The sequence below is a fragment of the Streptomyces sp. NPDC056296 genome, assembly GCF_042268605.1.
Lineage (GTDB): Bacteria > Actinomycetota > Actinomycetes > Streptomycetales > Streptomycetaceae > Streptomyces.
This window is the reverse complement of record NZ_JBHJRX010000038.1, coordinates 9,082-66,752: the sequence shown is the minus strand read 5'-3', so window position 1 is coordinate 66,752 and position 57,671 is coordinate 9,082. Positions and strand designations below refer to the sequence as shown.

44 protein-coding genes, 2 tRNA genes and 1 pseudogene (1 of these 47 running past the window's edge) are annotated in these 57,671 nt (G+C 69.6%); 28 read left to right on the top strand and 19 right to left on the bottom strand.

Going from position 1 to position 57,671, the window contains the following annotated elements; all coding sequences use genetic code 11:
- A protein-coding gene (locus ACFCZF_RS26240) for an alanine racemase (protein ID WP_310872408.1) crosses the window boundary here: on the top strand, positions 1 to 13 show its end. 1,019 nt of this gene lie to the left of the window's left edge; 13 of the gene's 1,032 nt are visible here — the last part of the coding sequence; its start codon lies beyond the left edge, outside the window; it ends in the stop codon at positions 11 to 13.
- Positions 14 to 95: 82 nt separating this feature from the next.
- On the opposite strand, the gene ACFCZF_RS26235 is transcribed toward ACFCZF_RS26240, so the two are convergent.
- Positions 96 to 1,595 carry a glycosyltransferase family 87 protein gene (locus tag ACFCZF_RS26235; protein WP_375906426.1) on the bottom strand — a complete coding sequence of 500 codons (1,500 nt, stop codon included), beginning with the start codon at positions 1,593 to 1,595 and terminating at the stop codon, positions 96 to 98.
- 129 nt (positions 1,596 to 1,724) lie between these two features.
- Positions 1,725 to 4,427, bottom strand: a complete 2,703-nt coding sequence (locus ACFCZF_RS26230) for a transglycosylase domain-containing protein (protein ID WP_376673719.1) — start codon at positions 4,425 to 4,427, stop codon at positions 1,725 to 1,727.
- Positions 4,428 to 4,779: 352 nt separating this feature from the next.
- Here ACFCZF_RS26230 and ACFCZF_RS26225 point away from each other — a divergent pair, with 352 nt between their 5' ends.
- The 4 genes from ACFCZF_RS26225 to ACFCZF_RS26210 all read left to right on the top strand — a co-directional run bounded on the left by ACFCZF_RS26225 (position 4,780) and on the right by ACFCZF_RS26210 (position 8,576).
- Positions 4,780 to 5,457 (top strand): PadR family transcriptional regulator, encoded by a 678-nt coding sequence (locus ACFCZF_RS26225; RefSeq protein ID WP_345631405.1) that lies wholly within the window; start codon positions 4,780 to 4,782, stop codon positions 5,455 to 5,457.
- A 44-nt stretch (positions 5,458 to 5,501) separates the two neighbouring features.
- Positions 5,502 to 6,584 carry an inositol-3-phosphate synthase gene (locus tag ACFCZF_RS26220; protein ID WP_376673718.1) on the top strand — a complete coding sequence of 361 codons (1,083 nt, stop codon included), beginning with the start codon at positions 5,502 to 5,504 and terminating at the stop codon, positions 6,582 to 6,584.
- Between the two features lie 78 nt (positions 6,585 to 6,662).
- Entirely contained in the window at positions 6,663 to 7,925 is a 1,263-nt protein-coding gene (locus ACFCZF_RS26215) for an MFS transporter (protein WP_376673717.1), read from the top strand.
- A gap of 123 nt (positions 7,926 to 8,048) precedes the next feature.
- Entirely contained in the window at positions 8,049 to 8,576 is a 528-nt protein-coding gene (locus ACFCZF_RS26210) for a hypothetical protein (RefSeq protein WP_376673716.1), read from the top strand.
- Between the two features lie 150 nt (positions 8,577 to 8,726).
- On the opposite strand, the gene ACFCZF_RS26205 is transcribed toward ACFCZF_RS26210, so the two are convergent.
- Entirely contained in the window at positions 8,727 to 10,172 is a 1,446-nt protein-coding gene (locus ACFCZF_RS26205) for a CCA tRNA nucleotidyltransferase (protein ID WP_376673715.1), read from the bottom strand.
- 233 nt (positions 10,173 to 10,405) lie between these two features.
- On the opposite strand from ACFCZF_RS26205, the gene ACFCZF_RS26200 reads away from it, so the two are divergent.
- The 7 genes from ACFCZF_RS26200 (at position 10,406) to trxA (ending at position 20,262) form a co-directional block, all read left to right on the top strand.
- Positions 10,406 to 12,829 carry a DUF6049 family protein gene (locus ACFCZF_RS26200; protein ID WP_376673714.1) on the top strand — a complete coding sequence of 808 codons (2,424 nt, stop codon included), beginning with the start codon at positions 10,406 to 10,408 and terminating at the stop codon, positions 12,827 to 12,829.
- A 44-nt stretch (positions 12,830 to 12,873) separates the two neighbouring features.
- Complete coding sequence (gene murJ, locus ACFCZF_RS26195) at positions 12,874 to 15,249, top strand: murein biosynthesis integral membrane protein MurJ (RefSeq protein ID WP_376673713.1); 2,376 nt, start codon at positions 12,874 to 12,876, stop codon at positions 15,247 to 15,249.
- Positions 15,250 to 15,389: 140 nt separating this feature from the next.
- Positions 15,390 to 17,090 (top strand): protein kinase family protein, encoded by a 1,701-nt coding sequence (locus tag ACFCZF_RS26190; protein WP_376673712.1) that lies wholly within the window; start codon positions 15,390 to 15,392, stop codon positions 17,088 to 17,090.
- A gap of 27 nt (positions 17,091 to 17,117) precedes the next feature.
- On the top strand, positions 17,118 to 17,843 hold the full coding sequence (gene sigM, locus ACFCZF_RS26185; protein WP_376673711.1) for an RNA polymerase sigma factor SigM: 726 nt from the start codon (positions 17,118 to 17,120) through the stop codon (positions 17,841 to 17,843).
- 17 nt (positions 17,844 to 17,860) lie between these two features.
- Positions 17,861 to 18,757 (top strand): anti-sigma factor family protein, encoded by an 897-nt coding sequence (locus ACFCZF_RS26180; protein WP_376673733.1) that lies wholly within the window; start codon positions 17,861 to 17,863, stop codon positions 18,755 to 18,757.
- A gap of 162 nt (positions 18,758 to 18,919) precedes the next feature.
- On the top strand, positions 18,920 to 19,888 hold the full coding sequence (gene trxB / locus ACFCZF_RS26175) for a thioredoxin-disulfide reductase (protein ID WP_375906456.1): 969 nt from the start codon (positions 18,920 to 18,922) through the stop codon (positions 19,886 to 19,888).
- A gap of 41 nt (positions 19,889 to 19,929) precedes the next feature.
- Positions 19,930 to 20,262: a thioredoxin gene (gene trxA / locus ACFCZF_RS26170; protein ID WP_121748009.1), complete on the top strand. Its 333-nt coding sequence runs from the start codon at positions 19,930 to 19,932 to the stop codon at positions 20,260 to 20,262.
- A 92-nt stretch (positions 20,263 to 20,354) separates the two neighbouring features.
- Here trxA and ACFCZF_RS26165 read toward each other — a convergent pair whose 3' ends face one another.
- The 9 genes from ACFCZF_RS26165 to rpmH form a co-directional block, all read right to left on the bottom strand.
- A complete protein-coding gene (locus tag ACFCZF_RS26165) occupies positions 20,355 to 20,972 on the bottom strand; it encodes a GNAT family N-acetyltransferase (protein ID WP_376673710.1) in 618 nt (205 codons plus the stop codon).
- Between the two features lie 329 nt (positions 20,973 to 21,301).
- Entirely contained in the window at positions 21,302 to 22,426 is a 1,125-nt protein-coding gene (locus tag ACFCZF_RS26160; RefSeq protein ID WP_376673709.1) for a ParB/RepB/Spo0J family partition protein, read from the bottom strand.
- Positions 22,423 to 23,496: a ParA family protein gene (locus ACFCZF_RS26155; RefSeq protein WP_310875815.1), complete on the bottom strand. Its 1,074-nt coding sequence runs from the start codon at positions 23,494 to 23,496 to the stop codon at positions 22,423 to 22,425. The genes ACFCZF_RS26160 and ACFCZF_RS26155 overlap by 4 nt, the downstream gene beginning before the upstream one ends.
- Positions 23,497 to 23,795: 299 nt before the next feature.
- Positions 23,796 to 24,515, bottom strand: coding sequence for a 16S rRNA (guanine(527)-N(7))-methyltransferase RsmG (rsmG, locus tag ACFCZF_RS26150; protein ID WP_310872396.1), 720 nt, complete (start codon positions 24,513 to 24,515; stop codon positions 23,796 to 23,798).
- Between the two features lie 124 nt (positions 24,516 to 24,639).
- A complete protein-coding gene (locus tag ACFCZF_RS26145) occupies positions 24,640 to 25,152 on the bottom strand; it encodes a R3H domain-containing nucleic acid-binding protein (protein WP_310872395.1) in 513 nt (170 codons plus the stop codon).
- Positions 25,153 to 25,167: 15 nt separating this feature from the next.
- The gene (gene yidC / locus ACFCZF_RS26140; RefSeq protein ID WP_376673708.1) at positions 25,168 to 26,451 is read right to left on the bottom strand and encodes a membrane protein insertase YidC; all 1,284 of its coding nucleotides are present in this window, start codon (positions 26,449 to 26,451) and stop codon (positions 25,168 to 25,170) included.
- 3 nt (positions 26,452 to 26,454) lie between these two features.
- Entirely contained in the window at positions 26,455 to 26,829 is a 375-nt protein-coding gene (gene yidD / locus ACFCZF_RS26135; protein ID WP_375906472.1) for a membrane protein insertion efficiency factor YidD, read from the bottom strand.
- On the bottom strand, positions 26,826 to 27,197 hold the full coding sequence (rnpA, locus tag ACFCZF_RS26130; protein WP_100048243.1) for a ribonuclease P protein component: 372 nt from the start codon (positions 27,195 to 27,197) through the stop codon (positions 26,826 to 26,828). The genes yidD and rnpA overlap by 4 nt, the downstream gene beginning before the upstream one ends.
- A gap of 21 nt (positions 27,198 to 27,218) precedes the next feature.
- Complete coding sequence (rpmH, locus tag ACFCZF_RS26125; protein ID WP_003975051.1) at positions 27,219 to 27,356, bottom strand: 50S ribosomal protein L34; 138 nt, start codon at positions 27,354 to 27,356, stop codon at positions 27,219 to 27,221.
- Between the two features lie 376 nt (positions 27,357 to 27,732).
- On the opposite strand from rpmH, the gene dnaA reads away from it, so the two are divergent.
- From dnaA to ACFCZF_RS26080, 9 genes are all read left to right on the top strand, one after another.
- Entirely contained in the window at positions 27,733 to 29,718 is a 1,986-nt protein-coding gene (gene dnaA / locus ACFCZF_RS26120) for a chromosomal replication initiator protein DnaA (protein ID WP_376673707.1), read from the top strand.
- Positions 29,719 to 30,587: 869 nt separating this feature from the next.
- Positions 30,588 to 31,718 carry a DNA polymerase III subunit beta gene (gene dnaN / locus ACFCZF_RS26115; protein WP_375906477.1) on the top strand — a complete coding sequence of 377 codons (1,131 nt, stop codon included), beginning with the start codon at positions 30,588 to 30,590 and terminating at the stop codon, positions 31,716 to 31,718.
- Positions 31,719 to 31,941: 223 nt separating this feature from the next.
- Positions 31,942 to 32,817 carry a phosphogluconate dehydrogenase (NAD(+)-dependent, decarboxylating) gene (gene gnd, locus ACFCZF_RS26110; protein WP_376673706.1) on the top strand — a complete coding sequence of 292 codons (876 nt, stop codon included), beginning with the start codon at positions 31,942 to 31,944 and terminating at the stop codon, positions 32,815 to 32,817.
- Positions 32,818 to 32,881: 64 nt separating this feature from the next.
- The gene (gene recF, locus ACFCZF_RS26105; RefSeq protein ID WP_375906483.1) at positions 32,882 to 34,003 is read left to right on the top strand and encodes a DNA replication/repair protein RecF; all 1,122 of its coding nucleotides are present in this window, start codon (positions 32,882 to 32,884) and stop codon (positions 34,001 to 34,003) included.
- Positions 34,000 to 34,602 carry a DUF721 domain-containing protein gene (locus ACFCZF_RS26100; protein WP_376673705.1) on the top strand — a complete coding sequence of 201 codons (603 nt, stop codon included), beginning with the start codon at positions 34,000 to 34,002 and terminating at the stop codon, positions 34,600 to 34,602. The genes recF and ACFCZF_RS26100 overlap by 4 nt, the downstream gene beginning before the upstream one ends.
- Before the next feature lie 445 nt (positions 34,603 to 35,047).
- Positions 35,048 to 37,108, top strand: coding sequence for a DNA topoisomerase (ATP-hydrolyzing) subunit B (gene gyrB / locus ACFCZF_RS26095; RefSeq protein WP_376673704.1), 2,061 nt, complete (start codon positions 35,048 to 35,050; stop codon positions 37,106 to 37,108).
- Positions 37,109 to 37,150: 42 nt separating this feature from the next.
- Positions 37,151 to 39,745 (top strand): DNA gyrase subunit A, encoded by a 2,595-nt coding sequence (gene gyrA / locus ACFCZF_RS26090; RefSeq protein WP_375906492.1) that lies wholly within the window; start codon positions 37,151 to 37,153, stop codon positions 39,743 to 39,745.
- 18 nt (positions 39,746 to 39,763) lie between these two features.
- Entirely contained in the window at positions 39,764 to 40,492 is a 729-nt protein-coding gene (locus ACFCZF_RS26085) for a DUF3566 domain-containing protein (protein WP_375906495.1), read from the top strand.
- Positions 40,493 to 40,592: 100 nt separating this feature from the next.
- Positions 40,593 to 40,669: transfer RNA gene (locus tag ACFCZF_RS26080), tRNA-Ile, on the top strand.
- Positions 40,670 to 40,840: 171 nt separating this feature from the next.
- On the opposite strand, the gene ACFCZF_RS26075 is transcribed toward ACFCZF_RS26080, so the two are convergent.
- Positions 40,841 to 44,998 (bottom strand): AAA family ATPase, encoded by a 4,158-nt coding sequence (locus tag ACFCZF_RS26075; RefSeq protein WP_376673703.1) that lies wholly within the window; start codon positions 44,996 to 44,998, stop codon positions 40,841 to 40,843.
- A 447-nt stretch (positions 44,999 to 45,445) separates the two neighbouring features.
- Between ACFCZF_RS26075 and ACFCZF_RS26070 the strand changes: the two genes are divergently transcribed.
- Positions 45,446 to 45,640: a ferredoxin gene (locus ACFCZF_RS26070; RefSeq protein ID WP_376673702.1), complete on the top strand. Its 195-nt coding sequence runs from the start codon at positions 45,446 to 45,448 to the stop codon at positions 45,638 to 45,640.
- Positions 45,641 to 45,666: 26 nt separating this feature from the next.
- Positions 45,667 to 46,578: an FkbM family methyltransferase gene (locus tag ACFCZF_RS26065; RefSeq protein ID WP_376673701.1), complete on the top strand. Its 912-nt coding sequence runs from the start codon at positions 45,667 to 45,669 to the stop codon at positions 46,576 to 46,578.
- Between the two features lie 129 nt (positions 46,579 to 46,707).
- Here the strand turns inward: ACFCZF_RS26065 and ACFCZF_RS26060 are convergent, their stop codons facing one another.
- The gene (locus ACFCZF_RS26060; RefSeq protein WP_376673700.1) at positions 46,708 to 47,475 is read right to left on the bottom strand and encodes a glycosyltransferase family 2 protein; all 768 of its coding nucleotides are present in this window, start codon (positions 47,473 to 47,475) and stop codon (positions 46,708 to 46,710) included.
- Between the two features lie 329 nt (positions 47,476 to 47,804).
- Positions 47,805 to 48,179: a DUF6344 domain-containing protein gene (locus tag ACFCZF_RS26055; protein ID WP_375906510.1), complete on the bottom strand. Its 375-nt coding sequence runs from the start codon at positions 48,177 to 48,179 to the stop codon at positions 47,805 to 47,807.
- Positions 48,180 to 48,517: 338 nt separating this feature from the next.
- On the opposite strand from ACFCZF_RS26055, the gene ACFCZF_RS26050 reads away from it, so the two are divergent.
- Both ACFCZF_RS26050 and ACFCZF_RS26045 read left to right on the top strand, forming a co-directional pair.
- Positions 48,518 to 48,646 (top strand): DLW-39 family protein, encoded by a 129-nt coding sequence (locus ACFCZF_RS26050; protein ID WP_003999697.1) that lies wholly within the window; start codon positions 48,518 to 48,520, stop codon positions 48,644 to 48,646.
- Positions 48,647 to 49,024: 378 nt separating this feature from the next.
- Positions 49,025 to 50,266: a hypothetical protein gene (locus tag ACFCZF_RS26045; protein WP_376673699.1), complete on the top strand. Its 1,242-nt coding sequence runs from the start codon at positions 49,025 to 49,027 to the stop codon at positions 50,264 to 50,266.
- 13 nt (positions 50,267 to 50,279) lie between these two features.
- Here ACFCZF_RS26045 and ACFCZF_RS26040 read toward each other — a convergent pair whose 3' ends face one another.
- A complete protein-coding gene (locus ACFCZF_RS26040; RefSeq protein ID WP_376673698.1) occupies positions 50,280 to 52,058 on the bottom strand; it encodes a protein kinase in 1,779 nt (592 codons plus the stop codon).
- A gap of 86 nt (positions 52,059 to 52,144) precedes the next feature.
- Positions 52,145 to 52,693 (bottom strand): helix-turn-helix domain-containing protein, encoded by a 549-nt coding sequence (locus ACFCZF_RS26035; RefSeq protein WP_375906521.1) that lies wholly within the window; start codon positions 52,691 to 52,693, stop codon positions 52,145 to 52,147.
- Positions 52,694 to 52,872: 179 nt separating this feature from the next.
- On the opposite strand from ACFCZF_RS26035, the gene ACFCZF_RS26030 reads away from it, so the two are divergent.
- A tRNA-Ala gene (locus ACFCZF_RS26030) sits at positions 52,873 to 52,945 on the top strand.
- A gap of 75 nt (positions 52,946 to 53,020) precedes the next feature.
- On the opposite strand, the gene ACFCZF_RS26025 is transcribed toward ACFCZF_RS26030, so the two are convergent.
- Both ACFCZF_RS26025 and ACFCZF_RS26020 read right to left on the bottom strand, forming a co-directional pair.
- Positions 53,021 to 54,115: a sensor histidine kinase gene (locus ACFCZF_RS26025; RefSeq protein WP_376673697.1), complete on the bottom strand. Its 1,095-nt coding sequence runs from the start codon at positions 54,113 to 54,115 to the stop codon at positions 53,021 to 53,023.
- A gap of 166 nt (positions 54,116 to 54,281) precedes the next feature.
- Positions 54,282 to 54,985, bottom strand: a pseudogene (locus ACFCZF_RS26020) (response regulator transcription factor); the annotation flags it as partial.
- A 145-nt stretch (positions 54,986 to 55,130) separates the two neighbouring features.
- On the opposite strand from ACFCZF_RS26020, the gene ACFCZF_RS26015 reads away from it, so the two are divergent.
- Entirely contained in the window at positions 55,131 to 56,258 is a 1,128-nt protein-coding gene (locus ACFCZF_RS26015; RefSeq protein ID WP_376673696.1) for an endonuclease/exonuclease/phosphatase family protein, read from the top strand.
- A gap of 461 nt (positions 56,259 to 56,719) precedes the next feature.
- Positions 56,720 to 57,496 carry an isoprenyl transferase gene (locus ACFCZF_RS26010; RefSeq protein WP_121748036.1) on the top strand — a complete coding sequence of 259 codons (777 nt, stop codon included), beginning with the start codon at positions 56,720 to 56,722 and terminating at the stop codon, positions 57,494 to 57,496.
- Positions 57,497 to 57,671 lie beyond the last annotated feature (175 nt).

Below are 57,671 nucleotides of genomic sequence, written 5' to 3'. Positions count from 1 at the left end.
CCTCGACCGCTAGCTGGACCGCCGGCTCGACCGCTGCGGAAAAGGCCGTACACGGTGTCTCCGTGTACGGCCTTCCATGTGTTCGCTGTGTTCGCTCAGAGCGAACCGCCCGTCTGCTCTCTCCCGCCCCATCTCACCCGTGGCCCCTCGAAGTGGGCTGCGGGCTGTTCGGTATGAGCCGCGGGCCCCAGGACGAAGACGTCCTTCGCACCGTCGAGCACACCACCCGACGGGTCGTCGTCACCCTTCCTCCGGACCGGGTCCCGGTCCGGCACAAGGATGTCCCGCACGACCATGACGCACAGGAACAGCGTTCCCAGCAGGTGCACGCCGATGGCCCAGTGATAGCCGTCCGTCGGCAGTCCCTTGTGGGCGTCGCCGCTGGTCGTGTACGCGAGGTACATCCAGATGCCCAGGAAGTAGGCCACCTCGCACGCCTGCCAGATCAGGAAGTCGCGCCACTTCGGCCGGGCCAGCGCGGCCAGCGGAATCAGCCACAGCACGTACTGCGGCGAGTAGACCTTGTTGGTGAGGATGAACGCCGCGACGATCAGGAAGGCGAGCTGGGCGAACCGTGGACGCCGCGGAGCGGTCAGCGTGAGCGCGGCGATGGCGCCGCAGCACAGCAGCATCAGCAGCGTGGCGAGCGTGTTGACGGTCTCGGTGCTGGGCGGGTTGTCGGTGTTCTGGACCAGGATCAGCCAGAAGGACCCGAAGTCGACGCCGCGTTCCTGGCTGAACGTGTAGAACTTCGACCAGCCGTCGAAGGCGAAGAGCATCACCGGCAGGTTCACCACGAGCCAGGCGACGGCCGCGCCCCCCAGAGCCTTTCCGAACTCCCGCCACCTGCCCGCACGCCAGCACAGTACGAGCAGCGGGCCGAGGATCAGGAAGGGGTAGAGCTTGGCGGCCGTGGCCAGGCCCAGCAGAACGCCGAAGGCCAGGGAGCGCCCCCGCGACCACATGAGGATCGCGGCGGACGTCAGAGCGACCGCCAGCAGGTCCCAGTTGACGGTCGCGGTCAGCGCGAACGCGGGTGCGAGGGCGACCAGCAGACCGTCCCAGGGCCGCCGGGTGTGCGTGCGGGTCACGCAGACGGCGATGACGGCCGCGCACACCATGAGCATCCCGGCGTTGACCATCCAGTACCACTGTTCCTGGTCCTGAATGGTGCCGCTGCCCGGTGTGAGCCAGGACGCGACCTCCATGAACACGCCGGTCAGCACCGGGTACTCGAGGTACTCCATGTCGCCGGGGAGCTTGTCGAAGTACGGCACCAGGCCGTCGACGAACCCGCGCCCCTGGTAGAGATGCGGGATGTCGGAGTAGCACGCATGCGTGTACTGGGAGCTGGCACCGAAGAACCAGGCACCGTTGTAACAGGGCGCCTTCTGGACCAGGCCGAGGGCGAACATGCCGATCGCCACGAGCGCGATCACCCGCACGGGGGTCCACCAGGACGTCCCGAGCAGGGCCAGGCGGCCGACAGGGCCGCCGATCAGCTCGCTGCCGGCCGCGGCGACCGTGTCCTCCCTGGTCGGCCGCACGGTGTCCGGCTCGTGCACGCTCGCTGGCGTCGATTCTGCACTGGGCATGGGCACATCCTGCCGTACGCACCTGGGAATACGGCGAGGCCGCCGCACTCTCGTGGATGCGGCGGCCCCTGTTTCACGTGAAACTTGCGGGTGTTTCACGTGAAACACCCATGCCGGATCTTCCGGCGGCTAGCCGTTCTGGCCGGCGAAGAAGCCGCCGCCTCCGTTCTGGTTGCCTCTGCTGTCGTCCTCTTCCCCTGTTCCACTGGGCGACGTCGAAGGGGACGGACTGCCTTCCGAGCCACCGTTCTCATTGCCGGCGTTCTCGTTGCCGCTGTTGTCGCCGTCCTCGCAGTTGAACTCGAAGACGCCGCAGGTGTTGCTCGGCGTGGGGGAGGGACTGGTCTCCGTCTCACTGGGCGTCGGCGACGGCGACGGACTCGTCTCCTCCTCTTCCTCCGTCTGGGAAGGCGAGGGAGTCGGGCTGGGCGGCGGGGTGTCGTTGATGACCTCGCCGATGGGCTCCGGCTTCGGGAACTTCTCCGCCTTGGTGCCCTTCAGCGCGTCCTCCATGTAGTCCTGCCAGATGACGGACGGGAAGGACGCACCGTGGATCTTCTTCTCGCCACCCGTTCCGTACATCTCCAGGAACGAGCGATTCTTGATGGTCTCATCGTCCGGGTAGCGGAACATGCTGATCGCGGTCGACAGCTGCGGGGTGTAGCCGACGAACCAGGCGGACTGGTTGCCGTCCGTGGTACCGGTCTTACCGGCCACCTCTCGGCCGGACAGTTGGGCGTTGGAACCAGTTCCGTCCTCGACGACGGTCTTCAGGACGTCCGTGACGTTGTCCGCGACCTTCGCGGTGAACGCTTGCTTGGTCTCCACCTTGTGCGTGTAGACCGTGCCGTCCTCGTTCGACACCTTGGTGACGGAGAAGGGCTCGCGCTGCTCGCCACTCTCCGCGAAGGTGGCGTACGCGCCCGCCATGCGGATGGCGCTCGGGTCCGAGACACCGAGGGAGAAGGACGGGTAGCCGGAGCCCGCCAGGCTGTCTTCCAGGAGTCCCGCGTCGACGGCGGCCTCCTTCACCTTGTCCAGGCCGACATCCATGCCAAGCTGTACGAAGGCGGAGTTCACCGACTCCCGCATGGCCTCACGAAGGTCGATCTTGTAGTCCGGCGCTTCACCAACGCTTTTCTTGCCGTCATTCTCCTGGCGCCACTGCTCGCCCTTCTCGTTCTCCCAGACCGAGCCGTCGTAGTTATTGATCTTGAGGTTGTTCTTGCCGCTGTAGAGGCTCTTCGGGGAGACGACGGTGCGCTCGTCCTGGGCCTGGGTCTCACCGAGTTCGGGATCGCGCACGCCCCACTTCATCGCGGCCGCGAGCACGTACGGCTTGAACGTCGAACCGACCTGGGCGCCGGTGACGTCGGCGTTGTTGGTGAAGTGCTTGGTGGCGTCCTCACCCCCGTAGATGGCCTCGATGGCGCCGGTCTCGGGGTTCACTGAAGCCCCGCCGAACTGGACGTGTGTGTCCGTCTTGGGGCGCTTCTTCGCATCGATGTTCTGCTTGTAGACCTTCTTGACGGCCTTTTCGAGCTCCTCGACCTTCTTCTTGTCGAAGGTCGTCTGAATCGAGTAGCCGCCGCTATCCAGCTCCTTCTGCGTGACCTTCCCACTCTTGATCACGGAAGCCTTGGCAAGGTCGACGAGGTATCCGACCTGACCGCCGAGCTGGGAGTTCGACCGCGGGTTCTGCACGGTGGGGAGCTCGGTGAACTTGGCCCGCTCCTGCTGGCTCAGATGCCCGTACTCCACCATCTTGTCGAGGGTGTCCTGCATCTGAGTCTGGGCACGCTGCCGGTTGGCCTTCGGCGTGGCACCCACCGGGTCGATCGAGGTCGCGCCCGCCGGGTCGTAGTACGTGGCGCCCTTGAGCATCGCGGACAGGAAGGCGCACTGGCCCGCGTTGAGGTCGACGGCGTCCACGTTGAAGTACGCGCGTGCGGCCGCCTGGATGCCATAGGCGCCACGGCCGTAGTACGCGGAGTTCAGGTAGCCCTCAAGGATCTCGTCCTTGGGCACCTCGGCACCGACCTTGATCGAGACGAAGATCTCTTTGACCTTGCGGGAGATCGTCTGCGACTGGTCGTTCAGCATCGCGTTCTTCACGTACTGCTGGGTGATGGTGGAGCCGCCCTGCGTTTCACCGCCCTTGGCCATGTTGAACACGGCGCGGGCGATGCCCTTGGGGTCGATGCCGCTGTCGGAGTAGAACGTCTTGTTCTCCTGAGAGATGATCGCGTTGCGCATCTCCAAGGGGATCTGGGAGAGATTGACGCTCTGGCGGTTGCGCTCACCGCCCGTGGCGACCATCTGGCTGCCGTCGGCCCAGTAGTAGACGTTGTTCTGCGCTGTGGCCGTCTCGTCGACGACGGGGACGCCCACCATGGCGTAGGCGATGCCCGCGGCGGCCACCATGGTGCCGAAGAAGGCGATGCACGTCCCGGAGACGAGCTTCCAGGAGGGCACCCAGCGCTGCCATCCGTCCTTGTCGCGGCGCGGATAGTCGATCATCCGCTTCTTGCCGGACGGGGCCGCGCGCCCTCTGCCGACCACGACCGGCCCGGCAGGATCGGCTCGCCGGCCGCCGCGGCCCGGCTCGGCCGCTCTGCGGCGACCGCCTCCGCTCCGCTGTGCCGCGCGCCGGGCTTCGGCACGGCTGCCGTACGGACGCTCCTCGTCCTCCGGACCGTACGAGCCGGACGGAGACCCTGTGGCGCCTCGCGGTGCCGCACGGCGGCCGGAGGACGAGCCGGACTGGCCGCGTCGGGCCGCGGCACGTCCGCCTCCCTGCGGCTGCGGCGGTTTGCGACGGTGCTCGCTCATCGAACGACTACTCCTCGGGCAGGCGCACCTTTGCGCGCCTGGTAAAGGCGGCTGTTTTCCGGTCCCCCCGAAGTACGGATGCGGCCCCTTCCGCATTCACCCGTACTGCACCAGGGACAGGGACGCCCCCAGGCGTCACTCGGTTCCCTGTGGTCTGCATGGCGCACAGACTACGCACCGTCAAAACCCCCGAGCCTCGAAGTTCACCTCAAATCAGGCAACTTGCACTCGATGAATCCCTGATGTGACCCCGTTCACCAGTCCCCCTCTTGTCGCACGCGGAAGCTCGTTCTATCGTGCTGATGTATCGAGTCGATACATCAGCGCGGCATAAGGACGAGAGGAGGCGACGATGAGCCGGCGTTCCGGCATCCTCGAGTTCGCTGTACTCGGCCTGCTCCGCGAATCCCCCATGCACGGCTATGAGCTGCGCAAACGACTCAACACGTCACTGGGTGTGTTCCGGGCGTTCAGCTACGGGACGCTCTACCCCTGCCTCAAGACGCTGGTCGCCAACGGCTGGTTGATCGAGGAACCGGGGAACGTCGACGAGGCCGCCGCGTCCCTCACGGGGCGCCGCGCCAAGATCGTCTACCGGTTGACGGCCGAAGGTAAGGAACACTTCGAGCAGCTCCTCTCCCAGACGGGCCCGGACGCCTACGAGGACGAGACCTTCGCCGCTCGCTTCGCATTCTTCGGGCAGACGTCGCGTGACGTGCGCATGCGCGTGCTCGAGGGCCGGCGCAGTCGGCTGGAGGAGCGCCTGGAGAAGATGAGCGCCTCCTTGGCGCGTACCCGGGAGCGACTCGACGACTACACGCTTGAGCTCCAGCGCCACGGAATGGAGTCCGTGGAGCGCGAGGTGCGCTGGCTGAACGAGCTCATCGAGAGCGAGCGGGCGGGGCGGGACCTGCGGGGTTCCGCCGCGGAGGGGACCGCTCAACAGGACAGGACATCTGGAGCGACGGGCGGCCTGCCCCGGCCCGGGGACGACCCCCGGCCGGATACGCCCGGCGACACCGCCACGTGAGCGCCCAGTCAGGGCCTCACTCGTACACACAGGGAGCAACCGGAATGGGTTCGGTTCGCGTAGCCATCGTCGGTGTGGGCAACTGCGCCGCATCGCTGGTGCAGGGCGTCGAGTACTACAAGGACGCCGACCCGGCGGCCAAGGTCCCCGGCCTGATGCACGTCCAGTTCGGCGACTACCACGTCAGTGACATCGAGTTCGTCGCCGCCTTCGACGTGGACGCCAAGAAGGTCGGCCTGGACCTCGCGGACGCCATCGGCGCCTCCGAGAACAACACCATCAAGATCTGCGACGTCCCGAACAGCGGCGTCCAGGTCCAGCGCGGCCACACGCACGACGGTCTCGGCAAGTACTACCGCGAGACCATCGAGGAGTCCGCCGAGGCGCCGGTCGACGTCGTCCAGATCCTCAAGGACAAGCAGGTCGACGTTCTCGTCTGCTACCTGCCCGTCGGTTCCGAGGCCGCGGCGAAGTACTACGCCCAGTGCGCCATCGACGCCAAGGTCGCCTTCGTCAACGCCCTCCCGGTCTTCATCGCCGGCACCAAGGAGTGGGCGGACAAGTTCACCGAGGCGGGCGTCCCGATCGTCGGCGACGACATCAAGTCGCAGGTCGGCGCCACCATCACGCACCGCGTCATGGCGAAGCTGTTCGAGGACCGGGGCGTCGTCCTGGACCGCACGATGCAGCTGAACGTCGGCGGCAACATGGACTTCAAGAACATGCTCGAGCGCGAGCGCCTGGAGTCCAAGAAGATCTCCAAGACGCAGGCCGTCACCTCCCAGATCCCCGACCGGGACCTGGGCGCGGACAACGTCCACATCGGCCCGTCCGACTACGTCGCCTGGCTGGACGACCGCAAGTGGGCCTACGTCCGCCTGGAGGGCCGCGCGTTCGGTGACGTCCCGCTGAACCTGGAGTACAAGCTCGAGGTCTGGGACTCCCCGAACTCGGCCGGTGTCATCATCGACGCCCTGCGCGCCGCGAAGATCGCCAAGGACCGCGGCATCGGCGGCCCGATCCTGTCGGCGTCGAGCTACTTCATGAAGTCCCCGCCGGTCCAGTACTTCGACGACGAGGCCCGCGCCAACGTCGAGAAGTTCATCGCCGGCGAGGTCGAGCGCTGACAAGCGCGGACTCCGGTCCGTCGGAGGTCCCCGGGTCGCATGACCCGGGGACCTTTCCCGTATGTGAGGCTGTGCCCCATGGCCGTCGTCCGTGACCTGCGCGTCCTGCTGCGCCTGAAGGGCTTTCGGCGCCTGCTCGCCGTCCGCCTGCTCTCCCAGGGCGCCGACGGCGTCTACCAGGTCGCGCTCGCCACCTATGTGGTCTTCTCCCCGGAGAAGCAGACCTCGCCCGCCGCGATCGCCTCCGCGATGGCGGTCCTGCTGCTCCCGTACTCCCTGGTGGGCCCCTTCGCCGGCGTCCTGCTGGACCGCTGGCGCCGCCGCCAGGTCTTTCTGTACGGCAACCTGCTGCGCGCCGTACTGGCATCGGTGACGGCCGTGCTGATGATCGCCTCCGTCCCGGACTGGCTCTTCTACGTCTCGGCCCTCTGTGTCACCGCCGTCAACCGCTTCGTTCTCGCGGGCCTGTCCGCCGCGCTGCCGCGTGTGGTGGACGAGGAGCGTCTGGTGATCGCCAACTCGCTCTCTCCGACGGCCGGCACCCTGGCCGCCACGGCGGGCGGTGGCCTCGCCTTCGTCGTACGCCTCGTGGTCGCGGACTCCGATGCCGCCGTGGTGCTGCTCGGGGCCGCCCTGTACCTGTGCGGGGCACTGGCGTCGCTTCGCATCGCCGTGGAGCTGCTGGGCCCCGACCCCGCGCTCGTACCGCCCCGGCTGGCCTCGGCACTCGTCGGCACCGCCCGCGACCTGGTGGCGGGAGTACGTCATCTCGCCGCGCCCGCACGCAGGGAAGCAGCCTGGTCGCTCGCGGCCATGACGCTGATGCGGTTCTGCTACGGCGCCCTGCTGGTGATGCTGCTGATGCTGTGCCGGTACGCCCTGACCTCGGACACGGACGAGGGGCTCGCTCTGCTGGGGCTGGCGCTGGGCGTCTCCGGGGCGGGCTTCTTCGCGGCCGCGGTGATCACGCCCTGGGCGGCGGGACGGCTCGGGCCCGGCCGCTGGATGGCGGTGTGCGCGGGGGCCGCCACGGTGCTGGTCCCGGCACTCGGTCTGCCGTTCGCCACCGTGCCGCTGCTCGCCGCGGCGTTCGTCCTGGGCCTGACCACACAGGGGGCCAAGATCGCGACGGACACGGTTGTGCAGTCCTCCGTCGACGACGCCTTCCGAGGCCGGATCTTCTCCGTGTACGACGTGCTGTTCAACATCGCCTTCGTCGGCGCCGCCGGGGTGGCCGCGCTGATGCTTCCGCCAGACGGACGGTCAGTGCCGCTGGTCGTGACAGTTGCCTTGGTCTACGGAGCAGTTGCGGCGGCTATGGCCCGCTTTGAGAGCCAGTAAGTGTCACATCAGTGCCACAGAGCCCCTCTGAACTACAGAGATGTCAGTGGAACCCGGTAACTTACGTGCGTCTTATTCGCGCCATGTCCGCGACACGCACCTATGTTTTCAGGGGGACCCCCAGTGACCACTCCGCCGCCGCCCCAGGGCAACCCGTTCGCGCAGGGCCAGCCGCAGGCTCCGCAGCAGCCCCAAGGGCAGAACCCCTACGCGCAGGGCCAGCAGCCGGGCTTCCCGCAGCAGCCTGGTCAGCCCGGGTTCCCCCAGCAGGGTGGGCCGTACGCCCCGGTGCCGCCGCAGCCGGCCCGACGCAAGCCGAGCTTCAAGACGATCAAGAACATCGTCATCGCCGTGATCGTCGTATGCGTGGCCGTCGGTGGTTACATCGCCAGCCGGGACGACGCCACCTCGGCTGCGGTCGGCGACTGCATGCACCGTGGCAGCAGCAGCGACAGCAACCCGGACCTCGAAGTCGTCGACTGCGGCGACTCGAAGGCCCAGTACGTGGTACTGGCCAAGGTCGAGGGCTCCTACTCCGCTCTCACCGCCAAGAGCAAGTGCTCGGAAGAAGCCAAGGACTTCCAGTACTCGTACACCGAGAGCGGTAGCGGCAGCGACTTCCTGCTCTGCCTGAAGGACTACAAGAAGTAAGGCAGAGATCGCGGACGCGTCACGCGGACGTACTCAGGGGCGGTGTTTCACGTGAAACACCGCCCCTTCCGCCTGTCCGGCACCGCCCGCCCTCGCCGCGCTTCGTCACCCGCGTCATGTTTCACGTGAAACATGACGCCGGTCCACGGCTCACGCGTCCTGCTCGGCCCACCACTCCTTGAGCGCCGCCACCGCCGCGTCGTACTCCATCGGCCCGTTCTCCAGGCGGAGCTCCAGCAGGTGCTTGTAAGCCTGACCGACGGCCGGCCCGGGACGGACGCCGAGGATCTCCATGATCTGGTTGCCATCCAGGTCCGGGCGGATCGCGTCCAATTCCTCCTGCTCCTGGAGCTGCGCGATCCGCTCCTCCAGCCCGTCATACGCACGCGAGAGCGCCGAGGCCTTGCGCTTGTTACGGGTCGTGCAGTCCGAACGGGTCAGCTTGTGGAGCCGGTCGAGCAGCGGCCCGGCGTCACGGACATACCGACGGACCGCGGAATCCGTCCACTCGCCCGTGCCGTAACCGTGGAAACGCAGGTGCAGCTCGACCAGGCGCGAGACGTCCTTCACCAGGTCGTTGGAGTACTTGAGCGCGGTCATACGCTTCTTCGTCATCTTCGCCCCGACCACTTCGTGGTGGTGGAACGAGACCCGGCCGTCCTGCTCGAAGCGGCGTGTGCGCGGCTTGCCGATGTCGTGCAGCAGGGCCGCCAGGCGGAGGATCAGGTCGGGGCCCTCGTTCTCCAGGGCCATCGCCTGCTCCAGGACGATGAGTGTGTGGTCGTAGACGTCCTTGTGCCGATGGTGCTCGTCCCGCTCCAGGCGCAGCGCCGGCAGCTCGGGCAGGACCCGCTCGGCGATACCGCTCTCCACCAGCAGGCTCAGCCCCTTGCGCGGATGAGAGGAGAGGACCAGCTTGTTCAGCTCGTCCCGGACCCGCTCGGCCGAGACGATGTCGATGCGTCCGGCCATGTCCTTCATGGCGGCGACCACCTCGGGAGCCACCTCGAAGTCCAGCTGCGCGGCGAACCGCGCGGCCCGCATCATCCGGAGCGGGTCGTCGGAGAAGGACTCCTCGGGGGTGCCCGGAGTGCGCAGCACACGCGCCGCGAGGTCGTCGAGTCCGCCGTGCGGATCGATGAACACCTTCTCCGGAAGCGCGACGGCCATCGCGTTCACCGTGAAGTCACGCCGGACGAGGTCCTCCTCGATGGAGTCGCCGTACGACACCTCCGGCTTGCGCGAGGTGCGGTCGTACGCCTCCGACCGGTAGGTGGTCACCTCGATCTGCCAGCCGTCTTTCTGCGCCCCGACAGTGCCGAACGCGATCCCGACCTCCCAGACGGCGTCCGCCCAGGGCCGCACGATCTTCAGTACGTCCTGCGGGAGGGCGTCCGTCGTGAAGTCCAGGTCGTTGCCGAGCCGGCCGAGCAACGCGTCCCGGACCGAGCCACCGACCAGGGCAAGAGAGAACCCGGCCTCCTGGAAGCGGCGGGCGAGGTCGTCGGCGACAGAGGCGACCCGCAGCGGTTCACTCACGGCTCGGGGCTGCTCCTGGCTGAGGGCACGGGGGCTGGCTTCGTTGGCGTTCGGCACAACAGAAGAGGGTACGTGGCCGGAGCGGAGACCGACGTCCCCATTGATCGGGTTGATCGCGCACCGAAACTCCCACTTCCGCTGCGCTCCCTCTTTAGGCGCACATACGGGGCGTCCGCGCTCGGTGGCGGATCTTGTGGCGTACTCCGCGGCACTTCCCCTCGGCGCGCATCGTTACCATTCGTGGACGCACATTCCGACGACCACTGACACGACGAGGGACGGGCGAGCGCGTGGCCGAGGCGGCAGACTTCCAGGGGACCAGTCCCTCACCTGCCCGCCGGTGGCTACGGCGCACCACGGCGCTGCTCGCCGGGGCGCCGCTGCTGGCCGGTCTGGTCCAGCTGCCGGCCGCCGGCTCGGCGCACGCCGACGGGCAGCCCTCGGCCAAGGCCGACGCCGATTCGGGCTCGGTGGCCGTCGCAGTCGACTCACTCACACCCTCCGCGCCCACGGACGGGGACACGGTGACCGTGTCGGGCACCGTGACCAACCACGGCAAGCAGGCCGTCACCGACGCCCACGTGGGCCTGCGCGTGGGACCCGAGGTCAACACCCGCTCGTCCCTCGACGCGATCGCCAAGGACGGCAATGATCTTCAGGGCACCATCGCCCCGGAGATCGACGACAAGTACACCGAGAAGTTCTCCAAGCTCACCCCCGGCGTCGCCGAGCACTTCAACATCTCCGTGCCGGTCGACGACCTGGACCTGGGCGAGGACGGCGTCTACGAATTCGCCGTCTCGCTGTCCGGGGAGACCTCCGCGCAGCCCTGGGAGCAGATCCTCGGCATCCAGCGGACCTTCCTGCCCTGGCAGCCCGACGAGGCCGACCCCAGGACGAAGACGACGGCTCTGTGGCCGCTCGTTTCGACCACGCACATGGCCGCCGAGACGGGACCGAACGAGGAGCAGACACCGGTCTTCCTCAACGACGACCTGGCCGAGGAGATCTCCCCCGGAGGCCGGCTGAACCAGATGGTGACGCTGGGCAAGGACCTCGACGTCACCTGGGTGGTCGACCCGGACCTGCTGGCCTCCGTCGACGCGATGACGGGCAGCTACCGTGTCCGGGACGGCGACAAGACGGTCGCCGGCACCCATCAGGAGATCGCCAAGCAGTGGCTCGCCGAGTTGCAGGACGCGGTGGCCGACAAGGAGGTCGTCGCCCTTCCCTTCGCCGACCCGGACCTGGCGTCCCTGGCCCACAACGGCACGGACGTCACCGGTTCGCTGAACCAGCTGAAGAGTGCCACGGACGTCATCGCCAACACGGTCGAGCCGATCCTCCACGTGAAGCCGAACACCGACTTCGCCTGGCCCGTGGAGGGAGCCGTCGACGGGTCGATCGTCAAGGTCGCCACCTCCGCGGGCGCCGACAAGGTGATCGCACGCAGTGACAGCCTCCAGGAGACCAACGGCCTGCCCTACACGCCCTCCGCGGCACGCCCCATCGGCGGCGGCACGACGGCCGTCGTGGCGGACGCCCGGCTGTCCACGGCGTTCGAGGGCGATCTGACGAGAGCCTCCACGTCCACGCTCGCGGTGCAGCGGTTCCTCGCCCAGAGCCTGGCCCTGGGCCTCCAGACCGGCAAGCAGCGCAGCGTCGTCGTCGCCCCGCAGCGCATGCCCTCCGGGCACCAGGCACGCGCCATGGCCGAGGCGCTGCGGGCGCTGCAGGGCGGCACCTGGTCCGAGTCCCAGAAGCTGGCGGCGGCCGCCACGGCCAAGCCGGACCCGGACGCCACCACCAAGGTTCCCGGAACCTCCTCCTACCCCTCGGCGCTGCGCAAGAACGAACTGCCCCGGACGGCGTTCGTGCAGACCGCACGGACACAGGACACGCTCGACAACTTCAAGGTCGTCCTGTCGGACCCGTCCCGCGTGGTGACGCCGTTCGGACGGGCTCTGAACCGGGAGGTGTCCGCGTCGTGGCGAGGCCGGGCCGCCGAGGCGGAGTCCTTCCGCGAGGGCGTGAAGTCGTACCTCGACGGGCTGACCGACCGGGTCAAACTGATCGACAAGTCGGAGACGAAGCTCTCCGGTCGCAGCGCCACTATTCCCGTGACGGTGCAGAACAACCTGGTGCAGGACGTCGGCCCTCTGGTCCTGCGGCTCACCTCGACCAACCCGACGCGGCTCGAGATCGATGGCGCCGACTACGAGGAGCAGCCGATCTCGGTCTCCGGCGGCCACAGCCAGTCGGTGAAGTTCACCACGTCGGCCAACGCCAACGGCCGTGCGACGGTGATCGCCCAGCTGTACACGATGGACGGGCGGAAGTACGGCGAGCCCGTCACCTTCGACGTGAAGGTCACCGAGATCACGGCCACTGTGATGCTCGTCATCGGCGGCGGTGTCCTGCTGCTCGTCCTCGCCGGCTTCCGGATGTACACACAGCGCAAGCGGGCCGCTGCCCGTGACGCGGAAAAGGGCGAAACCGGCGAGGCGGACGAGCCCGAGGACTCGGAGAACTCCGGGAACTCCGGGAACTCAGAGGACGGTCCGCAGAACCCCGAAGGCTCCGGCGAACGTCTCAAGAAGGAGTCCGAGGCACGCCCCCGGGCAGGCGACCCGGAGCAGCCGAGTGACCCGACACCGGACACCGCAGCGGAAAGCGCCGACCCGTCCGGCACGGGTGAGAGAGTGGACCGTTGAGGATGTCGTGGCCGGTGGGCCCGGGACGATGAGGTGGGGTAACCATGAACGCGCCGTACGACGGTGACCGCGGTCAGACCGTGGACGGCTCGGGTCACCCCGAGGGTCCGCCGCCCGACCCCGGCCAGGCACCGCCGCAGCCGCCCGCGGACATGTACCTCCAGGACGCCTACGACCAGGATCCCTACCGGGCGCAGGACCTCTCCGCCCAGGACCCGGTCTCCGAGGCGCTCTACGACCGCGCCGCGCACCCCCCGCCGCCTCCGGGCACGTACCCGCCGCAGCAGCCGCTGTACTCCCAGCCCTCCCAGTCCCCCTACGCCCCCGACCCACGCGTCTGGGCGCAGACCCCGGCCCCCGAGCCGGAGGGCCCGACCCAGTACCTGCCGTACGGCGACGACCCGCGGACCACCCAGTTCGTCGGCGTGGACGACCTGGTCACCCAGGCCGGCGAGCAGCGCCACGAGCCGGACGCCTTCGCCCACCTCTTCCGGGACCAGCAGCAGGGCGGCGGCCACCCCTCCTACGACGACCACGCCTCCGTGCCCGCCCCCGCGCCGGCACCGGGGCAGTACGACGGGACACCGGGGCCGGGGCAGTACGGCGCGCACCAGGGACCCGACCCGTACGGGAACGCTCCGGCGTACGGCCAGTACGGCGGCCCCGCTCCGGCGCCCGGTCAGCAGCAGCACGCGGCGCCCGCGCCGGGCCAGTACGCGGTGGCGCCCACTCCGGAAGCGGCCGAGGCGCCCCTCCAGGAGCCCGAGCCCGCCGCCGCGCCCAAGAAGGGCGGGCGTGCGGGTGGCCTGCTGAAGTCGAGCGCCGTGATGGCGGCGGGCACGATGGTGTCCCGGCTTACCGGGTTCATCCGGTCGGCGTTGATCGTCTCGGCGCTGGGCGTCGGACTGCTCGGCGACACCTTCCAGGTCGCCTATCAGCTGCCGACGATGATCTACATCCTCACCGTCGGTGGCGGCCTCAACTCGGTCTTCGTTCCTCAGCTGGTGCGGGCGATGAAGGAGGACGACGACGGTGGCGAGGCGTTCGCCAACCGTCTGCTGACCCTCGTCATGGTGGCGCTCGGCGCACTCACCGTGATCACGGTCTTCGCCGCGCCACTACTGATCCGGCTCCTGTCCAACCCAGTGGCCAGTGACCCGGCCGCGAACGAGGTCGGCATCACCTTCGTCCGCTACTTCCTGCCCTCGATCTTCTTCATGGGCCTCCACGTGGTCATGGGGCAGATCCTCAACGCCCGCGGCAGGTTCGGCGCGATGATGTGGACCCCGGTCCTGAACAACATCGTCATCATCGTGACCCTGGGGATGTTCATCTGGGTCTACGGCACCGCGGAAAACTCGGGGATGAAGGTCACGAGCATCCCGCCGGAGGGCGAGCGGCTGCTCGGCATCGGAGTGCTGCTGGGTCTCATCGTGCAGGCCCTGGCCATGATTCCGTACCTGCGGGAGACAGGGTTCAGGGTTCGGCCGCGTTTCGACTGGAAGGGCCACGGACTCGGCAAGGCCATCACCCTCGCCAAGTGGACGGTCCTGTTCGTCCTCGCCAACCAGGCGGGTGCCATGATCGTCATCCAGCTGTCCACCGCCGCGGGTAAGGCGTCGCCCGTCGACGGCACTGGCTTCGCCGCCTATGCCAACGCCCAGCTGATCTGGGGCCTGCCTCAGGCCATCATCACCGTCTCCCTGATGGCGGCCCTGTTGCCCCGCATCTCCCGCTCGGCGTCCGAGAACGATGGTGGCGCGGTCCGGGACGACATCTCTCAGGGGCTGCGCACCACAGCCGTCGCCATCGTTCCCGTTTCCTTCGGTTTCGTTGCACTCGGCATCCCGATGTGCACGCTCATGTTCGGCTCCTCGGGTACCAGCGAAGCCACCAACATGGGCTTCATGCTGATGGCCTTCGGCCTCGGTCTCATCCCCTACTCGGTGCAGTACGTCGTCCTGCGGGCCTTCTACGCCTACGAGGACACCCGGACTCCCTTCTACAACACCGTCATTGTGGCCGTGTTCAACGCCGCCGCTTCGGCACTGTGCTTCTTCCTGCTCCCGGCGCGCTGGGCCGTCGTAGGTATGGCCGCCTCCTACGGCCTGGCCTACGTGATCGGCGTGGGCGTCGCCTGGCGCAGGCTGCGCAAGCGGCTCGGCGGGGACCTGGACGGCGCCCGGGTGCTGCGGACGTACGCTCGGCTGTGCATCGCGTCCGTCCCGGCCGCCCTGCTCAGCGGTGCGGCCTGCTACGCGATCAGCCGTGCGCTCGGCCAGGGCGTACTGGGGTCGTTCGCGGCGCTGCTGGCCGGCGGGCTGCTCCTGTTCGGCGTCTTCTTCGTCGCCGCCCGCCGGATGCGTATCGAGGAAGTCAACTCGCTGGTCGGCATGGTGCGCGGACGCCTGGGACGCTGAGACCCGGGGTAGGCGCACAACCATCGTCCGCCGCCGTGTGTCGTGCATAGCGCCGGACTGTGGGCACAATTGGGTTCGGCGTCGGACTGCGCGCATCGGGAGTCGGCCGGCGCGCATCGAATGGGGAGGCAGGAACGACGGTGGCGGAACGGAGCACAGCTGCCGTCGACGTGGCAGACAACAGCGGCGATGAGCCGCTGACCGCCCAGGCGGACCAGTCCACGGCCGACGGGGTGGCCAACAACCGGGAGCGGGAAACGGACAGCGACGAGGCACAGGGGAGCCCCACGAGCGAGGATTCCGGCAAGGCCTCGCCTCCCGAACTGCACAGCGGGCACAAACTCGCCAGACGCTACCGCCTCGAGGAGTGCGTCACCCGTCTGGACGGCTTCAGCAGCTGGCGGGCCGTCGACGAGAAACTCCGCCGCGCCGTCGGGGTCCACATTCTTCCGGCGGACCACTCACGCGCCCGCTCCGTGCTGGCCGCGGCACGTTCCTCCGCCCTTCTCGGCGACCCCCGCTTCGTCCAGGTCCTCGACGCCGTCGAGGACAACGACATCGTCTACGTCGTGCACGAGTGGCTCCCCGACGCCACCGAACTGACCGCTCTGCTCGCCTCCGGCCCGCTCGAGGTGTACGACGCCTACCAGATGGTGAGTCAGGTCGCGGGCGCCATGGCGGCCGCCCACCGCGAGGGCCTCGCCCATCTGCGCCTGAGCCCCACCGCGGTGCTGCGGACGTCGACGGGCCAGTGGCGGATCCGCGGACTCGCCGTCAACGCCGCGCTGCGCGGCATCAGTTCCGACACCCCGCAGCGCACCGACACCGAGGCGATCGGCGCCCTGCTGTACGCCACGCTCACCCAGCGCTGGCCGTACGAGAGCGACGCCCACGGTCTGGCCGGTCTGCCCAAGGACATCGGGCTGATCCCCCCGGACCAGGTGCGCGCGGGCGTCCACCGCGGCCTGTCCGAGCTCGCCATGCGGGCGCTCGCCAACGACGGCGCCACCGCCTCCCGCCACGAGTCTCCGTGCACCACGCCGGAGGAACTGGTGAAGGCGATCGGCGAGATGCCCCGCATCCGCCCGCCGGAGCCTGCCTACACCGCGCCGCCCTCGTACCAGCGCACGGCCTATCAGCAGGGCGCCTACGGCCGTCCGGCACCGCACCCCGGCGTCACCCAGCCGGTGCAGACCCCGCCGCCCCCGTTGCAGAGCCGCACCGGCAAGGCACTGAAGTGGAGCGTCTCCGCCCTGCTCATCGCCGCGCTCGGCCTGGGCAGCTGGCAGCTCGCGGACGCCATCATGGAACGGGGCGGCAAGGCGGACGACCAGAACCGGACGCAGACGACGGACGGCGACGACGACAAGAGCCCGAAGGTCCCGGTGGCCGGTAAGCCGGTGCCCATCGTCGACGCCCGGGACTTCGACCCCTTCGGCGACCAGTCCGAGAAGCCGTCCGAGATAGGGAACGTCTACGACGACAGTACGTCCAGCTATTGGCAGACGGACTATTACCTCAGTTCCGACTTCGGCCGCCTCAAGCCGGGGGTCGGCGTCATCGTGGACCTTGGCAAGGTCCAGCAGGTCGGAAAAGTGACCGCCACCTTCGTCGGGAACACCTCCGTCGAGCTGCGCAGCGCGAACAAGGACGCCACGGCGGAACCGGCGTCCTTCGACGAGTACAGCAAGGTCGCTGAGGGCTCGGGCACCACGGTGGAACTCAAGCCGGGCAAGGCCGTCCAGAGCCGGTACCTCCTGGTGTGGCTCACCGATGATCTACCGATGCAGTCGGACGGGAAATGGCGCGGCCGCCTGGCGGACATCAAGGTGACCAGCTGACGGCATCTGCCGCAGGGAGGGGGTGCGATGGCGGCCAGCACGAGTCGTGACGGCGTGAGCGATCAGGACCTCCTCGCCCGCCACGTAGAAGGCGACCCCGACGCCTTCGGTGAGCTCGTGCGCCGTCACCGGGACCGGCTCTGGGCGGTGGCCCTGCGGACGCTGGGGGACCGGGAGGAGGCCGCTGACGCCGTTCAGGACGCGCTCGTCTCCGCCTATCGCGCCGCCCACACCTTCCGCGGCCAGGCAGCCGTCACGACGTGGCTGCACCGGATCACGGTGAACGCCTGCCTGGACCGCGCCCGCAAGGCCGCTTCCCGGAAGACCGCCCCCGTCGACGACACCGAGCGCCTGGAGCAGCTCCTGGAGCCGCACGAGTCGGCCTCCGCCCCCGCAGAGCGCAACGACCTGCACCGCCAACTGCTGGAGGCTCTGGGTACCCTGCCGGCCGACCAGCGGGCCGCCCTCGTCCTGGTCGACATGCAGGGCTACCCCGTCGCGGAGGCCGCCCGGATCCTCGACGTGCCGACCGGCACGATCAAGAGCCGATGCGCCCGAGGCAGAGCCAGACTCCTGCCGCTCCTCACTCACCTGCGCCCGGACGGCAGCGGCGAGGACACGAAGCCGGGTGCGAAACGGAACCGGACGCAGGGGGCATCCGTCCCACCCGCAGCGGGACCGCACCGTGCGGACCCGCCGGACGCAGGGCCGAGCGATTCAGCCGCAGTGAAGGGCGGAGGTGGACGAGCGTGACGTCGTCGACGACAGACATGACCGGGCACCCGGACGTCGCGGAGATCTCCGACCTCGCCGAAGGCCTGCTCCCGCCGTCCCGGATCACGGACGTACGACAGCACCTGGAGACCTGCGAGCTCTGCGCGGACGTGTACGCGTCGCTGGAGGAGATCCAGGGACTGCTCGGCACGCTGCCGGGGCCGACGCGGATGCCCGACGACGTGGCCGGCCGAATCGACGCCGCCCTGGCGGCCGAGGCACTGCTGAGCTCCACCGTGCCGGACCCCCTGGAGCCGACGCCGACGCCTGCCGCTGCCGCGCCCGCCGCATCCGAGGGGAATGACAGCGCGCGTCGTGTTTCACGTGAAACATCAGCCGCGACGGACCGACCCTCCGGGCACGCCCGCTCTTCCTCCACCGGCCCCGGCCGCAAGGACCGCAAGCGAAGCGGGCGACGCAGGATCGCCGTCCTCGGTGCGGTGGCCGCCGCTGCCGCCATCGGGCTCGGCTCCGTGATCGTCTCCTCCGTCACCGGGGGCAGCCCGTCCGACGACACCGCGCTCGCGGACACCTTCTCCGAAGGAAAGTTGAAGGAGCAGGTCGCCGATCTCGTCGCCAAGGAGCAGGGCGGCGCGCAGAACGGACCGCGTACACCGCGCAGCTTCGGCATGGAGTCCGAGACCGGTGGAGAGAACCGCGTCTTCAAGCAGCCGACGGTCCCCGAATGCGTCCGGAAGGGCATCGGCCGCGACGACGCGGCGCTCGCCACGAAGGAAGGCGTCTACAAGGGCAAGGAAGCGCTGCTCGTGGTGCTGCCCGACGCCTCGAACGACAGCCGTGTCACCGCGTACATCGTCGAGTCGACGTGTGTGGCCCAGCCTGCTGTCAGCAAGGCCGAGATCCTTTTGAAGCACTCCTACGCGCGGTCCTGAGCTCTCGCGCCAGGCCTCTTCCTGCTGTGCCCGGCTCCTCGGCTCCGTGTGCCCGGACACAGCGGGAATGCGCGCCCCGTAGGATCCGTTGGGTGGGGTGAGAGCTCCGAGAGAAGCTCCACCCGGCCCTGAAGACGCAGTCCAGAGACGAGGAATGAAGCCGTGAGCGACGTCCGAAACGTGATCATCATCGGCTCCGGGCCCGCCGGCTACACGGCGGCGCTCTACACCGCGCGCGCGTCGCTGAAGCCGCTGGTGTTCGAGGGCGCCGTCACCGCGGGCGGTGCCCTGATGAACACCACCGAGGTGGAGAACTTCCCGGGCTTCCAGGACGGCATCATGGGCCCCGAGCTCATGGACAACATGCGCGCCCAGGCGGAGCGCTTCGGCGCCGAGCTGATCCCGGACGATGTCGTCGCCGTCGACCTGACCGGTGAGATCAAGACCGTCACCGACACCGCGGGCACGGTCCACCAGGCCAAGGCCGTCATCATCACCACCGGCTCCCAGCACCGCAAGCTCGGTCTGCCGAACGAGGACGCCCTGTCCGGCCGCGGCGTCTCGTGGTGCGCGACCTGTGACGGCTTCTTCTTCAAGGACCAGGACATCGCCGTGATCGGCGGCGGTGACACCGCGATGGAGGAGGCCACGTTCCTCTCCCGCTTCGCCAAGTCCGTGACGATCGTCCACCGCCGTGACACCCTGCGCGCCTCCAAGGCGATGCAGGAGCGCGCCTTCGCCGACCCCAAGATCTCGTTCGTCTGGGACAGCGAGGTCGCCGAGGTCCAGGGCGACCAGAAGCTGTCGGGCCTGAAGCTGCGCAACGTCAAGACCGGCGAGCTCTCGGATCTGGGGGTGACCGGCCTGTTCATCGCGATCGGCCACGACCCGCGCACCGAGCTTTTCAAGAGCCAGCTCGACCTGGACCCGGAGGGCTACCTGAAGGTCGATGCCCCGTCGACCCGCACCAACCTCACCGGCGTCTTCGGCGCAGGAGATGTGGTCGACCACACCTACCGCCAGGCGATCACCGCCGCCGGCACCGGCTGCTCCGCCGCACTCGACGCCGAGCGCTTCCTCGCCGCACTCACTGACGAGGACAAGGCAGAGCCCGAGAAGACCACCGTCTGACCCCCATCCGCCCCGCGCACCAACCAGTTAAGGAGCCCGCCGTGGCCGGCACCCTCAAGCAAGTGACCGACGACTCCTTCGAGCAGGACGTCCTCAAGAACGACAAGCCTGTCCTGGTGGACTTCTGGGCCGCCTGGTGCGGTCCGTGCCGTCAGATCGCGCCGTCCCTCGAGGCCATCGCCGCCGAGTACGGCGACAAGATCGAGATCGTCAAACTGAACATCGACGAGAACCCGGGTACGGCCGCCAAGTACGGCGTCATGTCCATCCCGACCCTGAACGTCTACCAGGGCGGCGAGGTCGCCAAGACCATCGTCGGCGCCAAGCCGAAGGCCGCGATCGTTCGCGACCTCGAGGACTTCATCGCCGACTGACGCGCCGACTGACGTTTCACGTGAAACACGAATGGGCCGACCCGGACGGGTCGGCCCATTCGCTTTACTGCGGCCCTCCACATTGCACTCCGCTACAGCGGTCGCAACACGGGTTCCTTCTGGACAGCTCCGAGCAGCCGGTCCAGCGCCGTCTCCACGTCTTCCTTCCAGGACAGTGTGGACCGGAGATCCAGCCGCAGCCGCGGATGGCTGGGATGGGGCCGAACCGTCTTGAAGCCCACGGCCAGCAAATGGTCCGCCGGCAGAACGCAGGCGGGCTCCTTCCAGCGGGCGTCCCCGAACGCCTCGATCGCTTTGAAGCCCCGGCGCAGCAGATCCTTGGCGACCGTCTGAACCATCACCCGGCCCAACCCTTGACCCTGATAGCCCGGCATCACGAACGCGGTCATCAGCTGCACGGCGTCGGGCGAGACGGGGCTCGTGGGAAACGCCGTCGAGCGCGGGACGTAGGCGGGAGGTGCGTAGAGGACGAAGCCCACCGGGACGTCGTCCACGTACACCACCCGGCCGCATGATCCCCAGTCCAGCAGGACGGCGGAAATCCAGGATTCCTTCTCCAGGGTCGGCGTGCCCGCCTTTACCGCGGCTTCGCCGCTGACGGGATCCAGCTCCCAGAAGACACACGAGCGACAGCGCTGGGGAAGGTCCTGAAGGTTGTCCAGCGTGAGCGGTACGAGCCGGCGCCCCATGAAGGCTGTTCCTCGCTTCCTTCGCCCGCCGCGTCGCGGGCGGCTGTCAGAGCGCTCCGTTCCCTGAGCAGGCTGCCGATGAACCCACCGACCGCGCCCAGCCCCAAGCCCGCGCTCACCAGTCCGGTGCGACTCATCGATCGCATGGCCCCTGCCTGCCTCTCAGAGGTACTGCCAGGTGCTTGCGCCTTCCCGATCGCATCGTATCCACGATGCGGTGACCCCGACACCGACGGACAGCAAAGGGCGGGCCGTGTTCCGGTACCCACCGGACACGACCCGCCCCATCGGCCGGTGGAGCACCGACGAGTGCTCCACCGGCCCGAGTCTCAGGAGTCGAACTCTTCCGCTTCGCCCTCCAGAAGGCCCTTCTGCAGCACGGGCCCTTCACCGGGAGCGAGGCTCCCGAGGATCCGCTCAAGGTCCTCCATGGAAGCGAACTCCACGGTGATCTTGCCCTTCTTCTGCCCCAGGTCGACCTTCACCCGCGTCTCGAAGCGGTCCGAGAGCCGCGTCGCCAGGTCGGAAAGCGCCGGCGAGACCAGGGAACCGGCCCGCGGTCCCTTGGCCCGCTGCGCCTTCTGCGGCCGGGACCCCATCAGGGTCACGATCTCCTCGACCGACCGCACCGAGAGCCCTTCGGCCACGATCCGATGGGCCAGCCGATCCTGGTCCTCCGGGTCATCCACGGAGAGCAGCGCACGCGCGTGCCCGGCGGAAAGTACCCCGGCAGCCACCCGGTTCTGCACCTTCGGCGAGAGCTTCAGCAGACGCAGCGTGTTGGAGACCTGCGGGCGGGAACGACCGATGCGGTCCGCCAGCTGGTCGTGCGTGCAGTTGAAGTCCTTCAGCAGCTGGTCGTAGGCGAAGGCCTCTTCCAGCGGGTTCAGCTGAGCCCGGTGAAGGTTCTCCAGCAGCGCGTCCAGGAGAAGCTTCTCGTCCTCCGTGGCCCGCACGATCGCCGGGATGGCCTCCATCTCCAGCTCCCGGCAAGCCCGGAACCGGCGCTCACCCATGATGAGCTCGTAGCGCCCGGGCCCCGTCTGCCGGACGACGACCGGTTGGAGGAGGCCGACCTCCCTGATGGAGGTGACGAGTTCGGCCAGTGCGTCGTCGTCGAAGTCCTTACGCGGCTGCTTCGGGTTCGGCGTGATGGCGTCGAGCGGGACCTCCGCGAAGTGCGCCCCTACGGGCGACCTGAGCGAGTCCACCCCACTCGATGCCCCCCTCGATGCCGTACCGGATGCCGCCGACTCCTCCGTTTCACGTGGAACAGGCGGCAGCGTGGCCACCTTCGCCGCGGCCACACCGCGGTCGTTCGGCAGCAGGGGCATCGTCCCCGGGGACGCGGAAGCCGCATTCCCCAGCGCCGCCGATGCCACCGACTTCTCCGTCGGAGCATTGGGGATCAGTGCGCCCAGACCACGGCCCAGCCCCCTCCGTCGCTCACTCACTGGATCCCCTCCACCATGCTCGGGTCGTTCTGTGCGCCGATATGGGCATGCGTCGCGTCGTAGCTGACGCCCACGCCCTTCAGCGCGATCTCTCGTGCCGCCTCCAGATAGGAGAGGGCTCCGCTCGATCCTGGATCGTAGGTCAGTACCGTCTGCCCGTAGCTCGGGGCCTCGGAGATTCGGACCGAGCGAGGAATGCTCGTCCGCAGCACCTCGTCGCCGAAGTGGCTGCGCACCTCGTCGGCGACCTGGGACGCGAGCCGCGTCCGGCCGTCGTACATGGTGAGCAGGATCGTCGACACATGCAGAGTGGGGTTGAGGTGCCCGCGGACCAGGTCGACGTTGCGCAGCAGCTGTCCCAGCCCTTCCAGCGCGTAGTACTCGCACTGGATCGGGATCAGTACCTCCTGGCCCGCGACAAGCGCGTTGACCGTCAGCAGGCCGAGGGAGGGCGGGCAGTCGATGAGGATGTAGTCCAGCGGCTGCTCGTATGCCTGGATCGCCCGCTGAAGCCGGCTCTCACGTGCCACCAGAGAGACCAGCTCGATCTCCGCACCGGCGAGATCGATGGTGGCGGGCGCGCAGAAGAGGCCCTCGACGTCGGGGACCGGCTGGACCACCTCCGAGAGCGGCCTGCTCTCGACCAGCACGTCGTAGATGGATGGGACGTCGGCGTGGTGGTCGATGCCCAGCGCGGTGGAGGCGTTGCCCTGCGGGTCGAGGTCGACGACCAGGACCCGGGCACCGTGCAGGGCAAGCGACGCGGCAAGGTTGACGGTCGTCGTCGTTTTGCCCACACCGCCCTTCTGATTGGCGACCACCATGACCCTGGTCTGCTCCGGCCGTGGCAGTCCCTCGCCGGCGCGGTCCAGGGCTTCCACCGCCAGTTGGGCAGCACGACCGATCGGAGTGTCGTCCATCGGAGGCGGTGTTTCACGTGAAACATCCGCCCCCATCGACTCGGTACGGGGACCGGGGACCGGATCGGTCATCGGTCCCGCGATATTGGCGTCGGACCGCAAGGATTCACTCTCCTCGACTTCAGGCTCGCAATGAACAGAGCCTCCCATGTCTTCGGGGTCATGAACCAGTGAGGCCTGGCCTTCTGTGGAGAAATCCACCTCTGTGGACAACTCCCCGCCCTCTCCGAGCGCCCCGAGAGGCTTTCGATCGCGGGGGTCGGCCGCGGCGCGGCCGCGACTGATGATGCCGTGCAGCAGTGAGCGACGTTTCACGTGAAACACGATGCACAGCAGCCGATGCCGAAATGCCGCGACACTCCGGCATGCATAGGTTTGGCAGCTTGTGTGGAGTACGGCTCACCATCAGGACGCATCAGCGCTGACGGTGCCGCAGCAACCGAATGAGGCTATCCGCGACGCCGCCGGGCACGCCCTGTCCGGGCCGCCTTGGCCCGCTTGGCGGCGAAACGCACGCCACCCGGGCTCTCCCCGACCTCGACCCGCACCACGGTGGACATCGGGTCCACGACCCCTTCACCGACGTGCAGAATGGACGTCTCCACGGCACCCAACTTGCTCAGCGCCGTGGCCGCGGCCTTCAGTTCCTCCTCGGCCGTGTCGCCCTTGAGAGCGAGCATCTCGCCGTACGGGCGCAGCAGCGGAACCCCCCACGTGGCCAGGCGGTCCAGCGGAGCAACGGCACGGGCGGTCACCACATGCACCGGCGGCATCTTCCCCATGACCTCCTCGGCCCGGCCACGCACGACGGTGACATGGTCCAGGCCCAGCAGCTCCACGACCTCGGTCAGGAAGTTCGTGCGCCGCAGCAGCGGCTCCAGGAGCGTGATCTTCAGGTCCTCCCGGACGAGCGCCAGTGGGATCCCCGGCAATCCGGCACCCGAACCGACGTCGCACACCGTCACGCCCTCGGGCACGACCTCCGAGAGCACCGCGCAGTTCAGCAGATGCCGCTCCCACAGGCGGGGAACCTCACGCGGACCGATCAGACCGCGCTTCACCCCTGCCTCGGCGAGCAGTTCCGCGTAGCGGACCGCGTCCGCGTACCGATCGCCGAACACGTCACGTGCCTGCTCGGGCACAGGGGGAAGCTCCGCTGCCTCCGTCACGGGGACCGTCCTTCCGTACGGCACCGGCGCACCAGTCGCCGCTATCAGAACCACCAGAACTATCAGGCTGACAAAGTTCGGCCCCGCCTGCGCAACAGACGGGGCCGGAGAACGAGAGGACCGATCAGGCAGGAAGCACGACGACGAAGCGCTCCGGCTCCTCGCCCTCGGACTCGCTGCGCAGCCCCGCCGCCTTGACCGCGTCGTGCACGACCTTGCGCTCGAACGGTGTCATCGGCTTCATTCGCACGGACTCGCCGCTGCTCCTGACCTCGGCCGCGGCCTTGGCGCCCAGCTCGGAGAGCTCCGCCCGCTTCGTGGCCCGGTAACCCGCGATGTCGAGCATCAGTCGACTGCGGTCGCCGGTCTCCCGGTGCACGGCCAGGCGCGTGAGCTCCTGCAGAGCCTCCAGCACCTCGCCGTCCCGGCCGACCAGCTTCTGCAAGTCACGGCTGTTCGAGTCGCTGATGATCGAGACAGAGGCACGGTCGGCCTCGACGTCCATGTCGATGTCGCCGTCGAGGTCGGCGATGTCGAGCAGACCCTCCAGGTAGTCCGCGGCGATCTCGCCCTCGTTCTCGAGGCGAGTCAGGGTGTCTGCGCCCTCGGCAGCGGCGGAGGTGGTGCCTTCCGTCACGGGATGGACTCCTTCTTACTTCTTCGACGGGGACTTGGGCCGCTGCGGGCCCTTGCGCTGTCCGGACTGGGCCTTGCTGCGGCCACCGCCGCCGGACTTCTGCGCCGGCTTCTTGGCGGCGGCAGGCTTGGCGTCCTGCCTGCCGTCTTGCGGCTCGTCCGACTTGGTCAGCGAGGTCTTGGGCTCGGACTCGCCGGCCGCCTTCGTGGACTGGCGCTGAGACTTGCTCTGCCGCTTGGGCTGCTGGCGCTTGGGCGTGGCCGAGGCGGTCGCGTCCGCGCCGTCCTCGGTCTGGGCGGCGACAGCGGTGTCACTCTTCATCACGGTGCCGTCGGCCTGGGCCGCGAGGCCCGACTTGTTCAGCCCGTTGATGAACTTCCGCTCGAACTCGTTGCGGTCCCGGCCCTTGGCGACGATGGCCTTCACGATGGCCCTCTCACCACGGCCACGCGTCTTGCCGTGCTGGGTGACGCTCTTGTGCAGGCGCTCCAGATAGGCGGACTGGGCCTTGGAACCCGGCGTCGGGTTGTTGCGGATGACGTACATCTGCTGACCCATGGTCCACACGTTCGTGGTCAGCCAGTAGACGAGGACACCGACGGGGAAGTTGATGCCGAAGACGGCGAACATGACCGGGAAGACGTACATCAGCATCTTCTGCTGCTGCATGAATGGCGTCTTCACCGTCGTGTCGACGTTCTTGGTCATCAGCTGGCGCTGGGTGAAGAACTGCGACGCCGACATCAGCACGATCATGATCGCGGTGACGACCCGGACGTCCGTCAGCGAGGACCCGAGAGCCTCCACCTTGGAAGCACCGTCGGTGAACTTCGAGGCCAGCGGCGCACCGAAGATGTGAGCCTTCTGGGCGCTCTCCAGCAGTCGGTCGTTGATCACGCCGATGGTGTCGTTCGACGCGATGCTGTTGAGCACGTGGTACAGGGCGAAGAAGAACGGGGACTGCGCCAGGATGGGAAGACACGAGGAGAGCGGGTTGGTACCCGTCTCCTTGTACAGCTTCATCATCTCTTCGGACTGGCGCTGCTTGTCGTTCTTGTAGCGCTCCTGGATCTTCTTCATCTCCGGCTGGAGCGTCTGCATCCCGCGCGTCGCCTTGATCTGCTTCACGAAGAGCGGGATCAGGCAGATACGGATGAGGATCACCAGGGACACGATGGACAGGCCCCAGGCCCATCCGGTGTCCGGGCCGAAGATGGCGCCGTACACGCTGTGGAACTGGACGATGACCCAGGAGACAGGTGTCGTGATGAAGCTGAAGAGGCTGGCAATCGTGTCCACTAATCATGCTCCTTGGGCATGGGACTGGGTCTCTGCGGCCGGGCTCGAAGGACCGGACGGACTCGTGGGAGAAGCCTGTCCTTCGATGGCCGGTTCGGCGGCGGAGGGCCCGCCCTTGCGTGCACGCCAGGCGCCACGCAGCATTTCGTGCCACCGCGGGCGCTTCCGCGGCGGAACATGGTCCACGCCGCCCAGCGACCACGGATTGCACCGCAGGATGCGCCAGGCGGTGAGCGCCGTGCCCTTGAGAGCACCGTGCCGGTCGACGGCCGTGTAGCCGTAGTGGGAACACGACGGGTAGTACTTGCACACCGGCCCCAGCAGCGGACTGATCGTCCACTGGTACAGCTTGATCAGAGCCAGCAGCGGGTACTTCATCGCGCGCCCCCTCCCAGTAGCCGCTCCAGGGCGGCGTCCAGGTCTCGGGCCAGCTGTGCATGGTCGGCGTCACCCGCACCGGGTAGCGCTCGTACGACTACCAGGCTACCGGGGGGAAACAGGTCGATCCGGTCGCGCATCAGATGGCGAAGCCTGCGCTTCACCTTGTTGCGCACCACCGCACCACCCACAGCTTTGCTCACGACGAAACCCGCACGTGTCGGGGGAGCGCTCTCCCCAGGCGCGTGCGGGTCCGTGGCACCGCTTCGAAGGTGGACGACGAGGGCCGGACGGCCGGCCCGGCGACCTCGTCGTACCGCGGTCGCGAAGTCCTCGCGCCGCCTCAGCCGGTTCTCGGTGGGCAGCACGATGTCATGACCTGACCGGGATCAGGCGGACAGACGGGCGCGACCCTTGCTGCGGCGAGTCGCGAGAATCGCGCGGCCGGCACGGGTACGCATACGCAGCCGAAAGCCGTGGGTCTTCGCGCGGCGACGGTTGTTCGGCTGGAAGGTGCGCTTGCTCACTCGGGGGCTCCAGAAAGAATCGGGGTTGGCGGGGTGCCGTCCTGGCTGTCACCGTGCGCCCACGAGTAGCTCGCGTTACGCCCGAGTGCACCGCTTTTCGATCACCTTGGACGTGACCTGTGCCCATCGGAGGCAGGCGGCAGCAGCCATCGACAACTCGACCTGGTTACGGTACGTGGGACTGCGCCATTCGGTCAAACCAGCGGTGACCGGGAGACACTTGTCCACAGGCTGGGGACAACAACTTGAACCCTACCGGCCGCGCTGACTACCGTGACTGGACTCCGATTCGTTCCCATATCCCTGCCCCACCCGAGTTTCATCCCGAGCCGTCCCCGAATCACACCTTCGAGGGACCCGTGAGAGAGCGTGCCCTGTGGCTGACGTACCTGCCGATCTTGCCGCAGTGTGGCCACGCGTACTGGAGCAACTCCTCGGGGAGGGCCGCGGGCAGGGTGTCGAGTCGAAGGACGAGCACTGGATCCGGCGCTGCCAGCCCCTCGCGCTGGTCGCCGACACCGCTCTGCTCGCCGTACCGAACGAATTTGCGAAAGGCGTACTGGAGGGCCGCCTCGCCCCCGTCGTCAGCGAGACCCTGAGCCGCGAATGCGGCCGGCCCATCCGCATCGCGATCACCGTCGACGACACCGCCGGCGACCCTTCGCCGCCGGCCCCTCAGGCGCAGCCCGCCCGCCCGCAGCCCCGCTACGAGGAGCCCGAGCTCCCGGCCCCCGGCCACCAGGGTCAGGGCGGCGGCCGCGACGAGTACGAGGGATACGGCCGCCACCGCGCCGACCAGCTCCCCACCGCCCGCCCCGCCTACCCGCAGGAGTACCAGCGCCCCGAGCCCGGCTCCTGGCCGCGCCCGGCGCAGCAGGACGACTACGGCTGGCAGCAGCAGCGCCTCGGCTTCCCCGAGCGCGACCCCTACGCGACACCGCCGCAGGACTCCTACGGCCAGGAGCCCTACCCGAAGGACTCGTACCAGCAGGACTACCGTCCGCAGTCGCCTGACCGCCCGCCGTACGACTCCCAGCGCGGTAAATATGACCGCGGTGACTACGACCGCAGTGACTACGACCGCGGTGACTACGAGCGCGGCGGTCACGAGCGCGGCGGTCACGAGCGCGGCGACCACGAGCAGCCCCGCAACGACTACGACCAGCCGCGCGGCGACTACGACCAGCGCAGCCCCCGCCGGGACCTGCCCGAGTCGCCGTCCGGCTCCGGCCACGTCCACCGCGGCGGCCCCGTCGGCCCGGGCCCCGCCACCGGCGCCCCCGGCCCGCTGGCCGCACAGCCCGCGCCGGCGACCGGCCCCGGCGAGCCGACCGCACGGCTGAACCCGAAGTACCTCTTCGACACCTTCGTCATCGGCGCCTCCAACCGCTTCGCCCACGCGGCCGCCGTCGCCGTCGCCGAAGCGCCCGCGAAGGCCTACAACCCCCTCTTCATCTACGGGGAGTCGGGCCTGGGCAAGACCCACCTCCTGCACGCCATCGGGCACTACGCCCGCAGCCTCTACCCCGGCACGCGCGTGCGGTACGTGAGCTCCGAGGAGTTCACCAACGAGTTCATCAACTCCATCCGCGACGGCAAGGGCGACAGCTTCCGCAAGCGCTACCGCGAGATGGACATCCTGCTCGTCGACGACATCCAGTTCCTCGCGGACAAGGAGTCGACGCAGGAGGAGTTCTTCCACACCTTCAACACGCTCCACAACGCCAACAAGCAGATCGTGCTCTCCTCCGACCGGCCGCCCAAGCAGCTGGTCACGCTGGAGGACCGGCTGCGGAACCGTTTCGAGTGGGGCCTGATCACCGACGTCCAGCCGCCCGAGCTGGAGACCCGCATCGCGATCCTGCGCAAGAAGGCCGTACAGGAGCAGCTCAACGCCCCACCCGAGGTACTCGAGTTCATCGCGTCCCGCATCTCGCGCAACATCCGCGAGCTGGAGGGCGCGCTGATCCGGGTGACGGCGTTCGCCTCCCTCAACCGGCAGCCGGTCGACCTGGGCCTGACGGAGATCGTCCTCAAGGACCTGATCCCCGGCGGCGAGGACTCCGCCCCCGAGATCACGTCCACGGCCATCATGGGCGCCACCGCCGACTACTTCGGCCTCACCGTCGAGGACCTGTGCGGCACCTCGCGCGGACGCGCGCTGGTGACGGCCCGGCAGATCGCCATGTACCTGTGCCGCGAGCTGACGGACCTCTCGCTGCCGAAGATCGGCGCGCTGTTCGGGGGCCGGGACCACACCACGGTGATGCACGCCGACCGCAAGATCCGCAATCTGATGGCCGAGCGGCGCTCCATCTACAACCAGGTGACCGAGCTGACCAACCGCATCAAGAACGGCTGACGGCCGCCGGCACCGGCCGCACGGGCGCCCCTGGACATCCTGGGGCGCCCTTTGTGCGCCCGGGGGATCGCACTGCCGTCCTGCCCGCTGTTCGAATACCTGCCGGGTTACGGGCGTCCTCCACAGATTCGGCGACTTTTTTCCGTCCACACCTTGGGGACTGGGAAGTTGTCCCGATCCTGTCCACAGGCCAGGGTGTTGAGGGATCATCAGGGCAGGTCAGCTCCCTGTGGATTCGTGGACGAACGATCTCCACAGCCTGTGGACGAAGAAATGATCCACAGGCTGTGCATCCAGTTGTCCACGGGCAACCCACAGGCTGGAGCGGGTTGTCCCCAGCGATCCCCAGCTTCTCCACATGCCTGTCCACTGTTCGGCAACGCGACGCGCCCTGTCACCGCGTCGAGTGAAAGGCGTCACATCAAGGTGCCAGGTTGGGCTGTGGGAAACATGGGCAAGCCTGGGGACGGCTCTGGGGAGAACTCGCCTCTTCCTGTGCACGGAGTGTGCAGAACTTTCTGTTCTCCACAGATACGCCCGGTTGTCCACCGGCTCCGCCCACAGGGTCGGTGGACAAAATTCCTGCTCTGACCTGGGCAAACGAGGTTATCCACGGTATCCACAGGCCCTACTACTACTAGCGACTAGAGAGAGTGCGGAATTCGTTTCGAAGCGGGTCCTGTGCACAACTCGCTCTCTCGGGCCCGACCGCCCCTCGTCACGACTTGACCCCGAACGGCACCTACTGTCAGTGGGGTGCGTCAGACTGGTCCCCGGTGTTCTGCCCCTCACCGGGACCGACGACACCGACCCACACGACGAAGGCCAGGCAGGGCGAGAAGCGCCGGCAACAGCAGGAGGCGGCAACAGTGAAGATCCGGGTGGAACGCGACGTACTCGCGGAGGCAGTGGCCTGGGCGGCTCGCAGCCTCCCGGCCCGTCCGCCGGCGCCGGTCCTCGCGGGCCTGCTGCTGAAGGCCGAGGAGGGGCAGCTGAGCCTGTCCAGCTTCGACTACGAGGTCTCCGCGCGGGTCTCGGTGGAGGCGGAGATCGACGAGGAGGGCACGGTCCTCGTCTCCGGCCGCCTGCTCGCCGACATCTCCCGCGCCCTCCCCAACCGGCCGGTGGAGATTTCCACAGACGGTGTACGGGCGACGGTGGTCTGCGGCTCCTCGCGGTTCACCCTCCACACCCTGCCGGTGGAGGAGTACCCGGCGCTGCCGCAGATGCCGGAGGCGACCGGCACGGTCCCCGGCGAGGTCTTCGCCTCCGCCGTGCAGCAGGTCGCCATCGCCGCCGGCCGGGACGACACGCTGCCCGTCCTCACCGGTGTGCGCATCGAGATCGAGGGCGACTCGGTGACGCTCGCCTCCACCGACCGCTACCGCTTCGCGGTCCGCGAGTTCCTGTGGAAGCCGGAGAACCCCGAGGTCTCCGCGGTCGCCCTGGTGCCCGCCAAGACGCTCCAGGACACCGCCAAGGCACTGACCAGCGGCGACCAGGTGATCCTGGCGCTGTCCGGCTCGGGTGCGGGCGAGGGCCTGATCGGTTTCGAGGGCGCGGGCCGCCGGACGACGACGCGTCTGCTGGAGGGCGACCTCCCGAAGTACAAGACGCTGTTCCCGACGGAGTTCAACAGCGTCGCCGTGATCGAGACCGCCCCCTTCGTGGAGGCCGTCAAGCGCGTGGCCCTGGTCGCCGAGCGCAACACCCCGGTGCGGCTCAGCTTCGAGCAGGGCGTGCTCATCCTGGAGGCCGGCTCCAGCGACGACGCACAGGCTGTGGAAAGGGTCGACGCGCAGTTGGAGGGCGACGACATCTCGATCGCCTTCAACCCGACGTTCCTGCTGGACGGCCTGAGCGCGATCGACTCGCCGGTGGCGCAGCTGTCCTTCACGACGTCCACGAAGCCGGCGCTGCTCAGCGGCAAGCCCGCGGTGGACGCCGAGGCCGACGACGCCTACAAGTACCTGATCATGCCGGTGCGGCTGAGCGGCTGAGCGGCTGAGCGGCTGAGCAGTCGAGTCCTCCGGGCTCGGCGTCAGCGGTCCACAAGGTGGGGACAAACCCGCAGGTGAGGGCGTACGTATGAGCGCGTACGCCCACAGCTGTGCACGGGCGTCCGGGTTTAGGCTCGGACGTGGGTACGAAAGTGCCGCGGCACGCATCCGGCGGGTTAGGACGTGCCGTCCCGCCACCTCGCACACCTAAGGAACGCAACTGATGGAGCTCGGTCTCGTCGGCCTCGGCAAGATGGGCGGCAACATGCGCGAGCGGATCCGCCGCGCGGGCCACACCGTCGTCGGATACGACCGCAATCCGGACCTCGCCGATGTCCACAGCCTGGAAGAGCTTGTGGGCAAGCTCGCCGCCCCGCGCGTGGTCTGGGTCATGGTCCCGGCCGGCGAGGCCACTCAGGCCACCGTCGACCGGCTCGGCGAGCTGCTGGAGCCCGGTGACGTGGTCGTGGACGGCGGGAACTCCCGCTGGACGGACGACGAGAAGCACGCCGAGGAGCTGGCCGCCAAGGGCATAGGCTTCGTCGACTGCGGGGTCTCCGGCGGCGTGTGGGGCCTGGAGAACGGCTACGCGCTGATGTACGGCGGCGACGCCGAGAACGTCGCCAAGGTGCAGCCGGTCTTCGACGCCCTCAAGCCGGAGGGCGACTTCGGTGCCGTGCACGCCGGCAAGGTGGGCGCGGGCCACTTCGCGAAGATGGTCCACAACGGCATCGAGTACGCGATGATGCAGGCCTATGCCGAGGGCTGGGAGCTGCTGGAGAAGGTCGACTCCGTGGAGAACGTCCGCGAGGTCTTCCGGTCCTGGCAGGAGGGGACGGTGATCCGTTCCTGGCTGCTGGACCTGGCGGTCAACGCGCTCGACGAGGACGAGCACCTGGGTGACCTGCGGGGTTATGCACAGGACTCCGGTGAGGGACGCTGGACTGTGGAAGCCGCGATCGACAACGCGGTGCCCCTGCCGGCGATCACGGCGTCGCTGTTCGCGCGGTTCGCGTCCCGGCAGGACGACTCGCCGCAGATGAAGATGATCGCCGCGCTGCGCAATCAGTTCGGCGGCCACGCGGTCGAGAAGAAGTAAGCAACACCCGAAGGTCAACACCGGAAGGTCAACACCCGAAGGTTGGGGAGGTCGGCGAACGACCATGCACGTCACGCATCTGTCGCTGGCCGACTTCCGCTCGTACGCCCGGGTCGAGGTTCCGCTGGACCCGGGCGTCACCGCCTTCGTCGGGCCGAACGGGCAGGGCAAGACGAATCTCGTCGAGGCGGTCGGCTATCTCGCCACGCTCGGCAGTCACCGGGTCTCCTCCGACGCGCCCCTGGTCCGCATGGGCACCGAGCGCGCCGTGATCCGCGCCCAGGTCAGGCAGGGCGAACGGCAGCAGCTGATCGAGCTGGAGCTGAACCCGGGCCGCGCCAACCGTGCCCGTATCAACAGATCCACGCAGGTCAAGCCACGTGACGTGCTCGGCATCGTGCGCACCGTGCTGTTCGCGCCCGAGGACCTCGCGCTGGTGAAGGGCGACCCCGGTGAGCGGCGCCGCTTCCTGGACGAGCTGATCACCGCCCGCTCCCCGCGCATGGCCGGAGTGCGCTCCGACTACGACCGTGTCCTCAAGCAGCGCAACACCCTGCTGAAGTCGGCGGCGCTCGCGCGTCGGCACGGCGGGCGCACGATGGACCTGTCCACCCTCGACGTCTGGGACCAGCACCTCGCGCGCGCGGGTGCCGAGCTGCTGGCTCAGCGCCTCGACCTGATCGCCGCCGTGCAGCCGCTGGCGGACAAGGCGTACGAGCAGCTGGCGCCGGGTGGTGGCCCCGTCGCCCTGGAGTACAAGCCCTCGGCACCCGGCGAGGCGCACACGCGCGAGGATCTGTTCGAGCAGCTGATGGCCGCGCTCGCCGAGGCGCGCAAGCAGGAGATCGAGCGGGGCGTCACCCTGGTGGGGCCCCATCGTGACGATCTGCTTCTCAAACTCGGCTCGCTGCCCGCCAAGGGGTACGCCTCCCACGGCGAGTCGTGGTCGTACGCCCTGGCGTTGCGGCTGGCGTCGTTCGACCTTCTCAGGGCGGAGGGCAATGAGCCGGTCCTCGTCCTCGACGACGTTTTCGCCGAGCTGGACGCGCGGCGCCGGGAGCGGCTGGCCGAGTTGGTGGCGCCCGGTGAGCAGGTGCTGGTGACGGCCGCGGTCGATGACGACGTTCCGGGTGTGCTGGCGGGTGCGCGGTTCACGGTGGCCGAGGGCGCGGTGGAGCGCGTATGAGCGCGGACGAACCGCTTCCCGGGCAGTCGTCCGGCAATGGCGACGCCAACGGCACCGGCGACGGCAGGGGCACCGGCAAGGGCGGGAGCCCGGAGCCGTCGGGTGTCGATCTCGCGCGCGTGGCGCTCAGGGCGGCGCGGGAGGCGGCACGCGCGCGTGGGGACGCCGCGCAGCAGAAGAAGCAGGCGCGGCGCGGGGGCCTGCGCTCCGGGGCGCGTGCCGACGGCCGCGACCCGATGGCGTTGGGTTCGGCGATCAACCGGCTGATCACCGAGCGCGGCTGGGAGACGCCGGCCGCGGTGGGCGGGGTGATGGGCCGCTGGCCGGAGATCGTCGGTGCGGACGTGGCGAAGCACTGTGTGCCGGAGCGGTACGACGAGGACGAGCGGGTGCTGGTCGTCCGCTGCGACTCGACGGCGTGGGCGACGAATCTGCGGTTGCTCGCCCCGACGCTGGTGGCCCGCCTGAACGAGGATCTCGGGCACGGGTCGGTACGGCTGATCAAGGTGCTGGGGCCCGGTGGTGCCGGCGGTCCCGGCCGTCGTTACGGGCCGCTGCGAGCGCCCGGCAGCCGGGGCCCTGGCGACACCTACGGGTGAGCCGCGGGCGGTCCGCGGGTGATCTGGCACCCCGTCAGAGGTAGGTGATGTACCTCACATAATTGGGCGGCGCCGGCGGGTGTGAACCTTCGACGCACCCTTCGTCGCGCAACCGCACGCGGTTGCGAATCCCGATCTGACTCCCAAGTAGCCAAGGGTTGACGCCTCGAAGCGCTGAGTGCCGTTGTGAGCCTCTTGGGGCCCCCATCCCCATATCGGGAGTCGGACGAGCCTGGTTCAGGGCGGCACATGCGGACTCAGGTACCGGCAAACCCCCATCAGTGTCAGTGCTACCGGTAGAATGGAAGACAATCCCGCCCCGAACGTGGGGACCGTCCGGGACTAGCTGAGCAACGCTGATCAAGGCTTACCAACGCAACATGCCGCAGCCGCTCCGGCAATCCGCCGACGAGCCCGGCTCGTGCTGTGCCAGAAAGGGCGCTTCGTGGCCGATTCCGGCAACCCCAACGAGAACAACCCGTCCACCGACACCGGCGTGAACGACGCGGTGAGCACCTCGAACGCCGAGGTGCCCGCCTCGTACGACGCCAGTGCCATCACCGTCCTCGAGGGTCTGGACGCGGTCCGCAAGCGACCCGGTATGTATATCGGCTCGACCGGTGAACGTGGTCTGCATCACCTGGTGCAGGAGGTCGTGGACAACTCCGTCGACGAGGCGCTGGCCGGCCACGCGGACACGGTCGACGTCACGATCCTCGCCGACGGCGGTGTCCGGGTCGTCGACAACGGCCGTGGCATCCCGGTGGGCATCGTCCCCTCCGAGGGCAAGCCCGCCGTCGAGGTCGTGCTGACCGTGCTGCACGCGGGCGGCAAGTTCGGCGGCGGCGGTTACGCGGTCTCCGGTGGTCTGCACGGCGTGGGTGTCTCCGTCGTCAACGCCCTCTCCACGAGGGTTGCCGTAGAGGTCAGGACCGACGGCCACCGCTGGACGCAGGACTACAAGCTGGGTGTCCCCACGGCACCGCTGGCTCGGCACGAGGCCACCGAGGAGACCGGCACGTCGGTCACCTTCTGGGCCGACGGTGACATCTTCGAGACCACCGACTACTCCTTCGAGACGCTGTCCCGGCGCTTCCAGGAGATGGCCTTCCTCAACAAGGGCCTGCGGATCAACCTCACCGACGAGCGCGAGTCAGCGAAGGCCACCGCCGGTGCGGACGAGGCGGGCGAGGACGAGAAGCACGAGGTCAAGAGCGTCTCGTACCACTACGAGGGCGGCATCGTCGACTTCGTGAAGTACCTCAACTCCCGCAAGGGAGACCTGGTGCACCCCACCGTGATCGACCTCGAGGCCGAGGACAAGGACAAGAGCCTGTCCCTCGAGATCGCGATGCAGTGGAACGGCGGCTACACCGAGGGCGTGTACTCCTTCGCCAACATCATCCACACGCACGAGGGCGGTACGCACGAGGAGGGCTTCCGTGCGGCGCTGACCTCGCTGATCAACAAGTACGCGCGCGACAAGCGGCTGCTGCGCGAGAAGGACGACAACCTCACGGGTGACGACATCCGCGAGGGTCTGACGGCGATCATCTCGGTGAAGCTGGGCGAGCCGCAGTTCGAGGGCCAGACCAAGACCAAGCTGGGCAACACGGAGGTCAAGACCTTCGTCCAGCGGGTGGTCTACGAGCACCTGACCGACTGGCTCGACCGCAATCCGAACGAGGCCGCGGACATCATCCGCAAGGGCATCCAGGCGGCCTACGCGCGCGTGGCGGCACGCAAGGCCCGTGACCTGACGCGTCGTAAGGGCCTGCTGGAGACGGCGTCGCTGCCGGGCAAGCTGTCCGACTGCCAGTCGAACGACCCGATCAAGTGCGAGATCTTCATCGTCGAGGGCGACTCCGCCGGCGGCTCCGCCAAGTCCGGCCGGAACCCGCAGTACCAGGCGATCCTCCCGATCCGCGGCAAGATCCTCAACGTCGAGAAGGCGCGCATCGACCGGATCCTGCAGAACCAGGAGATCCAGGCGATGATCTCCGCGTTCGGCACGGGTGTGCACGAGGACTTCGACATCGAGAAGCTCCGCTATCACAAGATCATCCTGATGGCGGACGCCGACGTCGACGGCCAGCACATCAACACCCTGCTGCTGACCTTCCTGTTCCGCTTCATGCGGCCGCTGGTCGAGGCCGGGCACGTGTACCTGTCCCGTCCGCCGCTCTACAAGATCAAGTGGGGCCGGGACGACTTCGAGTACGCGTACTCCGACCGCGAGCGCGACGCGCTGATCGAGATGGGCCGCAACGCCGGCAAGCGCATCCGCGAGGACTCCGTGCAGCGCTTCAAGGGCCTCGGCGAGATGAACGCCGAGGAGCTGCGCATCACGACCATGGACCAGGAGCACCGGGTGCTCGGCCAGGTCACGCTCGACGACGCCGCGCAGGCCGACGACCTGTTCTCGGTGCTGATGGGCGAGGACGTCGAGGCCCGGCGCGCGTTCATCCAGCGCAACGCCAAGGACGTCCGCTTCCTCGACATCTGAGTCGGTCTCAGCTGACCGCACCTGGAAGGACCTTCACCAGCAATGACCGACGAGAACACTCCTGTGACGACGCCCGAGGGTGACGCCCTGGCCATGCGTGTCGAGCCCGTCGGGCTCGAGACGGAGATGCAGCGCTCCTACCTCGACTACGCGATGTCCGTCATCGTCTCGCGTGCGCTGCCCGACGTCCGCGACGGCCTCAAGCCCGTGCACCGCCGCGTGCTGTACGCCATGTACGACGGCGGCTACCGCCCCGAGCGCGGCTTCTACAAGTGCGCGCGCGTCGTCGGCGACGTCATGGGCAACTACCACCCGCACGGCGACAGCTCCATCTACGACGCCCTGGTCCGCCTCGCCCAGCCGTGGTCGATGCGGATGCCGCTCGTCGACTCCAACGGCAACTTCGGCTCGCCGGGCAACGACCCGGCGGCGGCCATGCGGTACACCGAGTGCAAGATGGCGCCGCTGGCCATGGAGATGGTCCGTGACATCGACGAGGAGACCGTCGACTTCACGGACAACTACGACGGCCGCTCCCAGGAGCCGACCGTCCTGCCCGCCCGCTTCCCGAACCTGCTGATCAACGGCTCGGCCGGGATCGCGGTCGGCATGGCGACCAACATCCCGCCGCACAACCTGCGCGAGGTCGCGGCCGGCGCCCAGTGGTACCTGGAGAACTACGAGGCCTCGCACGAGGACCTGCTCGACGCGCTCATCGAGCGCATCAAGGGCCCCGACTTCCCGACCGGCGCGCTGGTGGTGGGCCGCAACGGCATCGAGGAGGCCTACCGCACCGGGCGCGGCTCGATCACCATGCGCGCGGTCGTCGAGGTCGAGGAGATCCAGAACCGCCAGTGCCTGGTGGTCACGGAGCTGCCGTACCAGACCAACCCCGACAACCTCGCGCAGAAGATCGCCGACCTGGTGAAGGACGGCAAGATCGGCGGCATCGCCGACGTCCGTGACGAGACGTCGTCCCGCACCGGCCAGCGCCTGGTCATCGTGCTCAAGCGGGACGCGGTCGCCAAGGTCGTGCTGAACAACCTGTACAAGCACACCGACCTGCAGTCGAACTTCAGCGCCAACATGCTGGCCCTGGTCGACGGCGTGCCGCGCACCCTCTCCCTGGACGCGTTCATCCGCCACTGGGTGAACCACCAGATCGAGGTCATCGTCCGGCGTACGAAGTTCCGGCTGCGCAAGGCCGAGGAGCGGGCGCACATCCTGCGCGGCCTGCTCAAGGCCCTGGACGCCATCGACGAGGTCATCGCGCTGATCCGGCGCAGCGACACCGTCGAGATCGCGCGCGGCGGCCTGATGGACCTCCTCGACATCGACGAGATCCAGGCCAACGCGATCCTGGAGATGCAGCTGCGCCGCCTGGCGGCGCTGGAGCGCCAGAAGATCGTCCGGGAGCACGACGAGCTCCAGGCGAAGATCACCGAGTACAACGAGATCCTCGCCTCCCCGGTCCGCCAGCGCGGGATCGTCGGCGAGGAGCTGACCGCGCTCGTCGAGAAGTACGGCGACGACCGCAAGACCAAGCTGATCCCGTACGAGGGCGACATGTCCATCGAGGACCTGATCGCCGAAGAGGACATCGTCGTCACGGTCACGCGGGGCGGCTACATCAAGCGCACCAAGACCGACGACTACCGGGCCCAGAAGCGCGGCGGCAAGGGCGTACGCGGCACGAAGCTCAAGGAAGACGACATCGTCAACCACTTCTTCGTGTCCACCACGCACCACTGGCTGCTGTTCTTCACCAACAAGGGCCGGGTCTACCGGGCGAAGGCGTACGAGCTGCCCGACGCCGGACGGGACGCGCGCGGCCAGCACGTGGCGAATCTGCTGGCGTTCCAGCCGGACGAGTCGATCGCCCAGATCCGCGCGATCCGCGACTACGAGGCGGTGCCCTACCTGGTCCTGGCGACCAAGGCGGGCTTGGTGAAGAAGACGCCGCTGAAGGACTACGACTCGCCGCGCTCGGGCGGCGTGATCGCCATCAACCTGCGTGAGCAGGCGGACGGCAGCGACGACGAGCTGATCGGAGCCGAACTGGTCTCGGCCGAGGACGATCTGCTGCTGATCAGCAAGAAGGCACAGTCGATCAGGTTCACCGCCTCGGACGACACGCTGCGCCCGATGGGGCGTGCCACCTCGGGCGTCAAGGGCATGAGTTTCCGCGAAGGGGACCAGCTGCTCTCGATGAATGTTGTTCGAGCCGGTACGTTCGTGTTCACTGCCACCGACGGCGGGTACGCGAAGCGGACCTCTGTCGACGAGTACCGCGTCCAGGGCCGCGGCGGCCTCGGCATCAAGGCTGCCAAGATCGTCGAGGACCGTGGATCGCTCGTGGGCGCGCTGGTGGTCGAGGAGCACGACGAGATCCTCGCCATCACACTCTCGGGCGGTGTGATTCGTACGCGAGTCAGCGGGGTCAGGGAGACGGGCCGTGACACCATGGGCGTCCAACTGATCAATCTGGGCAAGCGCGATGCCGTCGTCGGCATCGCACGCAACGCCGAGGCGGGACGCGAGGCGGAGGAGGTCGACGGCGATGTGGTCGTCGACGAGACCGCCGAAGGTGCCGCGACCACCGGCACGGACGAGGGTGAGGCGCCCTCGGCCGAGTAGCACGAGGAGAGAGTCATCGTGAGCGGAGCCACGGGCGCCGGGTCGGCCGGTACCTCCAGGGGTACGGAAACGGACGGCGGCGGCCGTGGCTCCGCCGCGCGTGCGACGGATTCGCACACGACTCAACTGCGCAAGATCGATGACGACGCGACCGACTCCCGCTCGGCGAGCTCGTCCAAGACGCATGGATCCCAGGGGGGAACTGTGACGGACACCCGAGGCCAGCAGACGCAAGCGGCGGCCTCGCCGCTGCCGGGAGAACGGCAGCCCCAGCAGCCCGGCGGGCCGTACCACCCGCCCCAGGCCTACCAGACCCAGGGCGGCAACGCGTCCGCCGCCGTGCGCCGCCCGCGCACCGGCGCCCGCACCACGCCCCGCGTCCGCAAGGCACGCCTGCGCGTGGCGAAGGCCGACCCGTGGTCGGTGATGAAGGTCAGCTTCCTGCTCTCCATCGCGCTCGGCATCTGCACGATCGTCGCGTCCGCCGTGCTGTGGATGGTCATGGACGCCATGGGCGTCTTCTCGACCGTCGGCGGCACGATCTCCGAGGCGACCGGCTCGAACGAGTCCAACGGCTTCGACCTGCAGTCGTTCCTGTCGCTGCCCAACGTGCTGCTGTTCGCGACGGTCATCGCGGTCGTCGACGTCGTCCTCGCGACGGCGCTGGCCACGCTCGGCGCGTTCATCTACAACCTGTCCGCCGGCTTCGTCGGCGGCGTGGAGCTGACGCTCGCCGAGGACGAGTGATCGTCACTCGCGGGCCTCGCGACAACCGATTTTGGGACTGCCCGCCTCGTGCGCTAATCTTCAGGAGTCAGCGCGCGGGACATACACCGCAGAGCGCGGCGGGGCTATAGCTCAGTTGGTTAGAGCGCATCCCTGATAAGGATGAGGCCACAGGTTCAAATCCTGTTAGCCCCACCAGCGAAAAGACCCCCAGTCGGTAGCGGCTGGGGGTCTTTGACATCTCCGGCGGCATCTACGCGGCGTCCCCGGCTGCGGCACGTGAAAACGCCCGACCGCTGGCGACGGGGGATGCGTCAGCGGTCGGGCTGTGGCCAAGGCTAACAAGGCCGGATGCGTGGTGGGGGACATTCACTCATCGCACGGGCGCTCGTACGAGAGGCGTGGCAGGTACTCGTGCCACTTCTCCTCGGTCAGCACGCCCCGGGTGGCCGAGCAGATGCGGTCGATGGCGTCGTCCACGTCGAGGTTCCACAGCCGTACGGTGTCCGTGCCGCTGGACACCCCGAGCATGTGACTGACGGGGCTGAAGGACAGGAAGCCGCCCGTCTTGGCGTTGGGGCTCATCGACTCCCCGATGGGCGCGGCCTCGGCGGGGGTGTGGACGTCCCAGAGCCGGACCGTGTTGTCGTTGGCGCCGCTGGACAGGGTGTCGCCGTCCCGGCTGAACGTCAGCGACACCACCGAGTCGGTGTGGCCGGCGAGCGTGGAGTCCGACGGGGCCGTCCGGCGGGGATCGGCGACGTTCCAGAGCCGGACCGTGCCGTCGTCGCTGCCGCTGGCCAGCGTATGGCCGTCCGGGCTGTAGGCCAGCGCGTTGACGGGGCCGAGGTGTCCCGTGAGGGGTGCGCCGAGACGGGCGGCGTGCCGGGGGTCGCTCACGTCCCAGAGCCGTACGGTGTCGTCCGCGCTGCCGCTGGCGAGGGTGCGGCCGTTCGGGCCGAAGACGAGGGTGTTGACGTATCCCGTGTGGCCGGTGAGCGGCTTGCCGAGCGGGCGGGGGCGGGACGGGTCGTCGGTGTTCCACAGCTGGATGGTGCGGTCGTCGTACGCGGTGGCCATCGTGCGGCCGTTCGGGCTGAACGCCAGGGCGTCGGGGCCCGCGTAGCGGGTGCGCAGCACAACGGGTGGCCCGTGGGCGGTGGGCCGGGACGGGTCCGTGACGTTCCACAGCTGTACCGCGCTGCTTCCCGTCAGGACCGCGAGGGTGTCGCCGTCCGGGGAGAACACGAGGGAACGTACGTCGCCCTCCGCCGGGCGGAAGGGTTCGCCCAGGGACACGGGCCGGGCGGGGTCCGTCACGTTCCACAGCCGGATCCTTCCGTCGCGCGCCGCCGTGGCCAGTACGTGACCGTCCGGACGGAAGGCCCCGCTGCGGCCGATCATGTCCGACGTCGGCAGCGACCACAGGCGCACCTTGCTGTCTCCGCTGCCGGTGGCGAGCGTGCGGCCGTCGGGGCTGAAGCCGAGGGCGTACATCTCTCCGCTGCTTCCCGCCAGGGGCATGCCGATCTGGGACGGGTAGGCCGGGTCGCTGACGTTCCAGAGGCTCGCGGTGCTGTCCGCGCTGCTCGCGGCGAGCATGTCCCCGTCGGGGCTGAAGGCCACGGACCAGATGGGGCCGGTGTGGCCGGTCAGCGGCGAGCCGATCCGTGACGCGTCGCGTGGATCGGCCACGTCCCAGAGCCGTACGGTGTCGTCCGCGCCGCCGCTGGCGAGTGTGCGGCCGTCGGGGCTGAAGGCCACGGAGTGCACCAGCCCGGTGTGACCGGCCAGCGGTTCGCCGATCGGCGTCGCGTCGCCCGGGTCGTCGACGTTCCACAGCCGGACCCTGTTGTCGTCGCCGCCTGACGCCAGCGTGCGGCCGTCGGGGCTGAACGCCACCGAGCGCACCGCCGCGGTGGGGCCCGTCAAGGTGTCCAGCGCCTTCGGCCGACGCGGGTCGGCCACGTCCCACAGCCGGACGGCGTGGTCGTCGTGGGCGGAGGCCAGCGTGCGGCCGTCCGGGCTGAACGCGAGCAGGTAGACGGTGCCGCCGTGACCGGCCAGGGGGGCACCGAGCGGGCGCGGGTGGCTCAGGTCGCTGATGTCCCAGAGCCGGATCGTGCCGTCGTCCGAGGCACCGGCCAGGGTGCGGCCGTCCGGGCTGAACACCGCGGAGCTGACCCAGCTCGTGTGGCCGGTGAGCGGCTTGCCCAGCGGCTCGGGACGCGCGGGGTCCGACACGTCCCACAGCCGCACCGTCCGGTCGTAGCTCGCCGTCGCCAGGGTCCGCCCGTCCGGGCTGAAGGAGGTGAGGTAGACGGCGCCCGTGTGCCCGAGGAGCGGTGTGGCCAGTGGCGCGTTCACGATCGATATCAGCCGGTTCCGCACGTCCTCGTCGTCCGGCCGCAGGCGGTGCGCCGCCAGGTCGAGCTGGGCCGACAGCGACGGGTCCGTGTACTGGACCCGGTCCGCCTCGGCCACCACCTGCTCGAACACCGCGTCGTTGCGCTGCTGCCAGGCGACCACCGCCGAACCGACCGCCACCAGCGCGAGGACGACCAGTGCCGACACCGCGGCACGGCTGATCAGGACGGAGCGTTTGCGCAGTCTCACCGCGGCGGCCAGGAAATCCACCGCGCTCCGGGTCAGGAACGTGCCGTCGGCCGACTCCGCCCAGCCGCGGGCCCGCTCCAGCCGGGAGCCCCGGTAGAGCAGCGAGGCGTCGCGGTTCGACTCCTCCCAGGCCCGGCCGTCCTCCTCCAGCCGCTGGCGCAGCAGATTGCCGGTGCGGTCCTCGTCGATCCAGTCGCGCAGGCGCGGCCAGGCGTGGAGCAGCGCCTCATGGGTGATCTCCACGGTCTCCGCGTCGAGTGTCACCAGCCGGGCGCGCACCAGCGCTTCCAGCGACTCCTCCGTCTTGCCGGGGTCCCTCGACTCCTGCGCCAGCCGGCGCCGTGTGCCCCGCCTACGGGTGGTCTGGGTGTCCTCGCTCACCCGGACCAGCCTGAGCAGGAGCAGCCGTGCGGCCGCGCGGGCCGCCGGGTCGAGGTCCGACCAGGCCCGCTCTGCGGTCGCCGCCACCGCTCCCTGGATTCCGCCGGCCGCGCGGTACCCGGCCAGCGTCAGCCGGCCCGCCTTGCGGCGCTGCCAGGTGGCGAGCAGGGCGTGGGAGAGGAGCGGCAGCACGCCCGCGTCGTGCTCCCCCACAGCCCGAAAGGCGTGGGAGGGACCCCCACCGCGCGGGCCGCCGGTGCTCACCTCCCGGATGATCAACTCCGCCAGCCCAGGTTCGAGCTCCATGCCCACGGCCCGGGCCGGACCGTTCACCGCCTCGCGCAGTTCCGCGGTGGTCAGCGGCCCCAGCACCATGTGCCGGTGCTGCAGCGCGTCGGCCAGCTCGGGGTGGCGAAGGCACTGCTCGTAGAAGTCCGCGCGTACACCGAGGGCCACGAGCACGGGCGCCGGGTCGTCCGGACCGCCGGGCGCGCAGGCGGCCTGGAGGAGCTGGACGAACACGCGCCGGTCCGAGTCGTCGGCGCAGAGGGTGAAGATCTCCTCGAACTGGTCCACGATGACGACCGGACGGGGTGTCGATGCCGATGCCGACTCCGTCACCGACTCTGACGCTGCTTCGGTCGCCGATTCCGACGCCGATTCCGCTCTGCCGCGGGCCCACGCCGTGAAGGCGTCCCTGGCCGCCCGTGCGGTTTCCGGAGCGCCCGGTTTCTCCTCCGCCGCATCCCTGGTGGTGGAGACGGTGGAGATGGCGGAGACGGCGGCCACGACCGGCGCGAGCTCGGGGATCCGGCGGGCCAGATCCCCGAGCGGATCGCCTCCCGGTACGAGCTGGAGTACTTCCCTGGGCCGGCCGGTCCCGTCGTCCTCGCCGACCCCGTCGCCCAGCGCGCCCTTGCGCAGCGCAGGCACCAGGCCGGCGTTCAGCAGGGAGGACTTGCCCGCCCCGGAGGCGCCCACGAGCATGACCAGGCCACCCGAGTCCTCTGCCGCGCGGAGCTGGGCGACCAGGGCGTCGGTGCTCCGCTCCCGCCCGAAGAACCAGTCGGCGTCCTGCCGGCGGTACGCGGCCAGGCCGCGGTAGGGGCAGACACCGCCGGGGACGGCCGGGGCCTCGGCCGGAGGGTGCTCCTCGTCCACAGCGGTGGACGGCGCGGGGCGTTCGCCGGTCGGGTCGGCCACCGCCCGCTCCCACAGGCGCTGCCACTGGGTCAGGTCGTACAGGCCCGCGGACACCGGTGCGGGGCGCGCGCGCCGCGCCAGGGGGATGAGTACATGCAGCACCGCCGCGAGGGCGGGGAACTGGGCGGGTACGTTCTTGGCCCGTCGCCAGTCGCTGATCCGCTGGGCGGAGACCCGCACGGGCCGCCCTCGTTCGTCGACCCGCTGGAGCCGGACGACCGCCTCGGACACGCGTTTGAGGGGAGGGTTGCCCGCCTCCTTGTACAGCAGAGCGAGACGTTCCGCGAAGGCCGTGCGTGCCCCTGAGTCGAAACTCAAGGTCTCCACTCCTTACTTCCCCCGCACCTGGACGTCCGGACCGGAAAACTCACTCTATATGCCTGACCTGCGGCTACGTCATGGCCGCTGCGCCGGAACCTCCTCGGCGGCGACCTCAGCTGGCAGGATCACGTCGCAGTGGCGAGTCGCCCGCCCGACACCCGGACAGGTCAGCGGCCCAGCGCCCGGAGAGTCACCCCATGAGGCCGCACGTTCTCGGTCAGCTTTTGGTGCCCCAGCCCTCCCCGATCCCGTCCGGTACCGCGTACCGAACGCCGTCGGCATGGCTTGGCTCCGGTCCCCACGAGGGGAGGGACCGGTGCCGAACCATGCCGACGGACGCGGACGATCTCGCGAGCGCCGGGCCGATGGGCAAGCGGTCAGGACGGATTCAGCGCGGCGATCCGCGGGCAGGCACGTCGTGATGGTTCCCGTTCGAGCGCCGCTGGAGTGTGTATGAGGATCTCCGTCGACCCCGAGCAGTGCTATGGCTCCGGCGACTGCGTCCACCGGGCCCCGTCCGTCTTCACCAAGGTCGACGGCCTGGGTGCCGTGATACCCGGACGCGAGCACGAGGTCGACGCGCCACGGGTGCGGGAAGCGGCCGAGGGGTGCCCCTCCGCCGCGATCACCATCACGGGGGAGCACTGAGCATCATCCGAGGACTGAGCACGCCCGTGTCCGAGGTCCTGGTCACGCTCGGCAGCCGTTACGTGCGGAACGCCCCCGGTACGTTCGGGAAGGCGGCGCTCGCCGCGCGCTGGCTGAACCCCCATCTGCGCGAGCACCCGCGCCGGCGAGTCGTCGGAGTGCGTTCCGGCGACCTGTTCGCCGTGGACACGCAGGATCTCATCCAGCGGTACCTGTACCTGTTCGGGACCTGGGAGCCGCACATGACGGCCTGGCTGCGGCGCCGGCTGCGACCGGGGGACGGCTTCGTCGACGTCGGGGCCAACATCGGCGTTTTCAGCGTTCTCGCGTCCCAGCTCGTGGGCGACGAGGGCAGGGTCGTCGCGATCGAGGCATCCCCCGTCTTCCACCGCCGTCTGGTGCGGCACGGCCGGCTCAACGCCCGCGGGAACATCCGCGCCCTCAACGCCGCCGTCTCCGACGGCCACAAGACCCTGACCTTCGTCCTCGCCGGCTCACGCAACATGGGCGCGAACAGCATCGTCCCGTACGACGGCCCGGCGGAGTCCACTTTCGAGATCGAGGCGCGGCCCCTGCCGGAGCTCCTCGACCCGGCGGAGATCGCGAACGCCCGGGTGATCAAGATCGACGTCGAGGGCGCGGAGGGGAGTGTCGTCCGCGGGCTGGCGCCGATGCTGGACAGCCTGCGGCCCGACGCGGAGATCAGTGTCGAGGTGACGCCCGAGCGTATGGCCCGGCTCGGGGACTCCATCGGCGAACTGCTGACGGTGATGCGCGACGCGGGCTTCCACGTCTACCGGCTGGCCAACGACTACGCGCCCGAGAGCTATCCCTCGGCGCTGGGCGGTGAGCCCGGAGTGCCGGTCCGGTGGCGGGGGCCCGTCGTCGAGGAGAGCGACCTGATCTTCTCCCGGGTCGACGCGGAGACGCTCCCTTGACCCGCTCCCTTGACCCGCTCCCTTGACCCGCTCCCTTGCCCGCTCCCCTGACCCGCTCCCCTGACCCGCTTCCCTTGACCCGCTCCCCTGACCTGCTTCCTTGACCTGCTTCCCTGACCCGGCGGAGTCTCAGGTACCGGCCGGAAAACGCCATCCGAAGGACGCCAGCGCCCGCGCCCTGGCCTCCACCACCGCCATCCGTACTTCGCGTTCGGCGGGGTCCACATGGGCCGCCTGGCCGGTCAGCTGGCCCTCCCACTTGCGGTAGAGAAGGCCCACCTCTTCGGAGAACCACCCCCGGCTCACGCAGTTGAGCGCCAGCAGCAGGCCGGTGTCCTCGGACGCCGGCAGGGCCATCCAGCCGCCGAGCGCGAGCAGCAGATCGCGCCGTACCAGGAGCGTCGCCGGGTGGACCTGGGGGCGGTAGCCGTTCGCCTTCCAGTAGTCGAGCACCGCTCCGCGCTCGATCGGTCCGTGGTCCGGGTCACCCGGGAAACCGGCCGTCGAGCCGTCGGGCAGCAGGTCCAGTACCCGCGACGTCGCCCACCCGAGCGCCGGATCGGCCTCCAGGGCGGTCAGGTCGCGGGCCAGGGTCCCCGGCGGAAGCCGGTCGTCGGCGTCGAGGATCTTCACGTACTCGCCGTCCGCTTGGGACAGGGCCATGGTGCGGGCCATACCCGGGCCGCCCTGCTGTCCCGGCCGGCCCTGCCGGAAGACGACGCGCGGGTCGTCGGGCACGTGCGGGCGGACGTCGTCCGTCCGGCCGTCCTCCTGGATCACCCAGCGCCACTCCCAGCCGGCGGGCAGCTCCTGCGCGCACAGCGACGCGTAGGCCTCCGGCAGGAAGGGTGCCGAGGGGCCGTGGACGGCCGTGACGATGATGACGCGCCGGCTCACGGCGGCATCGTCCGCGATCACTTCGTACGCCTTCGGCACTGGCGCTCACCGGGTCCTGTCCGTGGTCGGGCCGTGAAACCGGGCCGGGCTGGGAAACCGGGGCCGGGCTGGGATCCGGGCCGGGCTGGGATCCGGGCCCGTCCGTGAAGCCTAGGCAGTCCTCAAGAGGTGTTGGTGAGAGGGGTGGCGGTCCGGAACATGGCGGCGGCCCGGCTGCTCTGTCGAGCGGCCGGGCCGTTTCTCGCGTGTGGTGCGGTACGCAGATCGCCGTGACGTCGGGTTCGGGCGGTGTGGGCGGCGCGGCGGGTGCCGTGCGCGCGCCGGACCGCTCAGCGTTGGAGCGGCTCGGTGTGCTGGGTGGTGGTGTGCCGGGCCGGGGTCTCCGCGGTGTCGTCGCACAGCAGGTCGGTGGAGGTCGCGGTGGCGTCGGCGGTCGGACGGTGGCGGCAGGTGGGGGCCTTGCCGTGGGCCTCGGCGCGGATGCGCTGTTTCATCGTGGGGGGCAGGGAGCCGGTACGTGACCAGGACCAGGGTGCCGCCGCCGCGGGCGCCGCCTCGGGGGAGGCGCTCTCGGTGTTGCTGTGCGTTCGGGTCTGCGGTACGGCCGCGGAGGCGGTCGTCGTGATGAGTCCGAGCGCCGTGCACAGCGCGAGGAAGGCGGTGACGATGGTGGTCCACAGCGTCATGACCTTGTTCCGGGCCATAACCCCTCACTTTCGGGTTGGGCGATTTGCGTACTTTCCTCATGATGTGTATGTGGGCCGCGAAGTGGTGGACCGACGCCCGTGGCGCGTCGATGTTCAGATGAACACCACCCGGATGGGCGCAAGCAGTCGGAAAAGATGCCCAGACGGGCGGGAGATGGGCAAAAGTCGCGTTCTGTGAGGGTGTGATCACCCTCCGATCGGAACGGCTTCGTCCGCTCTTATTGGGCTCCGACGACGGGCAGTTGGCCGTCGACACAGGTCACCGATCGGTATCGGCCGGTGTGTATAGTCGGGCGCCAGAAGTCCCCTACGTCAAGGAAAGACGAGGTAGCGCGGTGAAGAAGCTTCTCCTGGTCGCACTGGCCGCCATCGGCGGGCTCCTCGTGTACCGCCAGATCCAGGCGGATCGCGCCGAGCAGGATCTGTGGACGGAGGCGACTGACTCCGTGCCCACGGGTTCGTGAGTACGACCGACATCCGGTCCTGAGCAGACCCCGGCCGTCATACGGTCGGGGTTTTGTGTTGCCCGGACTCCGCTGCCCGGAATTCCGCTGCCGGGATTCCGGGCGGGGGCGCGGAAGCGCGGGGTCGCGCGGCAGGATGGGCCACGGTCCGGTCCGGGCGGCGGCGACAGCGCCGGTGAGCGCGAGGGGTGGCGGGTGATGGGACGGTGGTGTACGGCTCGGCGGGGCGCTGGGGCGGGGCGCGGCGGATCAGGGCGTACGGGGCGTACGGGGCGTACGTGGCGTACGGGGCGCACATGGCGTACGGGGCGCACATGGCGCGCAGGGCGTGCCGGATCGGCGCCCGACCGACCGCGTACGCCCGTGCGGCTGGCGGTCGTGACCGTCGTACTGGCCACGACCGCCGCCCTGCCCGCCGGTGCCTCGTTCGCGGCGGGTACGTCCCCCGGCTACGCCTTCGCCGAGGAGGCCCGGCGGATCGAGGGCACGAGCGGCACCTCGGACGCCGTACGCCTGGAACCCGGCGCCATGTACCGCAGTTCCCTGCCGAGAAGCGGCACTCTCTACTACCGCCTCGAACTCGACGCGGCGTCGGACGCCTACGTCTCCGTCACCGCCGTACCCGGCCCCGACGGCGAGGTCACCGCCGTCGACGGCATCCGCGTCTCCGTACAGGACGCCGAGGGCGGCTCCTGCTCGTCCGACAGCGCGACCTTCGGCGCCGCCCGCAGCCCCCGCCCCGTCACGGCCCGGGGCATGCGCGAGATCGCCCCCGGCGAGACCCGGTGCCAGGACCCCGGCACCTACTACGTCGCCGTCGAGCGGTCCCGGCCGCAGGACTCCCCGCCCAGGGCCTGGGACCTGGAGCTCACCGCCGTCACCGAACCGCGCCCGGAACGCACCGGCGCGACCACCGCACCCGAGGCCTGGGACTCCGCCTCCCCCGCACCCCTCGCCGGCGAGCCCGAACGACGCCCGGGCGGCAGCGGCTTCGCCCACGCCACCCCCGTCGGGCAGGGAGTCTGGCGTGACGACATCCGGCCCGGACAGACCCTCTTCTACAGGGTGCCGGTCGACTGGGGTCGCCAGTTGTCCGCGACCGCCGAACTCGGCAGCTCCGGCGACGGCTCCGGCTACGCCACCAGCGCCCTGCACCTGGCCCTCCACAACCCGGTGCGCGGCGAGGTCGACGACGCCGCGAGGGGGTACACCGGCCGCCCGTCCTCCGTCGGCCTCGCTCCCCTGCCGCCGGTGGCCTACGCCAACCGGTACGCCACCGACGTACAGGCCGGCGCGATGCGGTTCGCCGGCTCCTACTACCTCGTGGTGCACCTCGCGGCACAGGTGGCCGACGACTTCGGCGACGGCTCCTTCGGGCTGACGTTGCGCGTACGGCTCGGGGGAGCGCCGCGGACCGGCCCGGAGTACGCGGGGGAGTCCGAGCCGAAGGGCGTCTTCGAGGTCTCGGCGCAGGACCGGGAGGCCGCGCCGGAGGGCGGTGCCGGGGGCGACGACCTCGCCATGAAGGCGGTCGCCGTGGGCGGGATCGGCACCGGCAGCCTGCTGCTCGTGGGCCTGGGAGTGTGGACGGCGGCGGCGCGGCGCGGGCCCAGGACGTAGCGGAGGCGCGGGCTCAAATACGGGTCAGGGCCCAGAAGCCCACGGCGTAGCAGGCCAGCGCGAGAAGCAGCAGCGGAACCGCCACCCTGGCGGGAGGGCCGGGGCGGCGCCGCCGCCGTGACGCACGGTGCTGCGGAGACGCGTGGGCAGGAGGGCGCGACCGCGGGCTCTGAGCGGTGTACGAGGCGGTGGGGACGTCGGCCCGCTGCTGCGGGGTCGGTGCCAGTGCCTGGGCGGCGAGCGGAGGCGCGTACGGGTGCCGGTACTGCGGGCTGCCCGGGAAGTCCGGGGTCTGTGCGTGCGTCTGCGGGGGACCGGGTGCGGGCGAGGGGGCGGCGGTCGCCTGCGGGGGACCGGGCGCGGGCGATGAGGTGACGGTCGGCTGCGGGGGCGGCAGATGGAAACTGCCGGTCTCCGACATGGCGGACGGCTCGGCGGGCCCGGGAGACGACGCCGACGGCGTGTGATCCGTGGCGGGCGGGAGCCAGTCGAGGGGCGCCGGGGTTCCGTCTGGGGTGGGCGGCGTGTGGTTGTGGGGCGCCGGGGTTCCGTCTGGGGTGGGCGGCGTGTGGTTGTGGGGCGCCGGGGTTCCGTCTGGGGTGGGCGGCGTGGCGTTGTGGGGCGGTGGGGTCTCGACCGGGGTGGGCGGCGTGTGGTCGAGGAGCCCCGCGGCTCCGTCTGGAGCGGGCGGCGCATGGTCGAGGGGCGACGGGGTTTCGGCCGGGGCCGCCGTGCCGTCCGGGGTGGGCGGCGTATGGCCCGGGGCCGCCGTGCCGTCCGGAATTGCCGGGGTACCGCCCAGAGTCGACGGAGTACGGCCCAGAGTCGACGGAGTAGCGTCCGGGGACGCTTCCGGGCGGCCGAGCGGGCGTCGTGGGTCCGGCGGGGCGTCGTCCACGCCCGAGGCCTGCCTGAGCGGTCCGTCGGGCCCGAACCCCGTAGGCAGCGGGCCGACTTGGTCGAAGATCTCGATCAGCTCGTCGTCGGGCCCCGGCTCCGGCAGCAGCTCCGCCGCCGCGGCCAGCGCCTTGCGCGCCCCCGTGGCGGTGCGGAACCTCGCCGGTGGGTCCGGCTGTACCAGCGTCGCCACGACCTGCCACAGCGGCTCGGGAATCCCCTGCGGCGCGGGCGGCGTCCCGTGTTCGGCGAAGTACTGCACCAGCGCCTTGGCGTCCGGCTTGGCCCCCTCCAACAGGTACAGGGCGACCAGGCCCACGGCGAACAGGTCGGCCGGGAAGTCCGGCTCGGCGCCCATCATCTGCTCCGGGGCGAGGTAACCCGGCGTCCCCACCACGAGGTTGGTCTCCGTCAGCCGGGGCTCGCCCAGCCGCATCGCGATGCCGAAGTCGGACAGCCGCAACCGGGGCCGGCCCGTCCCCGTCGCTTCGAGCAGCAGGTTGGCGGGCTTGATGTCACGGTGCACGACGTCCTCCGCGTGCACCGCCGCCAGGCCCGCGAGGAGCTGGTCGAGGAGGGTGCAGACGAAGGCGGGCGGCAGGGGGCCGTAGTCCCCGATCAGGTGGACGAGCGAGCCGCCCGTCACCAGGTCCATCGTGAACAGGACCTTGTCGTCGTCGGCGGCCCAGCTCGCGGGCGCGAGCACATGGGGATGGTCGATCCGCATCGCCTGCTCGCGCACGAACCGCAGCAGCGAGTGCGCGTCCCGCTGCTGGAGCACCTTGGCGGCCACGTACCGCCGGCGGCGGTGGTCCCAGGCACGCCAGACGGCGCCGACCCCGCCCCGGCCGATCGGATCGACCAGCTCGTACCGGCCCGCGAAGACCTCACCCATGGCTGTGCGCCGCTCCTCCCCTGGGACCTGTCGCGCCACTCCCGCGGCCCGGCCGCCGTACCCCCTTCCGGCGACCGGCCCCGGGGTCAGTTCTGGTGGGACTGGTAGTGCGCCACCGCGTCCGAGGTGCGGCCCGCGCCGTACACCCGCAGGAACTCGGCCAGCTCCGGGTGGGACCCGGACAGGGCGTCCGCCGCGTCGATGATGTCCCCGGCGGCCGCCACCGAGCGCAGCAGCGACTGGATCTCGCGGACCACCCGCTTGACCGTGGGCGCCCCCGAACTGCTCGTGGTCGTGGTGGTGTTGCTGAGCACCGAGCCCCCCTGCGACTTCTTGATCTCGTCCATGCGCTCCGTCGCCTCGGCCGCGCTCACGCTGCCGTCCGCCACCTGCCCCGCCAGGTCCTGCAGCAGCTGCACCCGCTGAACCACCGCGGGGTTACCGATCTTCGCCCGCTGGCCGCTCATCAGCTGCGACAGCATCGGTGCGGACAACCCCAGCACCCCGGCGAGACGAGCCTGGTTGAGACCAAGATCGTCGATCAGCCTGCGGAAGAGCGCCCCCAGCGGCTCCCCGTACCAGTTCCGCTGCAGTTCCCGCGCTCTTGCGGTGGCTTCCTGCTGTGCGGCGTCCATTGCGTCTCCCCATCGCTTCCCCAAAAACCGCAGTTCGCTCCAGCGAACCACGCCGAGCATCTTACGGAGCGTGGTGTTTCACCGGGACCCCCAATCATTTGTGAGATACGGGGGGCGACCCGGTACTCTTGTCTGCGGCGCCCCACCGGCACGACGTTTACCGGCCGGACGCCTCCTACGGGGCCTTAGCTCAGTTGGTAGAGCGCTGTCTTTGCATGGCAGATGTCAGGGGTTCGACTCCCCTAGGCTCCACACACATAGCCCCTCTGAACTGCGGAAACGCGGTTCGGAGGGGCTTTTGCGTGCTGTCGTGTTCCCCCTGGTCCTTTATCTGTCGGCGTACGGGGGCACCAGGGGCAGTTCCACGGTGACGCGCAACCCGCCGGCGGAGCGCGGGGCGAGGGTGAGCGTGCCGTCGTGCGCCTGGGCGATGGTGTTGACGATCGCCAGGCCCAGACCCACGCCCGCCTGGTCGGTGTGGACGCGTTCGGTGCCGCGCCGGAAGGGCTCGGTGAGGGTCGGGACGAGCTGTGGGGCGAGCCGTTCGCCGGTGTTCTCGACCGTGAGCAGCACGGTCCTGGGGCGGACGCTGGTGTGGACCCATACGTTGCCGTGTTCCGGCGGGTTGTGGACGATCGCGTTCTGCACGAGGTTCGTGGTCAGCTGCAGCAGGAGCGCCGGCGATCCGCTCGTGGGGGCGATGTCTCCGTAGGTCTCGATGGTGATGCCGTGCCCTTCCGCGAGGGGCAGGAGCGTCTCGGTGGCTTCCTCCGCCACGAGGGACAGGTCGACGCGTTCCCGGGTGAAGGACCGCTGCTCGGCGCGGCTGAGCAGGAGCAGTGCCTCGGTGAGGTCGATCGCCCGGGCGTTGACGGCGTGCAGGCGGTCGACGAGTTCGCCGGGGTCCTGGTCCGGATCGGTGCGGGCCACGTCGAGCAGTGCCTTCGAGATCGCCAGCGGGGTACGCAACTCATGGGAGGCGTTGGCCGCGAACCGCCGCTGCTCGGCAACGTGTGCTTCGAGCCGCGCGAACATCATGTCGAAGGCGTCGGCGAGTTCGCGGAACTCGTCCGCGCGGCCCGGCAGCCGGATCCGGTGGGAGAGCGATCCGTCGGTGGCCATGCGTGTGGCGTGTGTGATGTGGGTCAGGGGGGCGAGCATGCGGCCGGCGAGGAACCACCCTCCCAGGAGGCCGAACACCAGGAGGAACACCATCACCGCGGCTGCGGTCGGGGCGAAACCGCGTACGAAGAGGGTGCCCGGGGTTACCCGCAGCGCCCCCGATTCGTTGGTCTGCCACCATCCCGATCGAACGAGGAACACTCCCACGGCGACGAGCAGCAGGGCACCCGCGAGCATGAGGAATCCGGCGTAGCTGAGGGTGAGTTTGAGGCGAACGCTCAGCCCGGGCGGCCTATCCACGGCCGCCACCGTCCCCACGGCTGCCACCGTCCCCGCGGCCGCCACCGTCCCCGCGGCTGCCACCGTCCCCGCGGCTGCCACCGTCCCCGCGGCCGCCACCGTCCCCGCGGCCGCCACCGTCCCCACGGCTGCCACCGTCCCCACGGCCGCCACCGTCCCCACGGCCGCCACCGTCCTCACGTGCGGTGCCGTCCCCACGTCCGGTGCCGGGTTCTGTGTCTATGCGGTAGCCGACGCCGGCACGGTGGCGATGATCCAGGGCTCGCCGAGGCGTTTGCGCAGTGCGGAGACCGTGATGCGCACGGCGTTGGTGAACGGGTCGGCGTTCTCGTCCCACGCCCGTTCCAGGAGTTCTTCGGCGCTGACCACACCGCCTTCGGCGGTGACGAGGACTTCGAGCACCGCGAACTGTTTGCGGGTGAGCGCGACGTAGCGGTCGTCGCGGTAGACCTCGCGGCGGAACGGGTCCAGACGCAGGCCCGCGATCTCTCGTACGGGAGGCCTGGGGAGCGCACGCCTGCGGTCGAGTGCTCTGAGCCTGAGTACGAGCTCCTGCAGTTCGAACGGCTTGGTGAGGTAGTCGTCGGCGCCGAGTCCGAACCCGGAAGCCTTGTCGTCGAGACGGTCGGCGGCGGTGAGCATCAGGATCGGCATGCCGCTGCCGGAGGCCACGATGCGGGTGGCGACCTCGTCACCGGAGGGGCCGGGGATGTCGCGGTCGAGGACGGCGATGTCGTAGGTGTTGACGCCGAGCAGTTCCAGAGCGGTGTCGCCGTCCCCCGCGATGTCGGCGGCGATCGCTTCCAGGCGCAGACCGGCGCGGATGGCTTCCGCCATGTAGGGCTCGTCCTCGACCACCAAGACACGCATGGCCTCAAGGCTACGAGTCGGTACATATCGTCGGCGTATCGAAATCCGCATACGTGCCGGCAACACCGTGTCGCCTTCACTCGTCCCCAGGCATTGAGCCCGGAGTGCACCAACGAACACAGCGGTGAGCGAGGACGGACGGACGATGACGCAGGTGGACACGGCGGACACGGCGGAGACCGGACAGGGCAGCAGCCCGGTGGACACCCGCGGCCCGGGTACCGGAGCCGCTGTCCCGGCGGCCGCCGGCACGGACGGAACCCGGCGCGCGGGCGTACGCCGGGCGATCCGTGACGGCTTCCGGCCCGGGCCCTGGAAGCGCGGCCGCGTGCTCACGGCGCTGGCGCTGCTCCTCGGCCTGTTCCTGCTGCTGCACACGGAGATCCCGAATCGGCCCGGTGGCCTGGGCAGCCTGGTGGCGACCTTCCTGCCGTGGTTCGGCCTGTTCGTCCCGGTGCTGCTGGCCGGGGCGCTGTGGCGCCGCTCCGCCTCCGCGGTGCTCGCGCTGCTGCTGCCGGTCACGGTGTGGCTGAGCCTCTTCGGCGGGCTGCTCGGCGACAAGTCCCACCCGGGCGGCGACCTCACCGTGGTGAGCCACAACGTCGGCGCCGACAACCCCGACCCGGCCGGCACCGCCCGCGACCTGGCCGCCTCCGGTGCGGACGTGCTGGCACTGGAGGAGATCACCCCGCAGGCCAGGGGCACGTACGAGAGGGAACTGGCGAAGGCGTACCCGTACCACGCGGTGCGGGGCACGGTCGGGCTGTGGAGCAGGCTGCCGCTGTCCGACACCCGGCCGGTCGACATCGAGCAGGACGTCGGGCCGCTGGGGGACACCAAACCGGTCGAGACCAAGCTGGCCTACGGTCGGGCGCTGCGCACCACGGTGGCCACGGACCGGGGGCCGCTGGCGGTGTACGTGGCCCACCTGGGTTCCGTACGGGTAAACCCCAGGGCGGGCTTCTGGACGGACTCGCGGGACAGGAACGCGCAGGCGCTCGCCAAGGCGATCGCCGCCGAGCGGAACGAGCGGGTGGTGCTGCTCGGCGACCTGAACGGCACCATGGACGACCACGCGTTCGACGGCCTCACCTCGCAGCTGCACTCGGTCCAGGAGGCGGCCGGGGAGGGTTTCGGGTTCAGCTGGCCGGCGAAGTTCCCAGTGGTGCGGATCGACCAGATCCTGGTCCGCGGCGTGGAGCCGCAGAGCTCGTGGCTGCTGCCGGCCACCGGCAGCGACCACCGGCCGGTGGCGGCCGGAATCAGCTGGTGAACCTCGCGCACGGCCGACGGAGTGGATCGGCCCCTGCCTCGGTCTCGGGAGGCGCGCCGTCCCGGTACAGCCCGGAACATATCGCCGTACCGAAATCCTCGTCACGTAGTTCATCCGGCCCGAGCGAGCTGGTGGTGTCGGGCTCGCCCCGAGAGTGACGGGAAACACCAGGCCCTACCCCCGAACAGCCGGTGCCGACCACGTCCACAACCTCCCCATCAGGCGTGACAGTTGACCCAGGGCGCCGCCGGACCGCCTCGCCGCACCGCCGCGTCGGAGCGACCGCGGCTCCTGGGCGCGCACCGACTCCCCGGGGCCCCGCCGAGCGCCACGGAGGTGCTGTCTGCTCTTGATATCGTCACCCCACAGGGCATCAGCGCCACACCCCTGCGGGGCGGTGCCACGTGGCTCATCGCCGTCGGAGGCGTCCGGTCGCTACCGACGAGGTGGAAGGGGTAACCATGCGGGCGAAGGTACGGGCCGCTCTCGATGCGCTCTATATGAAGCGGCTGGTCAGGGAGTTGGAGGGACGCCCACGCCCCCAGCACATCGGCATCATGCTCGACGGCAACCGCCGGTGGGCCAAGATGTCGGGCATCGACGACCCACGCGAGGGCTACCGGGCCGGCGGGGCGAAGGTCCTGGACTTCCTGCGCTGGTGCGACTCCGCGCAGATCGAACACGTGACCCTGTTCATGCTCTCCGACGACAACCTCCACCGGCCCGAGGACCAGCTGAACCCGCTGATCGACATCATCGCCGAGGTCGTGGAGCGGCTCGCCGCGCCGGGCAACCCCTGGCGCGTCGAAGCGGTCGGCGCCCTGGACCTGCTGCCCGCCGAGTCCGCCACCCGCCTCAAGACCGCCACCGCCGCCACCCAGGACCGCAAGGGCGGCACCAAGGTCGACGTCGCCGTGGGCTACGGAGGCCGGCGGGAGATCGTCGACGCCGTCCGCTCCGCCCTCACCGAGCACAGCTCCCAGGGCGGGGACATCGACGAGTTCATCGAGACCTTCACCATGGAGCACATCTCCAAGCACCTGTACTCCAAGACACGGTCCGAGTCCGACCTCATCATCCGCACCTCCGGCGAACAGCGCCTCTCCGGATTCCTGCTCTGGCAGTCCGCCTACGCCGAAGTCCACTTCTGCGAGACCTACTGGCCGGACTTCCGCGAGATCGACTTCCTGCGCGCCCTGCGCAGCTACTCGCTGCGCGAACGCCGCTACGGCCGCTGAGCGACAGCTTCAACGGTTTCACGTGAAACAACGCCGCGGGGGGGGGGGGACCGGGGGGTCCCGACCCCCGGGGAGGGGGAAGCCATCCCGCGAAGAGACGCGGAGAGGGCCGACCCCGCCCACCTCCCCCCCCGCCTCCCTTGCCTTCCCCCCCTGATCACAAAACCCATCACCA

Coding starts and splice junctions, on each gene's coding strand:
- ACFCZF_RS26235 (WP_375906426.1), bottom strand. CDS start 1,595: ATGCCCAGTGCAGAATCGACGCCAGCGAGCGTGCACGAGCCGGACACC.
- ACFCZF_RS26230 (WP_376673719.1), bottom strand. CDS start 4,427: ATGAGCGAGCACCGTCGCAAACCGCCGCAGCCGCAGGGAGGCGGACGT.
- ACFCZF_RS26225 (WP_345631405.1), top strand. CDS start 4,780: ATGAGCCGGCGTTCCGGCATCCTCGAGTTCGCTGTACTCGGCCTGCTC.
- ACFCZF_RS26220 (WP_376673718.1), top strand. CDS start 5,502: ATGGGTTCGGTTCGCGTAGCCATCGTCGGTGTGGGCAACTGCGCCGCA.
- ACFCZF_RS26215 (WP_376673717.1), top strand. CDS start 6,663: ATGGCCGTCGTCCGTGACCTGCGCGTCCTGCTGCGCCTGAAGGGCTTT.
- murJ (WP_376673713.1), top strand. CDS start 12,874: ATGAACGCGCCGTACGACGGTGACCGCGGTCAGACCGTGGACGGCTCG.
- sigM (WP_376673711.1), top strand. CDS start 17,118: ATGGCGGCCAGCACGAGTCGTGACGGCGTGAGCGATCAGGACCTCCTC.
- ACFCZF_RS26180 (WP_376673733.1), top strand. CDS start 17,861: ATGACCGGGCACCCGGACGTCGCGGAGATCTCCGACCTCGCCGAAGGC.
- ACFCZF_RS26165 (WP_376673710.1), bottom strand. CDS start 20,972: ATGGGGCGCCGGCTCGTACCGCTCACGCTGGACAACCTTCAGGACCTT.
- ACFCZF_RS26155 (WP_310875815.1), bottom strand. CDS start 23,496: ATGGGAGGCTCTGTTCATTGCGAGCCTGAAGTCGAGGAGAGTGAATCC.
- yidD (WP_375906472.1), bottom strand. CDS start 26,829: ATGAAGTACCCGCTGCTGGCTCTGATCAAGCTGTACCAGTGGACGATC.
- gnd (WP_376673706.1), top strand. CDS start 31,942: ATGGAGCTCGGTCTCGTCGGCCTCGGCAAGATGGGCGGCAACATGCGC.
- recF (WP_375906483.1), top strand. CDS start 32,882: ATGCACGTCACGCATCTGTCGCTGGCCGACTTCCGCTCGTACGCCCGG.
- ACFCZF_RS26100 (WP_376673705.1), top strand. CDS start 34,000: ATGAGCGCGGACGAACCGCTTCCCGGGCAGTCGTCCGGCAATGGCGAC.
- gyrA (WP_375906492.1), top strand. CDS start 37,151: ATGACCGACGAGAACACTCCTGTGACGACGCCCGAGGGTGACGCCCTG.
- ACFCZF_RS26070 (WP_376673702.1), top strand. CDS start 45,446: ATGAGGATCTCCGTCGACCCCGAGCAGTGCTATGGCTCCGGCGACTGC.
- ACFCZF_RS26055 (WP_375906510.1), bottom strand. CDS start 48,179: ATGGCCCGGAACAAGGTCATGACGCTGTGGACCACCATCGTCACCGCC.
- ACFCZF_RS26040 (WP_376673698.1), bottom strand. CDS start 52,058: ATGGGTGAGGTCTTCGCGGGCCGGTACGAGCTGGTCGATCCGATCGGC.
- ACFCZF_RS26035 (WP_375906521.1), bottom strand. CDS start 52,693: ATGGACGCCGCACAGCAGGAAGCCACCGCAAGAGCGCGGGAACTGCAG.
- ACFCZF_RS26015 (WP_376673696.1), top strand. CDS start 55,131: ATGACGCAGGTGGACACGGCGGACACGGCGGAGACCGGACAGGGCAGC.
- ACFCZF_RS26010 (WP_121748036.1), top strand. CDS start 56,720: ATGCGGGCGAAGGTACGGGCCGCTCTCGATGCGCTCTATATGAAGCGG.